This window comes from Streptomyces xantholiticus, from assembly GCF_014651015.1.
GTDB lineage: Bacteria > Actinomycetota > Actinomycetes > Streptomycetales > Streptomycetaceae > Streptomyces > Streptomyces xantholiticus.
In genome coordinates this window covers 1-53,217 of record NZ_BMWB01000007.1, presented here as the reverse complement: position 1 = coordinate 53,217, position 53,217 = coordinate 1, and the positions used below count along the sequence as shown (strand labels likewise).

The following is a 53,217-nucleotide window of genomic DNA, read 5'->3' as shown; positions in this document are numbered from 1 at the left end:
CTCGGCGCCGACGCGCAGCCGGGACAGCAGCATCATCCAGAAGCTATGCGGGACGAGGGTGGCCTCGTCCACGTAGGCGAGCGCGATCGTCGCACCCCGGATGCGGCCCTCTGCACGCGCGTCGGACGCGCCAACGAGGTGCACGGTACGGCCGAGGATCACGGCCGTGGTCGCGCCGGTGGTGTGGTGCACATGCTTGGCGAGCGGCCCGAACAGGTGCTGCGACTGCAGGGGGTCGATCAGGTTCCGCTCGATGGTCTGCAACGTCCTGCCAATGATCACGATGAGCCCGTGATCGGGCGCGACCGTGAGCCGGATGAGGAACGCGAGCAGCGAAGCGATCGTCTTGCCAGACGACACCGCCCCCGACCAGAGGGCCAGGGGCGCATCCTGCGACTCGACTACCGACGCGATCTGCTTCGGGGAGAGCGGGAGCTCGATATCACGGAGCATCACCCGCCCCCTCGTCTGCGGCAGCCGCTCGCGCCTGCTGCTCGCGGTACACATCAGCCAGGCCGGTCATCAGCTGGCCGACCACGCTCCGGGCCTGCTCCGCGCCGTCCTCGGCGACCGGGGGCAGGAGACGCAGCGACCGGTCGATGGCCATGCCGGCGGCGGCCATCAGGTTCTTCTTTGCGTCGGCCGGCGGCTCCGGCAGTTCACGCCGCTCGAAGGTGTTGTCCTTGCCTCCGAAGCTGTGGACGATGGCGGGTTCCCAGAGTTGTTCCGTCAGCCGCTCCGCGTCGTCGTGCAGCGCTTCGGCGAGGATCGCGCGCCGTTCGGCGAGCTGCGCGGCACGGTGTCGGGTGGCCTCTTCGGTGCGGGTGCAGTCGAAAACGAGGCCCATCTGTTGGGCCATGTAGGAAACGGTGCGCTGCCCGCGGCCGGTCCGGCGCGCGATCTCGTTACGGCTCAGGCCCTGCGCGTGCAGCTCGCGCACCTTGGCGCGGTCCTCGTCGGTGACCGGGTGGGTGAACTGGTTCGGCACGGGGTCACCTCCCGATCATCGTCCGCGGCGGGCGCGGGTGCGTGCCGCCTTCTTCGCCATGCGGCTCCGGCCGGCTTTCGTCTTGCCGGCGTTCGCGATCCGCGCGGCCTTCCGCTTCGACATGCGGGTCTTGAGGCGTTCGTACACGCTGACGCGGCCGGGGGTGATGCCGCGCGTTTTCTTGCCGGGCACGGGGTCCTCCCTGGGCGTGCGAAGGCCCGGCCGCGAACGGGGGACGCGGCCGGGCCGATTGGGGGGTGCGGCTACTGCCGCGGGGGCTGCCCGTAGGGTCCGGGCTGCTGCGGGTAGTACTGCTGCCCGTACTGCTGCGGCGGGTACGCCTGCGGGGGCTGCTGCGGATATCCGTACGGCTGCTGAGGCGGCATGACCTGCGGCGGCTGGTAGACGGGCACCTTCGTGACGGTCCTGCGGCCGATGATGGCGGCGAGCGGCCATCCCGTGATCGCCCAAATCCCGCAGGTCAGAATTGACAAGACGACGTGTAGGCCGTGGTTCGCCCCGCGGCGCTCGACGTAGCGCTGATAGCTCATGTGTCCCCCAGGAGCGTGTGTGGGGGAATCGTGGCACGCGTGCGGGGAGGGCGTGAAGGGAAACGGGAAAGCCCGCTCCGGTGAGCGGGCCGATTGTTTCCGGGCATGCCGGATCTGCGCCCATCATGGGCCACGCTCGCCCCGTTCGCAACTACAGCCGTAGTGCCGGGCATGGCGAAGCCCCGCCGACGGGGGACGTACGGCGGGGCTCCGGTCTCAACAGCGCTGCAGCCAGTCAGCACGGGTGGGATGTGTCCACGCTACGGCGGGGCACTGACAACGGGGTCACTTCCGCGGCTTCAGCCAGCCTCCACGGCTGCTCTGATACGTCGTCTCGTGACCGGCGGAACGGGCGTCGTCCGGCTGGAACCGGGTGGGCATCGTCTTCGGGAGCTTGCCCGTGGGGGTGCCGCTGGTCTCGTTCTTGCGTCGTCCAAATGCCATGATCGGAGTCCTGTCTCGTGTGTTCGGGATGGGACCGGGGCGGCCGACTAGCTGCCAGGCGGGCGGCCGTCCCGGGGCTTTCAGCGGCGGAGCAGCGTGCGGCGACGCTTGCGGTCTGCCGGGTCTCGGATGATCGACATCCCCTCTTGGCGCTCCACAGTCAGGGCGTTGTCGTCGTTGTTGTTGTTGCTCTGACCTGCGACAACAACGCCAACAGCGGGCGGCTCGAGCGGGGGGTTACCGGGGGAGGAGCGTGGCAGGAAGTGTCGCCGGTCAACACCGGTCGACACCTTCCCGCTCATGCGCACCCCCGAGGAGACGGGGATGCCAGCGGCCTCCAACTTCTCCCGTACGGCCGCCGGGGTGGTGCCGCACGCGACGGCGATCGCCTTCAAATGCGCGTGAGGCGCGCCGACTTCGTGCATGGCGGCGGAGAGTTGGTCGAGGGTGAGCGGCTGCCGGGCGGGCGCCTTCTCCTGCTGCTCCTCGGCCGACGTCTCGGGGGCGGGGCGCAGGCCGATTGCGATCGCCGTTCCCAGCCACCCGGCGGCGCCCGTCCACACCAGGTAGGTCGTCCACGGCAGACCCTTGATGAACCCGGCGGCGAGGACCACGGCGAGCACTCGGGCGACCGGTCCCCCTGCGATCCATGCGCCGATGCGGCCACAGATGAGCGTGGATCCGGTCCAGATGGCAATCCAGACGCGCATGTCAGCCCCCCACTGTCATGAGGAGGGACTTGGCGACTTCGGCGGGGATCGCCCAAACCGTACCGTCGCCGGTGGCGGGGAACACGAACCCTGCGATCAGGCCGAGCACGGCAGCGAACACAGGCGTGACGTTCGGGGCGAACAGGAACAGGATCACGAGGATCAACGCGACCGCACCTAGCTTGACGTCGCCGAACGGGCCGCTGCTCCCCTGCCCAACTCCGAGCCCCATCAGGCCCTGGCCGACGATCTTCTCTGGGTTGGCCCAGATCTGCCCGGCGGCGCTGAAAGCCGTAGCGGCGACGAACGCCACGTAGGCGGCGGGGCTGACAGTGAGTTTCATCTTGCCTTTGCCGCGCACTCCAAGGACGAGAAGCACGGCCAGGGCCAGGGCAAGCCCGCCGGCTCCGAAGCCGCCGAAGATGGCTCCGACGGGAGCGGCAATGCTGGTCACGAGAGGGCTCCGGGGGTGTTGAGGGCGAGCGCGAGAAGCACGGTCGCGGACGGAATGTGTGCAGCCCAGTCGGCTGCGTCGTGGACTTCGGGGATGGCTTCGCGGGGGACGAAACGGAGCAGCTTGGCGGCGACGAACCAGGCGACCAGCCACAGGAGCAGCGCGAACCCGACCGCGCCCTGCCCGGACTCCTCGAGCCGCCGCTGTACGACGGGCCCGAGCCCGATCAGCCATCCGACTCCGGCCGCGGTGCCGCGACGCAGGACCCACCAGCGGATACGGGCCTTGCGGTCGGACACCGGGCGGGCGGGCGTGGCGGGGGTGATGGTGACGTGCACTCCGGGGGCCTGCTGCTCCCCCACGACGGGCGCGGGCACCGGGGCGGGGTCCTTGCGGACGGTCCACCAGGGGGCCGGCTCCCCCGCGGGCTCCGGCTTCTGCTCGTCGGCGTACAGCCGGTCAAGCCAATCGGGGTCACGGGGAGCGGGTACGACCGGCTGCGGTTCGGCGTCGGGGCCGACTCCACGACGGCGGAGCAGCGACCGGATACGGCGCTCGTCGGCGCCTTCGGGGGCCATCAGTTGTACCCGCCGTTCCCCTTGCGGCGTTCGCGGCGAACAGCTGCCGCGACCGACTCGCGGTCGGCGTCCGGACGAACGGCGAGGATCAAGTTCACGGCGGTCCGGTTGTCGGGGGTGATCGCAACTTGCTCGCGGGCAAGTTCGGCGATGGTCGGTGCCGGGCGATCGGTGTTCGGGCTGGTCGCGGCGTGGTCGGCGATCTGTTCGCGGGTGACGTTCGGGGGTGTGCTCGCCGTGTTCGGCGCGGCGGGCGCGAGCTGCTCGGGGGGCTGTTCGGTGTTCGCGATCAGGGCTGGTGCGGGCAGTCCGAGCATGGCGGCGAGTGCCTTGTCAGCGCCTTCGGTGAGCCGGTCGCGCTGGACGGTGACGAGGTCGGAACCGAGCTGCACGTCTCCGAGCCCTACGCGGGCCATGAGGCGCCAGGCTGCGAGCTGCGACCGCTTCCGTGTCCAGTCGTGCGGGTGCTGCGCTGCGCGGGCGGTGAGGTACGCGAGCCGGCGAACCGTGGCGGCGTTGCTGCGCTGCGCTTCCATGTCGACACCGGTCCGGTAGACGACGACGCGACGGGCGAGAAGCCCGAGACCCTCCGCGGCGGCGGACATGGCCATAGGTGTGATCGCGTAGACGACGCCTTCGGTGACGTCGTCGGCGACGACCAGGCCGGTGACCGCTGCTCCGATCGGGGCGAGCCACAGGCCGACCCGTACGGGCGCGGGCGCGGGCTGCCCGAGCATCGTCAGCCCGACCATGACCAACGCGAGCACGAGGGTGACGCCTTCGCCGGCTGCGACGACTCCGAGGGCGGTGGCGGCGCGGCCGAACTCGCTGACGATGTTGGTGTACGTGCCCCAACCGCCGAACGCGCCTGCGGCGATCATGGGGAGAGTTGCGGCGATCAGTACGGTCGCCTGCCCTTTGGTCAGTTCCTGCGTCACAGCTCCTCCGGAGCGGGAGAGAGGGCCGCGCCCGAGCGGCGTGGATTGCTCGGGCGCGGCGGTCAGGGGTCAGCCGCGGTGGCTGCGGGCCTGTTCGGCAGCCTGCTGCCGCTGACGGTCGACGGCTGCGCGCTGCTGCAGCTGCTGGACGGTGGCGTTCGCGTCGTCGGCGACGTCCGTGGGCTGCGCCATCACAGCCCCTTCGCGACGTCGCGGAGCAGCTGGGCGTACTCCCATGCGGTACCGGTCACGTGGGGCGCGGCGGCCGTGGCGCGCATGAGCGCATCGGCGGCGACGACTCCGGGCAGGCCGGCAAGGTGCTCCGTGATCGCGGCGTTCATCGCGTCGCAGTACACGGCGGGGTTCATCGTCTGGAACGGCTGCTCGTCCTCGAGGACGGTGGCGACGCCGAGGAGCAGCAGGTGTGCGCGGGTCGGCTCGGAGAGGATCCGGGCCAAGACGTCGTCCAGCTCTTTGGTGGTGGGGTTGGTGGGGATACGCTCCATGGCGGATCCACTCCTTCGATCGCTTCGGGGTGGGTCTGGCCCCGGCCATGTGGCGTTCGCAGCGCCGGCCGGGGCCTTCCTTGTTGCCGGTTCGACCGTAGCGAGAAGTGTGGACATTGTCCACACCTCGCTGAGAGGATTGCCCCATGCCCGAGACCCCGGAGAGTGAGGAGCAGCGGGAGACTATGACCATTCCGAAGCTCGCTGAGCGGGTGGGGCGTAGCCGCACGCTGCTGCATCGTCTGGCGACGACCCCGGCGGAGGGTTGGCCAGCGCCCGTGTTCCGGGAGGGCAGCAGCCGGCCGGAGTACGACGTCGAATGGTTCGATGCCTACTGGGCGGAGCGTCAGGCCGGTATCAGGCAGGGCAAGCGAACTGATCTCGACAAGTAGCCTCGCGCGTACGGGAGCCCCCGGCCATGTGGTCGGGGGCTTCCGTCTACTGCTGCGCCTGCGGGACGGGGTGCCCGCCCCAACCGGGGCGGGCGGTGGGGCGCTATGCGGCGCGCCGGTTGAGGTGGTCGGCGAGCTGCCGCGCGCCAACGGTGGCCATGGCGGGCCACGTCTTGCCGGTGTGGGTGTCGAGCACGTACGCGCCGGTGACGCGAAGGCGGCGGACCTGGTAGCGGCGGGTGGTGGTCATGGGGGTTGCTCCCTTGTGTTGGTGCCGGGTGGAGCCGGCATGGTGCCCGCCCCGGTTGGGGCGGGCCGCGTCGTCTACTTCACCGCGTCCCAGATGGCGCGTCCGACCGTGCCCGGCTTCCCGCTCGCGGAGGCGAACCTCGTGGCGCCGAAGGTCTCACCGTTCCGCTCGGACCAGTAAGCGACGTACGCTTCGGGGACCCATGTGGGAACACCATCGACCTTGGGTCGGGCCGGCACGACGGCGCCGACGATGTACCGCTTGCCCTTGACGGCGACGATCCGGCGCCCCTTGCTGTCCGTCTCCTGTGCCTCCGGGGCGGGCGCGTCCACCAGGGTCATGCGCACCTGGCGGCCGTCCTTGTACTCGATGCTGTGCTGCGTGCGACCAGAGGACATCGTGCGTACGTGGCGCTTGCCGGCCATCATCGCGCCGTTCACCTCGGCCATCGCCTCGCGGATGCTGACGTGAGCGGTGGTGCCGTTCTCGGTGCGCTCGTAGACCTTGGCCATGTCGTCCACTCCCTCTGTCGTCCTTGCGATACCTCCAAGTTAGTGGGTACCCATCAATCACGTCAAGTGGGTACCCACTATCAATATTGGCGGGTACCCACTACCCTCATGCCATGGACAAGCCGCCCCCGCCCTTCGACCAACTCGCCGACCTGGTCGCCGGTGACGAAACCCTTGATCAGGCCGTGGCCCTCACCGCAGCCCTCAACGCCATCCCGGACCTACAGAAGTGGCTACGCGAGCAACGCCAACACGTCGTGCGCACCCTCCACGACCGCGACGGCACCAGCTACACCGACATGGCCCCCGCCCTTGGCGTCAAGCCCGAGCGCGTCAGCGGCATTGCGCGCGGACACAGCCGGTCGCCACGCAAGACGGCGCGCCAAGAGGCCGACTGACCCGCTCTCAGGCAACGCGAAACCCCCGGCCGGCTGGTCGGGGGCTTCGCCGCGTCCGGGGCCTATGCTGCTGCGCCCTGCTCGGTCCAGATGCCGCCGCAGGTGTCGCAGTGCGCGAGCGGCGAGGCGCCGGCCCCGCCGTACACGGTGATCGTGCCGCCGCAGTGACACGACCGAGACAGCTTCGCTTCGCGGGCGGCGGTGTCGAGGACGGTCTCTATCCGCTGGACGCAGCCGGCCGCGACGTGGCCGATGCGCTGCTCCTGCTCCTCGGTGAGGCGGTAGAACGGGCCGGGCGCGCGCTCGACTCGAGCCAACAGCCAGAGGGCGGTGTACGGGGCGTCCGGGCGGGTGCCGGTCCACTTCCATCGGCGGGCGTCGGCGGCGTCGTCCTGGGCGGCCTGCACCCTGCGGGCGTGGTCGTCCCATGCGAGGCGTTCGGCGCGGGTGCGGGCGACGGCGGCGCGGCGCGGCGGCGGCATGGGGATGGGGTCGCGCTGGACGTGTTCGGCGATCGCGTCGGCGCAGTCGAGGAGCACCGCGCGGATGACGTGCATCGTCTCGTGGACGCGGAGCCGGATCGGGATGGGCCGCACTCCGAGCTGGTCGGGGGACCGCTCGAGGGCGCGCAGGGCGACAGCTTCGGCGGCGTCGTGCTGCTCGAGGGTGGCGAGATAGCCGCGAAGACCCAGTCCGAAAGCGCCGTGTTGGACGGGTTCGCCGAGTGCGTCGGTGAGGTCGGGCCAGGTGCTGATGATGGTGCGGAGGTGCTGAGCGGTGGTCACGGCTTCTCCTCGGGCGTGGTGCGGTTGGTCGGCGGGGCGTGCCGTGACGGTCGGCACGCTCCGGGGCGGGTCAGGCGTCGGCGGGCTCGTATGTCGCGGCGAAGACGTCTGGCTTGCAGGGGTAGAACTCGCCCTTCACGCCGCGGATGATCCAGTCACCGTGTTCGCCGCGCATGGTGCCTTCGAGGGTGTCGATTTCGATGGCGTAGGGGTGGCCTGTGATGCCGTCGGCGACGATGCGACCGCCGCACCACTCGGCGACGTCTTCGGGGCTGTTGGGGTGGGCCATGTGCATGGCTTCGACTTCAACGGGGCGCTTGCGGTAGCGGGCCATGGTCACTTCCCCTTGCGGTCGTTGGTTCGGACGGCGGCCCAGACGAGGACGCAGAACAGGACGGTGGTGCAGACCATGCCGATCGCGGCAAGGGTGGTGGCGCTCACGGGCGGGACTCCTTCGGGAGGTCGGCGGGGTACTGGGTGCAGGCGCCACACATGCCGGCGATGCGGGGCGCGGTGGGGTGCTGCTCGCACGACTCCGGGCCGTCGAGGGCGACGCGCAGTTCGGTGGCTGCGCTGCCGTATGCGCGGAGGACGGCCCAGCGGGAGGCCAACTTGCGCGCCCGGTCGATGGCGGCTTGGTACTGCCCGAGGAGGGGCGCCCGGCGGGTCAGCTCGTTGGTCAGGGTGTGGCGGCCACGGCTGGCGGACTTCCACGCCTGCCTGTAGCGCTCGGCCTGCCCCTGCCAGTGGCGGGCTCGGGCCTGCGCGTGGCGGAGTAGTCGGCCGGTCCGCTCCAGTTCTGCGTACAGGGCGTCGAGGGCGTCGCCTGTGATCGTGTCGACGGTGTGTCGGTCAGGCACGGCGGGGCTTCCTTCGCTTCATGGCGCGTCGGGTGGCGCGGTTCGGTCGGGGTGTCGGGGTGTCGTCGTCGGCGAGCTGCTCGCCGGTCCACTTGAGGCGGGTCTCCCACGTCGTCCCAGGGCGGCTGGCTCGTTCGCCGCGCGGGGTCGACGACGGGCCGGTCACTGCTGCTCCCCCTCGTTCGCGGCGGCCACGGCTGGCCGACTGTCAAGGTCGGCGATCCATGCGGCGCAGACGGCGGCGACCTGGAGCAGCTCGGCGCGCAGCTTGGCCGGGTCGCGCTCGGCGAAGGCCTCGGCTACCTCCTCGGCGAGGATGTCGGCCCATGTGCCGTAGCCGGAGCCAAAGGCGTCCTGGCACCAGCTGCGGGCCCGGTTCGCGTCGTCCTGCTGGCTCTTGTCGCCGGTCCCGTCGCGGTGGTGCTGGTCGCCCCACTTGGAGAGCTGCGCCTGACGTTCGGTGTCGACGGCTTCGGCGAAGGCCTTGAGGCCGGGGGTGGCAAAGAGGGTCGGGTACATCGGGTTCTCCTCGTGGGATGGTGGGCGGGTGCCGCCCCGGCTAGGACCCGGGGCGGCATACGACGTTCACGGGGCGGTCAGGGCGGGTGTGCTGCCGATCACGAGGCGGCCTCCCACAGGGTTCGGGGCATCCGCTCGGATCGGGTCTCAGCGCGCGGGCGGGAAGGGCAGTCCCAGCCGCCGCGGGCCGGCCGCTGGGCAAGGACCCGCCAACCAGCTGCGCGGAGGCTCGCGCCGGTCTCGCTCGCCTGCGTGTACGTGATCAGCCGGCGGTACCCCAACGCGCTGGCCGCGCGCCACGCTGCGCCGTACAGCATCGAGTTCGCGTTGCGGGTGCCGTCGGTGGCGCTGCGGGTGACCTCAAGGGTGCGGCCGTCGTCCAGGTGGCGGGCCACGGGGCGGCCGGCGACGAGGACGCCGCGGAGTATGCCGTCGTCGTCCGCTGCTCCGACGGCGAAGATCATGCCGACGGGCGGCGGGTTGTGGCGGTGCCACATGGCGACGAAGTCTCGGGCGTCGCGGAAGCGGACGGGGACGAGGTGAAGTCCCATCTGCTGCTCCTTCGGGTGGGTCATGCGCGCGGGCGGCGGCCGAACCGAGCCAGCGCCCGTGTGTGGGCTTCTGGGGGTGTGGTGTGGCTCTGTGGCCGCCGGGGGGTGTGTGGGGCTGTCAGGCGGCGAGCTGCTGCGGCTGGGGGGCGGTGTAGCTGCCCGGGTCGGCGGGGGTTCCGTCGTGGCATTCGAGGCAGCTGCCGAGGGTTTTCAGCGGTAGGCAGTGGTGGTAGCGGCGCTGGCAGTGGGGGCAGGTTTGCCGTGCGGCCATGGCGCGGTCGAGGGCGGCTTCTTTGGCGAGGGTCATGGGGTATTTCGGGGCGGCCTGGTCGATGCGGTACAGGTAGGCGACGCGTTGCCCGCGGCGGCATTCGATGACGGCGACGGGGTCGTGTCCGCCGGGTCGGAGTCCCATGTCGCGGAGTTGGCGGCGGGTGGCGAGTCCGGAGGGTGCTTGTCGCCATCGGTAGGTGGGGAGTTGGCCGGTGGGGTCGGCGTAGGGGTCGACGTCGACCAGGTGGGGCATGGTGTGCTCCGGGGTGTGGTCGGGGGCTATGCGGTAGCCGCTGGACAGGAGGTATTCGGCGGCGCGTTCGGCGGCGCCGTGGGGGGTTTGCTGGTCGTGGGGGGTGGTGAGTCGGTAGTCGTCGAGGGCGGCGGCGATGACGGCGACGGCTGCGTCGGGGATGCTCACGGCTTGACTCCTCGGCGTCGGTCGTGGCCGGTCATGGCGACGACTTGGGTGTCCTCGGCGAGGCGGGACACGATGCGCTCCCCGAGTGCGGTGATGAGGTCGGGCCCGTGGCGCTGCCCGTGTTCGTCGCGGGAGTCGGCGGGGAGGTTGCTGGTGTAGATCGAGGGCCGGCAGGCGTTGTACCGCTCGTTGATCAGCCGGTACGTGACTTCTTCGGTCCACTCGGATGCCTTGGCGCTGCCGAGGTCGTCGAGGAGCAGCAGCGGGACGCGGGTGAGGCGTCGGAGTTCTTCTTCGGCTCCGCGGTCGGATCCCTTGGGGCGCAGCAGGCCGTACATGTCGGCGGCGGTGATGGCGCGGATCTCGTACACGTGGGGGCCGGCGGCGGCGATGCGGCGTAGGGCGCCGTAGGCCTGGTGGGTTTTGCCGGTGCCGGTGGTGCCGGTGAGGAGGATTGATCCGGCGCTCTCGGGGTCGTCGGCGACGCGGTCGGCCCATGCGGCGACGTCGGGGTGTTCGGCGTCGGCTCGGCGGTAGCGGGGCGGGGTGGCGGTGGTCCAGCGCTTCAACGCCCATTCGGCGCGGCGGCGGCGGTGGTATTCGGGGTGGCCGGGTTCGTCGGGGCTGGGTTCGTCGGCGATGGGTCCGGGCTCGACTTCGGCCAGTCCTCGGTGGGCGAGTCCGGCGCGGAGTCGGGCCATGGCGGCTTCGTTGTCGAGGGTGATGGGTTCGGCCATGGTCAGAATCCGTTCTCGTACACGGACGGGTTGTTGGGGTTCTGGTAGGGCTGCCAGGCGCTGCCGCCGCCTCCGACGGCGCGGAGGGGGCGGGGGCCGGCGGGCTGCTCGGGCAGGGGCGGGAGGTCTCGCCAGCCGGGGAGGAAGTAGCGCGCGTAGCTGATGTCTTTGGCAGCGGCCTGGCGTTGGGCGTAGGCGGCGAGTGCGGGAATGCCGCTGCGCTTGATGAGCGCTTCGACGACGAACCAGTCGGTGTGGGAGAGGTTCCAGCGGACGAGGACACCGGCGGTGGTGAGCGCGTCAACGAGGGGGCGTGCGTTGGCGGGGATGGGCTCGGGTGCGGGCTCGGGGGCTAGCTTGCTTTCACTCCTGGTAGGAGTGGTCTGGTAGAGGGGTACCGATTCAGGACCGGTAGGGGTCTCGATTCGGGACCCCCCCGGTACCGATTCAGGACCGGTAGCGGAATCGCTAGGGGTCTCGATTCGGGACCCCCCCGGTACCGATTCAGGACCGGTAGCGGAATCGCTAGGGGTCTCGATTCGGGACCCCTGCTGTGCGTTAGGGGTCTCGATTCGGGACCGGTAGCCGTCGCTTAGGGGTCCCGAATCAGGACCGGTAGCACCGGGCTTGGGTCGGACGAAACCGACCGCCTTCGGCAGCTGGTAGGCCGCTGGACGACTCCCGCGGGCCTCTTCGACCATGACCAGTTCGCCGGACTCGAGTGCCTTGTCCACGGCGCGGACGACGACCGACTTACTGACGTTGCCCAGCCGGGCGCGGAACTCGGTGGTGCCCATACGTGCGGTGCAGTCGGGCCCCGGCGCCTTGTCGGCGACGGCGAGCAGCACGAGGCGGGGATTGCCGGTGTTGCGGGACTGCGTCCACACCCACTGCATCGCGTCGATCGTCAACGGGGGCCTTCTTCCGGTGGTTCGGAGGGGTCTTCGTCCGGGGCGGGGTCTGGTGGCCGGCCGCCCCGGACGGTCCTACGGGGGGTGGTCTCAGCTCAGGTCGGGCACGACGAGCCACCCGGGCTCGCGGGTGACGACTCCGAGCGCCATGGCGGCGGCCTTGAGCTCGCGGTTCCACGCCTCGTACTGCTCCGCGCTGTACGTCTGCGGCGTGACGTGCTCGAACTTGCCCAGACTGACTTCGGTGGAGTGGGTGACCAGGAAGGTCATGTCCTGGTCGTAGTTGCCGGCGCTGAGGTACCCGACGTCGCCGCCGTGCTGCTCCTTGTGCTGCCGCAGCTGGTCGTCGAGGTCTTCCAGCGCGCCGGGGTGGGTGTCCGGAATCTGGAAGCCGTAGGCGAAGTAGGTGGAGTGGTACATGCCCATCAGGCGGTGTCCTTCCTGGGGTTCACGGCGGCCTGTGCCGCGCGGTAGGTGGTCGGGGTGGAGCGGCGCTTACCGGAGGCGACCGCGCGGGCGTCGTGGACGCGGGAGTCGTTGAGCGGCGACGGGGTGGACCATGCGCCCTTCGGGAGGCCGGGGCCCGGCTTCGGCTCCGGGCGCCCGGCCTGCGCCCACGGGGAGTGGGCGGAGCAGCGCGGGCCGCACGGGTACGGCCGGACGGGGCCGGTGTGCTCGGCCTGCGGCACGTCGCACACCCGGGCCGGCCGGTCGGGGAGCTCCGCGGCGATCTGCCCGGGGATGACGTCCGGCGGAGGCTGGTCGAGAAGCCGGCGAGCACGGTCAAGGCCGGTCATGCCGCCGCGTCCTTCGTCCGTACGCGCCGGATCGCGGTGCGTTGTTTCTCGGAGGTGCCGCCCCAAACGCCGCGCTCGCCGTGCTCTATGGCGTACTCGAGGCACTCGCGCCGCACGCTGCAGGCGAGGCAGACGCGCTTTGCGGCGGCGGCCGATCCGCTCTCGGGGAAGAAGACTTCTGGGTCGGTCTGTGCGCACAGTCCGTGTGCGCGAAAGTCACCGGTTTCCGCGTCGAGGGCCTGAAAGAGGCTGGTCATCACCGGGCCCCCGATCCGGGCTCCGCAGCCTTCGGCCACTCCGTCGTACCAGTGGCGGGCGGCGTGCTCTGCTCGGTCTGCTGCTCCGTCTTCCCGGGCGTGGTGGCCTGCTGCTTGATCTCGCTTGCGGTCACGCGCTGCGGCGGGAACTCTTCGTCGCGGGTGACTTCACCGCGGCGGATCGACTGATGGATGATCTGCAGCTGGCCGAGGTCGATGTTCGTCCACTTGCTGCTGTCGCGGCCCAGTTTCGTTTCGATCTGGTCGACGGTGACGCCGATGCCCTCGAACGCGGTGATTGCTTCGGCGATCCGCGTGGAAATGGGGGTGTCACCGGCTCCGTTGTTGAGGGTGTTGGTGGCGATCTCCTTCGCCTGCTCCCGGAACCAGGACGGAAGCACTGTGAAGATCATTTCTCGGAGGCGGCGGGCACCGTTGTTGCTGTTCGACTCGTACACGTCGCGCGGGTCCTCGAGCCTCTTGCTGCCGTTCGCGCTCGTCCATCGGGTGTGCGGGACGATGAACGTCGTGCTCGCGCGCTCGTTCGTCTCGAGGTCCCACGCCCACGCCTGCATCTCCGACTCGCCGGCCACGTCGTCGCGGCGCAGCTCGGTCAGGCCGTGGTGAATGTTGGTCCAGCAGCGGGCCAGTTCCTTGGCGAACTGGATCGTCTCGCCGGTCACGCTGCTGCCGCCGCGGCTGAAGCGGAAGAACGACCGGGCGGCGAGGTTCTGCTGACGGAAGGCGGTGGTCATCTTCTGGATCGCGAGCGCCTCGTTCCGCGGGAACTGGCGGGCCACGATCACCGCGGCCTGCACCTCCGCGACGGCGCGGGACTGCTCAACCGCGGTGCCCTGCCCGACGAACGACGGAACGGGAGCGGGAGCCGGCGCGTACTGCTGCTCTGCGGGGTAGTTCACAGGTACTCCTCGGTGTCACGGATTTCGGCCCACGGGGGCAGGGAGAGGTACTCGATTTCTTCGCTGTAGCCGGGCCAGTGGCCGGACTCGAGGCAGCGGGCGTATGTCTCGATGGCCCGGCGGTTGCGGGCGGCGCCGATACGGCGGGCGGTCGCGTCCATCTCCACGACGGTCACGAGGTACGGCGCCGTCTTCTCCTGGCACACGAACACGAACGCCGCGGTGTCGTCGGCCAGGCCGAGGGCCTTCGCGCCCGCCCGATACCAGTCGTCTTGCTGGTGGTAGCCGTGCTCATCGACGGACCGGGCCAGCGCGGCCGGCTCGGCGCTGCGGCACGTCTTGTAATCGGGGATGATCAGCCGGCCGGAGCGCGGGTCGGGCAGCCAGTCGAGACGGGCGCGGCGCATGATGCCGGTCTGTTCGTCGCGCCAGAACAGCGACTGTTCGGGGCGGCCCGAAGCCGGGTCGAACAGCAGGGACGCGACGGGGTGGCGGCGCAGCGCGTCGGCCATGTCGTGTACCTGCTGGTACTCGTCGGGCTTCAACGGGATACCGCCCTCAGCGCGCACGGCGGCGACTTCGGCTTTCACCGCGTTCGTCGTCCACTTGTCGGCGTCGATCCGGACGAGGTCCGCACCTTCACCGAGGACGAGTCGATGGGCGGCGTTGCCAAGGTCGAACGTCTTCTTCGGCGCGGGCTGGTTCTCCTGCTCCCACCGAAACAGGGCGGGACACGACGGGGGCAGCAGCTTCCGCGCGCCGCTCGAGGAGAGGGCGTACCGGTGGGAGTGGTACTCCTCGTTCGTCATCTGGTAGATGCCGGGCTCGGTGATGGCCGGGCCGGCGGCCGGGGCGAGCGCCCCGGCCTGCACGGTCGTCGTCATCAGTCGTCACCGTCGCCAAAGTCGTGGCCGGCGTCGTGGCCAGCGGCCTTGACGCACTGACGCCCGTGCGCCGATTCGGCGGTGCGGCACTGGTCGGCGAGCACCTTGCCGCGCGGAATGCCGGCATCGCGGGTGGCGGCGGCGAGTGCGAGCGTCGCGTATGCGGTGGCCAGCTGCGCCAGGACCGGCGCGTCGCTGCTGTCCGGGTGGCGGGCAGCGAGGCGCGCGAGTTCTTCGGCCTTGCGGTCGTGCTCGGGTCCGGTCATCGGGCGCTCTCCTCGGTGGTCTCGGTCCACGGGGCGTTCACGTGGGTGCATGGGTTGTCGACGTGACCGCCGTGACAGTCCTGCTCGCAGGCGGCGCAGTCGGGGCACCACTGCTCGGAGCGGGAGCCGCAGGCGTCACAGGCGCCCGGGGCGTGCGGCCCGGTGGTCGACGGGACCTCGATGACCGCGCCCGACGAGGCGTGCAACGCCTCCACGGCCGACGTCAGCGAGTACGCGATCGGGTCCTCGTCGGCCGTGCGCGTCGACTTGTCACCGGCCGCGGCTTCCAGGCGGGCCATCCGGCGCTCGGCCGCAGCGAGGACGTGCTCCTTGTCCTTCTGCAGCGCGGCGCACTCGGCCTCCAGCTCGACGACCCGGGACCGCTCAGCGTTCGCGATCCGCTCCAGCTCGACGCGCTTCTGCTCCAGGCGCGCAACGGCGGCAACGGCTTCGGCGACGCGGGCCCGCAACCCTGCCTGCTCCTCGTCCGCCAGAGCCATCACCGGGTCGACGTGGGCGCGCACATCGGCGAAGAGACCAGCGAGACTCTTCACGGAGAGCACTGCCTTCGCGTACCGCTCGCGACGGTCCTGCGACTCGGCGGGCTCGGCGTGCCCGAGCGGCACCGGCAACGCGCCCACCCTGGCCACGACCGCCGCCAACTCCTCGCGCGGCGCCTCGTCGGCCATGCGGCGCAGCATGCGCGCCGCCCAGGCGGCGCCGCTGCGTACCGGCTCGGGGAATCGGGTCTTGCCGGAGTCCACAGCGTCGGCCCCATCGCGCAACACCGCAGCGCGGTGGTTACGGGCGATGCCGCGGGCGTCGTCCATGGTGAAGCTGGCCCGGTGCTCCGCAATCACCGCGTCCCGGTAGGCGGCGGCTGCGGCTTCGAACCGCTGCCGGTCGTCGCTCAGCCAGCAGTCACGCAACCAGTCGAGGGCGTTCATGCCGCCACCTGCACGTTCATCAGGGCCCAACCGCGGACCTTGACCCCGTTGACCGTGGCCTGAGCGCTCGTGTACGTCCCGTTCTGCGGCCCGTAGTTGTGGGTGGTGGAAACCGGGACATCGAAGTCGGCCCCGAAGCGGGCCACATAGTCGGGGTGGTTGTGGAAGTACACGTCCACGCTGTACGTGCCGTCGTAATTGGTCTGGACGGTGACCGTGGTCGGGTCGTCGTGCAGCTGGGCCGTCACCGTCTCGGCGACGGCAAAGGCGCGCATCATCGCGGTGCGCAGGCTGGTCTCGCCAGCGTCGACGGCGGGGGCTTCGGTAGGCTGAATGGTCACGGTGGACCTCTTCTCTCGCGTAGTTGAGGTGGTGCCGGAGGGGCTGTCAGGACCGGCCAGGGTCCAGGCGGCCCCGTCGTTTTCGGGGGTCAGGCGCCGACGGCGGCCAGCTGCGGGGACTCCGCGTCGTCGTCGGCCGGCGCGTTCGCTGCCATCCACGCCTTCACGGCGTCGATGTCGAACCGCGGCGACGTCAGGGCGACCGGCACGGTCGGCATGCCCGCCTTGCGCCACTTGCGGACCTGCCAGTCGGATACGCCGTAGTAGGCCTGCAGCTGAGCGGACGTCCACAGGGGCTTCGGGCTGCCGGGGAGCGCGGAGAGGTCAGCGGTCATCTTCGGCATTGGGGGTTGACCTTTCGGGATTCGAAATCGAAGGTGATGGCATGCTGAAACCGCGGTGCATCTGCCAGTCCATCGCCTCGACGATGAGCCAAGCGGTCCGCAGTTCACACGGGTTCCGTCCGGACCGACCACGACTGACAAGCCGGCCGATCGTCTTCGGGCTCACTCCGCGCCCCTCCGGGTCGACCCTGCGGGTCATCTCAGAGAGTTCCTCGAGGGTCAGGCCCTGGCGATCCATCTCGTCGCGTATTGGCCGACCTTCGCTCTTGCGGAGCACTTTGGGCATGCGGACCTCGTAAAGACGGCGGCGGTTGCGCCCCTCCGGATCGGTGAGGCGTTGCGATATTTCTACTCTCGAAATCGAACCGCTGTCAACGAGAACCGCGGAGTAATCCAGAGCGGAGCGGAGAACGGCGAGTCTCGGGCGACACACCCGAACGGGTGTTCTATAGTGTCGGCATATGCCCAGTGCAACGGCGGGTGACGGGGAGGCCGCGCGCCGTGAAGTTTTGCGCCACGCTTCTACTTTTACTTGCGAAAAGTAGAACCCGAAGGGCACCCTTACCCGTGTGGAGACCGCCGACACCCCTCACGCCGCCGACGACTTCGCGCAGATCCTCAAGCGCCTCCGTGACACCTACAAGGTCACCGAGACGGAGGTGGCGCGGCGTATCGGCGCGCACGTCTCCACCGTGAACAACTGGGCCCACCGCAAGGCAACGCCGCGGCCCGACGCGCTGCGGACCATCGCGCGCGAGTTCCCCGCCTTCACCGAAGCTGAGCTGTTCGAAGCTGCCGGCCGGAAGGCGCCCGGACCGCTGTCGCCGGCTGCCGAGGAGCGGCTCCTCGAGCTGTTCCGGGGCCTGACCCCGGAGCAGCAGGAGTTGAAAGAGCTGGAGTTGCGCGCCATCAACGAGCGCAACCGGCAGACGCAGTAAAAACTTCTTGGCACTGTGCAACCTTTACCCGGCCTCAGGAGTCGAAGCTAAAACGGACTCTGTCACTCAGGGTGCATTAACCGTCAACAACTTGTGTCCCAGCGGTCGATTTCCGACCCGTACCCGAGGTACGGTCGGACGACGGCTCACGTCCTCCCCCGTAGCCGCACATGTCCCTACCGCCCTGATAACGGGGGTTCTATGTGCGTCCACGTCCGCTACTCCTCGGCACAGCTGCGCCCCGTCTACGACTCCGCCACCCGCACCATCACCATCCCTGACTCCGTCGACCCGTCACTCACAGCGATAGCCGTGCGGGCGGTTCTCGCCGAACTCGCCGCGCCACAACCGGAGTTCGGTGCACTCTGCTGGTGCGGGGAGCCAATCATCATCACTCCCCGCATCCCAATCCAGCGAAGGAGTGCGCAGGTGAACCATGGCGCGTAAAGGCCCATCGACCAACCCACGGCAGCTGCGATCGAAGCTGTGCGGCTGCCCGCTGTGCCTCGAGACGTTCCCGCCCAGCAAGGGCTACCGCGAGCGGAAGCCGGTCCGGGACTGCTCGGGCGCGTGGCAGGCCCGCTACCGCGATCCGTCCGGGAAGCAGTGCGGCCCAACTTTCCCGACGAAGAAGGAAGCGGAGACCCATCTCGACAAGGCCCGCTCACAGGTCCGCGAAGGGACGTACCAGGATCCGAAGCGCGGGCAGATCACCGTCTCGGAGTGGTATGCGATCTGGTGGCCGACCATCAAGGTCAAGTCTGTGACCACCCGGAACCGCAAGCTGTCCGCGTGGCGGGTCCACGTCGAGCCGAAGTGGGGCGCCCGGAAACTCAACTCCGTGACGTGGATGCAGGTACAGGACTGGATCACGAACGAGGTGAAGGGCCACGCCACACAGAAGAAGGCTCTTGAGCTGCTCCGACACATGATGGTCGCCGCGCTCCGAGACGGCCGGATCACCGTGAACCCCTGCCTCGACATTGAGGTCTCCTCGGCGCCGGCCCGGCACCCGGACGACCTGATCCCGCCGACGCACGCCCAATGCGACCTGATCCGGGAACAGCTCACGGACTACTATCGGCCGTTGGTAACCTTCCTCGAGGAAACCGGCATGCGATGGGGCGAGGCGACGGGCCTACGGGCCTGCAACGTGAGCCTTGAAGCTGCAACGGTGAAGGTAAAGGAAGTTCTCATTGACGACGAGGGGCACACCCGGCGGAAGCCGGCCCCGAAGTCCCGCGCCGGTTTCCGTACCGTCCCGCTCACTCCGGTCGCTGTCGCCGCGGTGCGGGTCATGTTCGACCGGTGGGCCCCGTCTCTTGCAGAGTCACCCATCGACGGCGACGAGATGCACCCCGAGGAGCTCGTGTTCCGCGGCCCGCAAGGCGGCGTGCTCACCCGGCCGAATTTCCGCCGCCACTGGGTTCCGGCGATCAAGGATGCTGGCCTGGCCCGAATGGTCGTCAGCCCCGAGACGGGCCGCAAGGAATGGTGGCCGCGGGTGCACGATCTGCGGCACACCTTCGCCACCCGGTTGAAGGACGCCGGGGTACCCGAGAAGGACGTGCAGGTCATCATGGGGCACGAGCGGGGCGGCCGGGTGACGTGGCTGTACCAGCACGCGGGGCCCGAGTTGGTCGACGAGGTGCGGGCCGCGCTGGTCAAGGGAACGACGCTGCGGGCGGTGTCGTGAGATGCCGACGCCACGCGGACGCCACACCGACGCCACACACCCATCCTTCGGTTGCTCGCGTTTGCTCCGCGTTGCTCTCTCCGACCGTTTTTCGGGTTCTCCGGGGTGCTCTGAAGTGCTCTGACGTGCTCCCCCGCAGTACACGGGTTCTCCTAAAGCGGGTGTCGCAGGTTCGAATCCTGCCGGGGGCACCAGAAAGTACCAGGTAATGGGACATATCGACCCTCCGTGAGTGCCACGGAGGGTCGTTTTTATCCCAGATGGGAACCTGATGGGAACGGCACGATGGGTGCCTTTGGATAACTCCACGTCGACGACGCGATTCGGTTTTACGAGCCTTTGCCCGATTCAGTGACCAGCTACCGCGGCTGGCGAGCTGCTTCCTGGGCGATGCTGAGCCCAATGTGGCGGCGGTGGGCGATTCGCGCATCGTCGGCCGCGAGTCGTGCGGGTTACCGAGTACCAGGGTGCCGACGGATCAGGTCTACCCCGGCCGACCGCTGGCACCAGCTCTCCGCAAACCAGAAGGCGGTCGAGGTCTCTCACGCCAACGTTCGCGCCGCGGCAGACCAGGCCATGGCCACCCTCAAGGCTTGGCGGCTCCTGCGCAAGCTCCGTTGCAGCCCGAGCCGCATCACCGAGCTCGTCCGGGCGGTCCTCGCTCTCCAACTCAACGTCCTATGGATACCCAGACTCCGGGCGATGCCAGCGAGGGAGCGGCCCTTCGAGGAGCGCACCGGATCCACCGCGTCCCCTTGAACTCTGCGAGGTAATGCTTCCGCTTCACCACCGTGGCCACTTCCCCTGGATCGAAAAATCCAGCGTCCAGGTGTCGGAAGTTCGGGGGTCACTCCACTCGACCCCGCCCCTGCACGTCGGCCCCTGCCCTCGCCCCGTCCGGGGCCCACGCCGGGCACTCACGGAAAGAAAGGATTCTTGAATAAGTCCAGATATAATAAGCCCACCTATCCATACAGAGGTGTGCCGTGGACAAACCCGCCGAGATGTTCGACCGCGACTTCGAGTGGGCCGAGCTGACCCGTTTCGCCGCCCTACCCGGCCCGCGTGCCACCCTCGGTGTGGTCTCCGGCCGCCGCCGCCAGGGCAAGACCTTCCTCCTGGACGCCGTCACGCGGGCAAGCGGCGGCTTCATGTTCACCGCCACCGAGACCACCGAAACCGACGCCCTGCGCCAGTTCGGCGAAGCCCTCGCCCGCCACCGCGACCAGCCCACCCCGTTCCGCTTCACCCACTGGGACGAGGCCCTCACGGAACTCATGCGCATCGCCGACAGGGGCGGCCCCGCCATCGCGGTCATCGACGAGTTCCCCTTCCTCGCCAAGGCCTCCCCCGCCCTCCCCTCGATCATCCAGCGCGCCCTCGACCCCGCGGCCCAGCACACCAACACCCCTGTACGGCTCCTGCTGTGCGGCTCCGCCCTGTCCTTCATGGGCGGACTCCTCGCCGGCAACGCCCCGCTGCGCGGCCGCGCCGGCCTGGAACTCGTCGTCCCCACCCTGGACTTCCGCCTCGCCGCCGAGTTCTGGGAGATCACCGACCCGCGCACCGCACTGCTCACCCACGCCATCGTCGGCGGCACCCCCGCCTACCGCCGCGAGTTCACCCAGGGCGACGCCCCCGCCGGGCCCCACGACTTCGACGCCTGGGTCACCCGCGCCGTTCTCAATCCCGCCCGTCCGCTCTTCCGCGAGGCCCGCTACCTGCTCGCAGAGGAACCCGAACTCCACGACACCGCGCTCTACCACTCCGTCCTGGCCGCCATCGCCGCCGGAAACGCCGCACGCGGCGGCATCGCCGACTACCTCGGCCGCAAGTCCACCGACCTCGCCCACCCGCTCAGCGTCCTCCAGGACGTCGGCATGATCACGCACGAGGCCGACGCCTTCCGCCGCAACCGCTCCGCCTACCGCATCGCCGAACCTCTCATCGCCTTCTACCACGCGGTCATGCGCCCCGCCTGGGGCGATCTGGAACGCCCCGGACGCGCCCCCGCCGTCTGGCGCCGCGCCCAGTCCACCTTCCGCAGCAAGGTTGTCGGCCCGCACTTCGAACAGGTCTGCCGCGAATGGGCCCGCTGGCACGCGTCCCCCGCAACCCACGGCGGGCAGGTCACAAGAGTCGCCAGCGGCACCGTCAACGATCCTGCCGCGAAGACCAGCCACGAAGTCGACGTCGCGGTCCATGGCGAGACCGACAGCGGCCGCGAAACACTACTCGCCATCGGCGAAGCCAAATGGAACGACGTCATGGGAAAGGGCCACCTCGAACGTCTCCAGCACATCCGTGCTCTCCTCACCGCGCGCGGCACCGCCACCGACGTCACCCGGCTGCAGTGCTACAGCGGCACCGGCTTCACCGACGAACTGCGCCACCTCGCCGAGAACGACCCCGCCATCCAGCTGATCGATCCAGTTCGCCTCTACCACGGCGACTGACCCGGTCTCGGTCATCGCCCCCGTACGGGGAGCATGGCCTCCACCGTTACCAACGTCCCGGAGAGCCGCAACTCACGCCCTTTGCCGGTCTACTGACCTGCGAAAACGGTCACTGGCTCGGCCCCGGGCGAGGGGTCCAGATGCGCGTTCCGGCCTCAAAGCAACTGCGGCGCTCAGTGGAATGTGCGGCCCGTTCCGACCTGGGCGGACCTGAAGAGAGCCGTGCGGGGGCGCTCGACCGGGAACCCGGTGGGAACGAGAGTCCGGCGAAGGATCGAGAAAGCCTGCACAACCCGCTACCTTCATCAGGGCTCTGACTTGGCAAAACAGCAGCCTGCGTCGGCGCTCTTGATCAGGCCGCGGTTGGCGTGGTCGCCGCTGCCTTCGGCGGGGTGACCGCCGCCGAGGAACGTCTTGGGGCCGGCGATGGTGAAGCCCATGTAGTCGGCGGTGTCGCTGCCCCGGGGAGGAGCCGTCGTCCGCCACAGCGATGACGCCCTCGTGCGTGGCGACGTACAGCCGTCCGTCCGCGGGGTCGACGCCAAGCCCATGGATATGGCTGAGGGCCATTTCCTCGGGGGACGTCTCCGAGCCTGTGGTGCCGTCACCGGAACCGCCTGTGCAGGCGGTCAGAACGGCCGCGAGTAGAGCGGCGGCGGCAGCTGTGGCGAACGGGGACGGAGGGCGCACGACGTGAACGGCGTGATCCACATCGAGTCTCCGGTCAAGGCCACCTTCTCCCTCGGTCAGTTCATGACCGACGCGAGCTTGTGCCTCCGGCTCCCTGTTCTGGCTGGTTCACTTGGCGACTCACGGTGGCGGTCACATCTCGTTCAGGTCGGTGACTGAAGCGTTACGCCCAGACCGTGATGAGTGCCGCGACGACGTCGGTGTCGGCCGGTGCCGCGGGCCACCATTCGCCCTCGTCGCCCGGAGGTGGGATACCAGCAGCGTCATGGCCGCCCGGTGTCACCCCGCTGGCCGCTAGTGTTGCCCCATGGGCGTGTTGGACACGGCCGAGCTTGAGGCCATGATCGAAGAGGCGACTGTCGATGCCTACACCGAGGACGAACAGCTGACCGGTCTGTTCACCATGCTTGAGGAATACCTCGGCCTGCCCTTCACCACCGCGGTGCTCGGCGTCGAGGTGACCGTGGACGTCATCGACCTCACGCCGGACGGCACGATCGTCGCCCTGTGCTCTCGCGGCGGCATGCGGCAATCGATCGGAATCCTGGAGCTGCCGTTGCCCAGCCCGGCGCCCGAGGGCGCGGAGTGGATAGAGGCGTACCGTCACTGGGCTGGTTGAGGTCGGGCACCTCACACCCAGCGCGGAACCGGTTTGTCTGGGAGGGCTGAACGTGGCTGACGTCGTACAAGGCACGCAGCAGGGCGTCGGCGAACCGTCGCTGACCGATCTCATCGAGCGCAGTGCCGAGTTGAAAGGGCAGCTGGTCGCCTTCGGGCAGAGCACCCGCTTTGACCGGTGGCTGACGCCCCTCCTGCTTGAGGCCGCAGGGCCTGAGCGGCAGTTGGACGAGGGCGAGGCGATCCGGATCATCGACCACTTCATCCTGCGGTACCGCCTGCCGGACGGTTCGACCGTGGTGGACCGCTTCGTCGCTGGACGGAAGGACTTGACCGCGGTCGACCGAGAGATGCTGCTCGGCTGGCGGGATGCGGTGGAGGGCATCTTCGAGATCCAGCGTAAGGAAGGGGATGCCGTCGTCCTGCTGAACTTGGTCGACGACCTGGAGTACCGCACGTACTCGAATGTCGGGCGGGCGGCGTTCCGTGGGGTGTCCAAGGGGGGCTTCCTCCACACCTGCCTGGTACCCGTTCACTCGGCCGGCGGGGCGTGGCTGGTGTCCGGGGCGATGTCGAGCTACCCCAAGTCCAGTGCCACCGAGATCGCCCAGGCCGCTCTCCACCTGGCCACCAGCCAACCCGAACTGGTCTTCCGCAATCCCGAAAAACTTGAGCAGGGATGGCAGCGGATGCGGGAGGACCGGGCCGCGTTCGTCGATTTCTGCGGCGGCGACGAACTGGTCCTTCCGCCTGCCGAAGCCGAGGACCTCCTCAACGCCTACTACCGCCACCGCCAAGAGGCAGCCGTCGCCGGACAGCCCGACCGTGCCCGGGGCAGGCGGCTGTCTGGCCTGGACCTGCCGTTCTTCGAGCTGCCGCGAGAACTCGCGGGCTCGCACACCATCGGCGTCATCTACGACCAGATCGACGGGCTCAACTTCTACGCGGACTACGGGATGTTGCGAGACCTCTTCGCGGACCCGGTACGCGCGAGCCGTGGGCAGCACCAGGACCTGTTGCGCACGTACCTGCGCGAGGGGTCGATTGCGCCACTGCCGATCCGCCGACTGGCCGCTGCGCACCCGGAGACAGCCGACGCGGTGTTCCGAAAGCTCCTGCGGAAGCCCGGATTCACCTGGAGCGAGCACGGTGAGGCGCTGCTGCGCCGACGCAAGCCCTGGTACTACGCGAACGAGCCCCGCCCTGGTGTCTCCGTAATCGGCGACCGCCTCGGCGCGCTCCTCACCGGCCGTCGGTAGCCACCGTTCACACGGCAGCGACTACTGCGCAGCACTGCCCGTTCTCCGCCCAAGCCGTGTTTCGGAAGCCCAGTGGGTGAGGGGTGAAAGCTGAGGTGACGAGAGTACCCGCGTCTGGCTCATCGCCATCTGAGCCGACAACTGCGCGCCGATGGAGTACACAGGCAACCCGGCCGCGATCGAGTTCAAGGGGCTGACTCGCGACCCTAAACTTTGCGCGGCGATCGTCGACCGGCTCACCAATGCGCCTGCTGCCCGCTCGTATCTGTTGAAGGACCCGAGCGCCTGCCAGGATCAGACCGTGAATGAGTCATCGATTGCCACAAGACTGAGCAGAGCTCTCGACTGGGCAGGATTGATCCCGTCCGCCCTCCTCCTTGCGATCGGCATCAGGGATTACCGGGACGGCGGATCCGTGGCATGGCCGATCGGCGGAGCACTCCTGGTTCTCGTCAGCCTTTGGGTGGTCTATCGCGGGATGGCTCGCCGGAGTGGCAAGACCGGCACTTAGCGGTAGGTGTACAGCAGCGCAGTACCGCATCCACAGCAACCGCCCCCGTCCGCTACCGTCCCTCCGGGGCCTCGTAGCGGCTGATATGGCCGTCGCTGACCGATCCGGCTGGAGCTACGCACCAGCAGTGGCCGTGCCCCTCCCGTGCCCGTTCCATCGGGAGACAGCGGGGAACAAGAGTCACTGACGGACAACGCTCATGAGAACGGCCCCAGCACCAATAAGCCAACGCTGCGACTCAGCGTGAAAGCGTCTGATGGGGGGCCAGTCGGTTGCCAGGAGGCCATAGACGACCTCATCGCGTCAGATGGGGTCGTTGGCGCTGGTCATCGATCGCAGGAAATCTCAGCCAACCATTCAGGGGTGTAGCACTCAGCGAACGACCACGTCTGGTCCGAGTAGTGGTCGTCCGTGCTGTCGGTGTACACCTCAAGGCTGCCTTGCGGCGTCAAGCGGTAGTACTCGCGAATCCGGTCACCCTCCACGGTGGGATAGGCCACCTTCAGTTCTGCGCTCTCGCCGCTCTTGAGGGCTCGCTGGAGACAGACGATTTCCCGCACCGCCTGCTTCTGCATCTCCTCACCCTGATCCAGGCGCACCTCGCCACAACTTGAAAACTCAGTTCTAGACTCCCAGCGTTCCTTGACTGGATCGTTCAGCGTGCAACCGGCAGCAAGCAAGAACGTGGCCGCTACCGCGACGAGCCGCGCGCGAACCGAAACAGCCGCCACACAGCGCCGACGGGCCCTGCTCTGACCTATCACGAGGCACCCCCTTCCTGGCCGTTAGACGTGGCTCCGAAGATACGGTTCCGTGCTCGCGCGTGCAGATCCGTGCCAGATCGAGCGGTCAGCCAGGGTCAATCGGGGTGTGGCGGCGCAGAGGCCGTCGGCGACTCGGCGCCCCGTATGACAGTTGAACCGCAAGAACTGTCCCGCGAGCGGTGCCGGGCTTACAAAGCAGCGATCCAAGCGATCCAGCTTCCCAAGCTCAGCAGTGCGCGGCGCCGGCCTTGACGTCCTCGGTTCGCCTGATCGCCTGGGTCCGTGACGACAGACCCGAGCGAGTACGACAAGGCGATGCCGATCGTGACAGCCCGTCTGGCGAAGGTCGAGCGGGCAGTCAGTCGAACCGGCATCTCTCACGGCTGGCAGCCGTACGCAACGGTCCGGCAGGCCCTCGTCGAAGCACTGCGCGACGAAGATGGTGTATCTGCAGTGCCCGTCGGCCGTCATTCGAGCGCGGCTGCGGTTGGAGAGCTGGAGCACCACGCCGCCGCCCGACCAGGCGCAGTGGTCGGGCAGCGAGGAAGTCGAGTTGGAGCTTCCCAGCGGCGTGCTGGAGGTCCACGAACTCACCGGCGGCCGGGAGGGGGCGGTGATCGTGCTGCCGTCGCCGGGCCGGTACCGGCTGCGTCTTCATTGGGCGTTGAATCCGGAAACAGGGCCCTTCTACTCGCCATTCAAAGACGGCCCCGCTGTGGTGGAGACGCCCTCGGGGCACGAGCAGAAGCTGGCGGCGTGGACGAGTTCTGCCTGGGGCAGTTGTGGCGCCTGTCCTCCACGCCCGGTGGATCACGTCTGCGGGCGGGGGCCGACCGAGGCAGGTCGGCCCCCGCAGTGTCATGTACTTGATCACAGTGGTGGTTCAGTCACCGATGCGGATGACGAAGGCGTCCCAGTCGAGGATGCGGTCGTTCTCGTACCAGGCGTCGAGTAGGCGACCGGCCTCTTGGTTCTCCGTCGGGTCGACGTAGCGGACGGAGTAGTCCCTCTCGTCTGGCCCCCCCTCGAATTGGTAGCGAGCCGCGCCTTGGTAAGAGGACGCGAAGGGGTATTCGTAGCAGTCCAGCCCCTGGCCGGGTCCGCCGGGCACGTCGCCGCTGTTGCAGTACGACCTGACCACGCTGCGGTTGGCGTCGGAGCGGGCCCGAAGAGATGCTCCGGCGGCAGCGGCGATGCGGTGCAGCGGATCGAGAGGTTCCGCGCCGGGCAAGTTCTTGTTGCCCTTGGGCGGCAGCGTGCTGTCGGGGTTCGCCCGGGCGTCACCGATGTGGTCGGCGACGGCTGCGACGCCGAGGTACGGCTCTCCGGGACCGGTGGGGTCACTGGTGTCACTGCGGTCGTAGCGCAGGGCCGGAGTGATGTCACTGAAGACGGAGCCCATGTCGCCGCGGTCACCGGACCAGTACAGACAACTGGGGGCTGCAGAGAGGATGGTCCGCTAAAGAGCGGCACTCGTGTCGCCGTGCGACTGCCGACTCTGCATCTGCGTGAACTGCCGCACAAAGACGATGGTGGCGACGGCGGCCACTACGCACAGCCCATTCGCGATCATGCCGGAGCGCAGCGCGGCTCTTACCAGATCTGCGCCTTCAGCCCGTTGGTAGAGGTCTCGGGGCCACCCGTTTGCGAAAGTCCATGATGCGAAGAGCAACCACCACACAGTGACCGGCAGCCTGGAGCGGCGGCGAACGGTGTCCTCCGGCTGGCTCGATGCCCAGATGTCGAGAGCGATACGAAAGGGCATCCACAAGTTCACGACGGGGACGAACCACCAGCCCAGAGCGCCGTTACGACCCATCCACCGCGGACTGGGCCGGAGCCGCTCGGAATGTCCTCGCATCTGCGAGAACCACAGCAGGAAGAGAATGCCCGTGCCCACGAACGCGGCCGCCTGGATTCCCCCGAGGTTCCCCACCCACATCTCGGCTCGCAGGACAGGCTCGCCTTGTGGCATCCGTCCCAACACGGCGTGCAACTGCATCTGTGCCGCGAGCAACGCGACGGCAAAGCCGATGTTCAGCCCGAGCGCGACGGACACCGCCACGCCCCCACTCCTGCCCACGAATGCTCCCCACTTTGGCAGCCGGACCTCCCGGCTTGAAGCAGCATGGGTCAGCACAGCAGCGAAGTACAGCAGCCGGCGCGCCCGCATCCGACGGGCATCGGCCCCAGTCACCCCAGCTGAGCAGTCGATCAGACCTCGGCGACCGCCCCGCCCGTAGTTCGCATCGAGGGGATCGGCCGTGCCACAACCGCGCCAGATCGGGCGGGGAGTACGGGTAACCGCGAATGCCGGCAGCGCACACCGCCTGCATCCGTCGAAGTCTGGATGCCGCAGATCAGGCCCCACCTCGCCCCTGAAGCGGTGCTCTTCATGACACCGCATCAACCCGGTCAGTGGGCTCGGCCCATGAATGAGGGTTCCCGGCGCTTGGCGAACTTCCGAGTCCACCTCGTGCCGGCGGTCTTGGCTCTGGCCAATCCGCCATGGCAACGGGACGTGTGGCTCGACCCGTCAGCGTTCGAGAACCTGGACCACATCTTCCACACGCTCTTCGACGACTTCTGCGACGCCGACGAACCCGAGCGCCACCTCGGCACGAGCCTGAGAACGGAAGAGGAGGTCGCCCTCATGAGAGAGCTCGGTGCAGCACTCAACAACGCCGCAAACGAGGCGACCAACGACTCAGACGCGGAATACCTCCAGGCGGCCGCTTGGCCAGAGGTCGTGGCCGTCGCCGGACGACTCGCTCAGGTCATGGTCGGCAACGACCTGGGAGAACTCGCCGCACTGCACGAGTGGGAAGCAAAGGGTCCAGCCGACCGACCATGCTCGCAGCGAGTAGGGCAGTGAGTGTCCGACTGGGTGACAACGCTGACGCACGGCCGTGAACAACCGTGTACGTCAGCGGACCATCAACGCAGGTGGCGAGCGCATCGGGCCAAGGACAGCTTGCATCCCAAGTTGCTTCAGGAGGAAGAGGTCCCGGCGGCAAGGCGCGAAGGTGAAGATCGGCACTCCTGCGTGTACGAGTCCGAAGCCAACACGTGGTTAGTCGGCCACGCCCAGGTCTTCACGCATGATCCGGCGCATGGCGGTGAGTGCGGGTTCTGCGGCCTTCAGGTCGAGGAGCGCCTGATCCGCGCTTTCCCCCTCTCTGGAGAGACCGCGATCAATGCGCTTGGCAGTAGCGTCAACCGCGGCCAAGACGACGTTCAATTCGCGAGATGCCGTGAGTACCACTTCAGGAACGACCATCTGAGCCTCGGCGTAGCGATCCCGGTAGTCCCGCCGCGCCTCCTCGACCTGGGCACGGTCATCGTCGGCGTAGACCCCATCTCGCAGGCGATGAAGGGCATCCTTCAGCATGGTGTGGAAGTGGCGAGAGGCTCGATTCATCGCGGTGTACGTGGCACGCCGCTCCTCGAAGAGCCGCCTTCTCTCCTCGGCTTGGCTCTCCTGTGCCCGCTGGCGTTTCGTAGCCCACGTCGTGACCAGCGGCGCCAAGAGCGTGCCAAGTACTCCGACGATGGCAGTGACCATGGCAGCGGTGGCGGCACCCATGCACGCGACCCTAACGGCTGGCTACCGTCGCCGGCCACGAAACTCTTCGCCAGCCCTGCTCAACGTCCTGCCTGACATCCACCCCTGACATCAACGACGGCGGACAGCAGCGGCAACGAGCAGTCGAGGGGCCGGGAGATCTGCGGGGATCCCGCGAGCCGTGATGAGTCCTGAGCGACCGGCGGTCATAGTGTCGAACCTGCTCCCGAGGAGGACTTCTGATGCGCAGCGTGACCTATTCGATGAGCGTCTCACTTGACGGCTACATCGTCGGGCCGAACGACGACTTCGACTGGACGGCGCCCGACGAGGAGGTCTTTCGCTTCTGGATCGACGAGACTCGACAGGTCGGCGTCCACCTGTTGGGACGACGGCTGTACGAGACGATGCTGTACTGGGAGACCGCCGACCAGGATCCATCGCTCGACGACGCAATGCTCGAGTGGACCGCGATCTGGAAGCCGCTCCCGAAGGTGGTGTTCTCCACCACGCTGTCGGCGGTGCAGGGCAATGCCCGTCTGGCCTCCGGCGGCCTGGCGGAGGAGATCGAGCGGTTGCGAGCCGAGCCGGGGGAGGGCGACATCGCGATCGGCGGCGCGACTCTCGCCGCTGAGGCGGCCGGGTCGGGTCTGATCGACGAGTACCGGGCCATGGTCTACCCGGTGCTGGTTGGCGGTGGCATTCCGTTCTTTCCCCAACGCGAGCGCCGGGTGGATCTCGAACTCGTCGAGACCCGCACCTTCAGCTCGAGAGTCGTCTACCTCCGCTACCGCGTGGCGCGCCAGGCCGTGCTTTAGACGTTGCTGACGTGCCGGGTTCCAGTGTCAGCGTCGCGGACTTGTGGCCCAGCGTCGTCTGTACGACGTTGACGTCCGCGCCGCTGGCGATGGCGATGGCGAGCGAGGCTGCCGTGTGGCGCAGCTTGGGCGGGGTGACCTTGAGGTGCCCCAGCCCGGCTTTCACGACCGCCTGCGCGACGAACCGCTGACGGAAGTTGCGGGCCCGCAGTGGTCCACCTTGCACATGGTCGACAGCTTCGGGCACCCAGTCGATCGGGCCTTCTGGGGAGCGGGGCGGGAGTACCGATGGCGCACGACCACGGTGGAGCCGCACGGTCGGCTGGTTCCATCGCCCCGAGCTCGGAGCGACGACCGTCCGGTCCGCGCCCGCATGGCGATGCGCGGCGAGGGAGGCGAAAATGAGATGGGCCGGACAAGAGCCACCCGATCAGCGGACACGGCGTCGCCGTCAGCGTGGGGGAAGCGGCAACCCATCCTCAGCGCGCTCGAAGCAGAGCCGACGGGGCAGCGGGGCGCAGCAGCCAGGTGGCCGGCCAACGCAATGAAGACTCCGCAAACCACGAGCGGGACATCAAGGCATTCCCGCAGGTGCAGGTAGGAACACAGGTGATCGCTCATGTGTCGATGGCTCGCCTACTCGGGAACACCCCTGCTGCTCGACACCATCCTCTACAAACCGGCCCACTCGCTGATCGATCAGAGCCTCCACTCCAGGCTGGGGGTCGAAACGACGAACGGCGACGGTTTCGGCGTCGGATGGTATCCGCAGGAAGACATCGAGACCCCAGCCTTGCTCAGAGACATCGGCCCCGCCTGGAACAACCGCAACCTGAGGGAGATCGCGGATCATGTCCGCTCTCCCTTGTTCTTCGCCCACATACGGGCGTCGACCGGCACGGCGGTGCAGCAGACGAATTGCCACCCGTTCCGGCACGGCCGTTGGATGTGGATGCACAACGGTGCCATCACAGGTTTCCACCTCATACGCCGCGAGCTTTCCCTGCTCGTCGCCCCTGAGCTGTACTCCGACATCGAAGGAACGACGGACTCGGAGATGATGTTCTACTTGGCGGTCACCTTCGGGCTGGACCAGGACCCGCCGAGCGCGGTGGCCCGGATGGTGGGAGTGGTGGAGCGCAGCGGCCGCGACCACGGTGTGGAGTTCCCGCTCCAGATGACGATCGCCGTGACCGACGGCGAACGCGTGTGGGCCTTCCGTTACTCGAGCCAGGGCGCTTCCCGGTCGTTGTTCTACAGCACCCGCGTCGACGCACTGCGCAAGCTGCACCCCGATGCGGCTTTCCTCCAGGAAGTGTCCGACGACACCCGCCTCATCGTGTCCGAACCCCTCGGCGACCTGCCTGGCGCCTGGAACGAGGTACCCGAGAGCAGCTACGGCGTCGTACGGGCCGGAGCCGACGAGTTGTACCCCTTCGTCCCGGAACCGGCATGACGCGTCAGCAGATCGCTGTCTGGTAGGGCTTTGATACGTGGGCCTTGCCATGGTGGGTGTCCGGTAGTTCGCTGCCGGTACGACGGCGGGGAACTCGCTTCGTGTCGTGCCCGGTTGCAGGAGTTCGGCGGGGGAGGTGTTCGCGCCGCTGGTGCGGAGGGACCAGCGTGAGAAGGGCGCCCTGGTCTGCGGGGGCGCGCGACCTGTGCGAGGGCACGCCCGTACCCGACAGCGCCGTGCGCCGCAGGCTTGGTCCCCTGGACACGCCTGCGATGTGAGGCAGCGTCCCTGAGCCACGCCGCAGCACGGGATCGCGGCGTGGCTCCGTCGTCTCCGTCCAGCAGCCGGCGCAACTCGGTCTCGAGCCATTGGCTCTCGTGGCGCCACGTGTCCAGAGCGGGCAGCATCCGCCGGTTACGGCGCCGGCCGACAGCGAGCGCCACGGCAACCGGCGAGAACTCCGATCCGCACCCTCATGGCGGGTCACCGGGGCCGCGTCAGCCACTTCATGTCCGCTGATCGCGGCGAGCGCGAGACGGCTGACCATTTTCGGGGGGGAGCCCCCGTCACGCATACGGTCTCGGCGCCTCGCTCACGGCGCGCACGAATCGCTCAGGAAGCCGGCCGCACCATCGGAGAAGCCCTCCAGGCCTTGTCGCGGCAATTTGTGCGGATCGCGCAGGGCGCACTGAGGCGCCTCCAGGCATGGGTGCTCGGTGCGACGCCCGGGCGGGGTCAGGACGTCAGCACCTTCTGCTTGGCGTGCTGGAACTCCGCCTCGGTGAGCTCACCCCTGCGCTTGAGCTCGGAGAGCTTGGTCAGCTCGTCCGCGTGGCTGACCGGACCCGCGCTTCCGGCGCTTCCCTGGACGTACGCGTCGAGCGACTCTTGCCGTGCCCTGGCGGACTGCTGTTCACGTTTGCCCATGTCACGACCCCGGGCGATCAGGTACACGAAGATTCCGAGGAACGGCAGGATGATCACGAAGAAGGTCCACCCCGTCTTCCCCCAGCCACTCAGCGAGTCGTCGCGAAAGACATCGCCGATGACGCGGAACAGCAGGATGATCCACAGGATCCACAGGAAGATCCACATCATGGTCCAGAACGCGCCCAGGAGCGGATAGTCGTATGCCAGATACAGGTTGGTGCTCATAGTCGTCCTCCTGCCTTTGCCGTGCCTCGCATGCGGCAGTCGTCTCCGGCCCCTGCAGGCGCTACGCGTTTTGGGTGGGGACTCGGCCGGTGCGTACGGCGTCGGTGAGTGCTTGATGGTCGCGTTCGTTCTGGTCGGCGTAGCGTTCGGCGAAGACTGTGAGTGCGTGGTCGAAGGCGTCGCCGGCGCCGAGGTAGGCGGCGATGGCGATGCGGTCTCCGGAGCGGGCGTGGGCGCGGGCGAGGGTGGCGCCGCAGAGTTCGCCGAAGGCGCGCATGTCCTTGGGAACCATGAGCTGGGGTTCAGCGATGCCTTTCCAGTCCCGCAACTGGCGGATGTAGAAGTCGCGTTGGCGTCCGTCGATTCCGGTGACGCGTTCCCAGCCGAGGAAGATGTCGCCGGCGGCCTGCATGAGGCGCTGCCCGGCGACGACCCGTTGGCCCTGGTTGTCGTAGGCGCTCGTCCCGGCGTACGGGGCCAGCACCGACGTGTCGGCTTCCTTGGCCTGGAGCAGCAGCGGATCCTCGTCGTCCCTGCCGAGCAGCAGGACGACCCAGCAGCGGGTGCCGACGCTGCCGACCCCGACGACCTTGCGGGCCATGTCGACGACCCGGTACTGCCGCAGCAGATGGCGGCGGTCGGACTGCAGGCTGTGGCTGTACCGCTCGATCAGTTCGCTCAGCTGTTCCTCCAGCGCGTCGTGCTCGACGCCCGGCAGCAGGGACCCCAGCGGCACGATCAGGGGCGGGTCGGGGGCGATCCTGCGCCGGCCCTCGGCCACGTGCGTGAGCTTTTCGAATGCCTGGAGGCTGTCGCGGCTGCGGGCCTTGGCCATGGCCCGCCGGGTACGCTCGCGGCCCTGCGCTCCCAGCCTCCGGTCCGCCAGCGCCTGCAGCACGTCCATGTCGGCCTGGGTGTACCAGACGGCGAGGTTGCCCAGGCCGGCGAAGTGGCGCATCCGCTCGCGGTAGGACCGCACGGTGGTCCGTACGACGGAGGCCCGTTCGGCATCCGTGTAGCCGTTCTCGCGTCCGGCGATGGCCAGGCTGGCGGCCAGCCTCTTGACGTCCCACTCCCAGGGGCCGGGCAGTGTCTCGTCGAAGTCGTTGATGTCGAACACCAGATGCCGCTCGGGCGAGGCAAGCAGCCGGAAGTTCAGCAGATGCGCGTCCCCGCACAACTGCGCGGAGATTCCCGAGCGGGGGGTGTCGGCCAGGTCACCGGCCATGACGGCGGCCGCACCCCGGTAGAAGCGGAAGGGGGACTCCAGCATCCGGCCGTACCGGATGGGCACGAGGTCCGGCAGCCGGGCGGCCGACTGCGCCTCGATGGTCTCCACCGGGTTTGGTCGCTTCGCCGAGGGCTGGTACTCCGCGTGGGCGGAGCGCGGAGCGTCCGCCCGCGCGGCCCGGCCCCGCGCCGCCCGTTCCTCCGGAAGCCTCCTGCTGACCCGGTCAGCCATGACGCCACCTCCTGGGCGGAGTGGGCCTGTGGAGCACCTGCCCTTGTCCGGGCCCGGCTCCCCCGGCCCAGTCCCACCGTTCCACACCCCGCACCAGCAGGCATCTCGGTCATCGGCGCCGCTGCGACGAGACGGCCCGAGCTCCCGTAGCTACGGCACCGAAGGCGTGGTGTCGGGTTCCAGCAGCCAGAAACCGCATGGCCCGGCGCGGGCGACGCCGAACCACACAGCCCCATCGCCGCCGGCCCCGACCGGAGCCGGCAGGACCACCTGCTGCCCGCGGAGCTGCCGCGCCCGCCTCCCCCTGCCGCGACCAACGCGGTCCAGCCGTCCGAGGACGGGGCCGGGCCGGACTCGTCAGGCGCAGCCAAGCGCCATGAGCGCGACTCGCCGACCGCAGCAATCATGACGCAGTCGCGGCTGCGGCTCCTTCGGTAGCGAGCCGCGTACTGGGAGAGGACGCTGGACGAAGGGGCAACGTGATGGAGAGAGATATCCCATGGCTCGAAGAACCAGCACAGACCACACGGACCAAAAGCCGCACACCCCATTCCTTTCCCGCCCCGGTGTCCGCCGCTTCACACCGTTCGTTCTGATCACTGCGATCGCTCTGGTCTTCATCTTCGAGAACCGCGCGAGTGTCGAGATCCGTCTTCTCATCCCAGAAGTGACCATGCCGCTGTGGGGAGCCCTTCTGATCGCCTGGGCCTTGGGCATGCTCGCCTGTGCCTTTACTGTGCGTCGGCGCCGGGACCGACCTACGAAACGACCGGGTGGGTAATTGCCTGCGGCCCCTGCCCCGCAACCCCGTCGACACAGCCCTGGCCTGCACAGATGGTCTGCGAGCTACTCATGAAGAGCTACCGGTCAGGCACCCCGAGGTGCGCGGCGCACCCGGCAGGACGAGATTGGAAGTAGCCCGACCGGCCGAAAGCGAAAGCGCGGTTGTGCGGGACCGTACGACACGATGGAGCCTGCGATGACCAGTCATGTGAGTGGAGCCCACTCGGGTGCGGGGGTGCGGAGTTCGGAGAGGACCGGTATCGGGAGCGGCTGGCTGGTCTTCGCCGCCGTCCTGATGATCTTCGGTGGCCTGATGACGCTCTTCGCGGGCATCGCCGCCATCGCCGATGACGACGTGTTCGTCGCCACCCCCAACTACGTGTTCGAGTTCGATCTCACCGGATGGGGCTGGGTCCATCTGGTCATGGGCGTGGTCATCACTCTCGCCGGTGCCGCCCTGCTCCAGGGCGCCACCTGGGCGAGGGTCGTCGGCGTGGGGCTGGCCGGCCTGGCCATGCTCGCGAACTTCCTCTGGATCCCCTACGCGCCGTTCTGGGCCATCGTCCTGATCGCCATCAACGTTTTCGTGATCTGGGCACTGTGCACCGCTCCCAGCCCGGCGGAGCGCTGAAGCAGAGGACGAGCCTCGGGTTGCGGCCCGAGACCCGGGTACGTCTGCGGCTAGGGCTTGGCCGAGCGGGGCTGGGCCGTCGGGATCCGGTGCGTGAAGAACATCGCGAGGAGCGCGGTGATGGCGAGGATCGCGAGTGCGGCGCGTAGACCGTCGATCCTGGCGTCGGCGTTCGCATCGAGGGCCGCCTGTGTCACCTCGTTGCTCGTGCCCGCTTTGTCGAGGGCGGATTTGAGCTGGGCGTCGGACGAGAACGGTACGCCGTTCTGGAGCTCGGCGGTCGCCTGGTTCTTCACGTCGGCCGGCACCGCCGGATTCTGCTCGACGCTGGTCAGGAACGAAGACGTGAGCGCCGCGATCATGATCGACCCGGCGAGTGCCGTACCGATCGAGGCGCCGAGGTTGGTGACGGCGTTCTGGACGCCACCGACTTCTGCGCTCCTTTCTTCCGGCACCGCGGACACGGTGACCGACCCGAGCTGGGACGCCAGCGCTCCCATGCCGAACCCGATCAGCAGGAGGGGAATGGTGACGATTTCCGCGCCGGCGTCTGCGTCGAGCGCGGCCATCAGGACCACCGCGCCGGTGAGCAACGCGAGGATCCCGATCCGCACGACCCGCCGCGGCGAGACGTCCGGGAGGAAGCGGGGGATCAGGACCGCGGCCGCCAGCAGCGTCACCGAGAGCGGCAGGATGCGGGCGCCGGTCACGAGCGCGGACAGGCCCAGGGCGACCGACAGATAGAGCGGGACGACGAAGAACACGCCCATCTGAACGAGGTACTGGAAGAAGAACATCGTCAGCCCGCCGGTGAGCTGCTTGTTGTGCAGCATGGCCGGGTCGACGAGTGGCTCCCTGCGCCGCTCCACGAGGCGTGCTTCCCAGCGGAGGAAGAGCCAGATCAGAAGCAGACCTGCCAGCATCAGCCACACGACCAGGGAAACCCCCAGCCACGAAGGCGCGTCGGGCTTCGGCCTGAACCAGCCCCATTCGCTGGAGCGCAGGACGCCATAGACGAAGGTCCCCAGCCCGAGGGCGGACAGCACGGCGCCGACGAGATCGATGCGCGGGCGTTCGTCGCTCGCGGCGTCAGCGATGTGGCGGGCGAGCACCACGATGCCGAGCACCATCACGACCTCACCGGCGAAGACCCACCGCCAGGAGAAGTACGTCGTCGCGACACCCCCGATGAGCGGCCCGAGCGCGATCGCCACGGCCCCCGCGGCCGCGACGAGTCCGTAGGCCGCGGGACGGCGTTCAGCAGCGAAGTTGCCGGCCACAAGCGCCACGATCGCGGGGAGGATGAGCGCCGCTCCGACCCCCTCAAGGAACGACCAGCCGAGCAGCAGCACGGGCAGGTTCGGTGCGAGCGCCGTGGTCAGGGAGCCGCAGCCGTAGATGCCACAGCCGATCACGAACGCGCGTTTACGTCCGATCAGTGCCCCGACCTTGCCTCCGGGGATCATGAACATCGCCATCACGAGGGTGTAGGCCGTGATGGCGCCCTGGATCCCCGTCACCGTCGTGCCCACGTCCTCGGCCACCGTCGCGATCGAGACGTTCATGACCGAGCTGTCGAGCGCCATCAGGAACTGGCCGGCCGCGAGTGTCGGCAGGACGAGTCGCGCCGTGGCCGAACTCTCGACAGCGCCTGCCCCGGATGCCATGCGCAAATCGTCCCAGCCGCCCCGGAGGGCGGATCCGCGACCCGCCAAGGAGTTCAACCGGTTGGCGGACGAGGCGATGGAGCCGCTTGGGCGGGCGTGGTCATCGGGCGAGAAGGGTGCCTCATGACCCTGCGGCGGATGTGCCTGTCGTCGTCCGCAGGCTGGAGGAACACGCGCCCCATTTCCCCCGGCGGATCAGCACCATCCGGCACGGGCCCCGGCCGGGCTCCGCCGCCTCGGTGGGCTCGGGCCCCGTTTCGGAACCGTTTCCGCACGCCTGTGGGTGCGGAGAATCGGTGTCACCCTCTGCAACACGACGTGCGCTCCCGCCGCGCTCACCTACTACCGGAGGAAATGATCCTTACGCCGTTCGGTTCGATGCAGGTCCGGAGATGGGGGTTCGTGGATCGTCGATGTCAACTGTGATCTCGGTCCCCGAGGTTGAGCTGAAGGTGGCGACATTGTTGGACAGCCGGATCCGATCAAATGGGTTGGATTCCATGAAGAAAATCGCCCACATCAGCGCACGATCAACAGTCAGACGTGCGATGAACCCCTCTGACCCGTACGAACCCTCGCCGCCCCACAGTAGGCCCTTCCTCCCCAGGTCCACCGCGGCAAGCCCATCAACCGAAGACACCAGAGACGGATCGCTTTCCAGCGTCTCATCCAGGTCGAAGGGGGCGAGCACCCTAAGACCGCTCGGCGCGTCGGAGTCGAGGGCGACATCACAGGAGTGCCCGTCCGCAAAGTGCAGTGAATCTCTGACAGGAAGATCAAAGTCTTCCCAAAGGCGTTCGATCGCGGCCATTACCTCTTACACTTCCCGTTGCGTACGTGCTGCGGCCTCTCCTGAAGTCCCGTCGGGGAGACTGGCTCGCCCGGTTCATTTCCATTCCGCCCAGGTGGTCAATCCAGGTGTGGGGGTTACGAATCTACGTCACCGCGACGTGCGGGCCTGATGCGGCCGTTGACTGTTTCGGAGACGACGCGGCCGACCGGGTCGTGCTCCCGCGTCAGTTCCGTGTCCGCGTTCGCCGCGTGGAGCAGGGCGCCCGCTCGCGTCGTATCCGCAGGTGGTGACGGGCGGTTTCCAGGGGCCTTCGACCCCTTCGCGAACGGTGACGGGTGCCGCGGGGTGAGGCCGAACTCGGCGAGCTCGGCGACCACTCTCAGGATGACACTCCGTAGCAGGTGGCGATCGCGGCGGCGCGGTTGCGCAGGGAGTTGCGCAACCACTGCGGGGCCAGGGCTTCAGCGTTCGTGGCGAGGTGCCACAGTGCCCATTCGGCGTGTCTCGAGTCTTGGAAGGTCACCTCCAGCCGCAGCCGGCCGTCTGCGTCGGCTTCTTCGGCGCGGACGGCCAGCGCGGTGTCCACCAGGTCCCCCCGCCGCGCCGGGTCCACCCGTACCAGCACGGTGACTTGGTCACCGCCGGTCCGAAACCGTGCGCTGCGTTCCTGCCAGGCCCGGTCCAGATCGACCCGGTCCGGTCGCTGTGCCGGTTCGGCGAGTTCCTCGGCGGCCAAGACCCGGGACAGCCGGTAGGTGCGGTCCGCGCCAGACCTCGTGGCCAGCAAGTAGCCCTGGTCGCGTACGGTGACCAGGCCGATCGGGTCCACCGTGCGCCACCTCGGGGTCTGGTCCACAGCCGCGTAGTGGATGCGCAGCTTGTGTCCGGCGAACACCGCGCGCCGGACCTCGGTCACTATGCCGTCGGGCACCTCGTCAGCGGCCAGTCGGCGCGAGAGGAGGTCGGTCTCCGGGTCGATGAGCAATCGCTGAGCCGCGCCGGCCGCGGTGGCCCCATAGCTTTCGGGTAGCGCGTCAACAACCTTGCGCATGGCCGAGGCGAGCGCCGGGCCGAGGCCGAAGGCCTGCGCGCCGCGCCGTGATCCGGCGACCAGCAGGGCAAGTGCCTCGTCGTGGTTCAGTCCGGTGAGTTCGGTCCGGAAACCGGGCAGCAACGCGAAACCGCCGTGCCGACCGCGTTCGGCATAGACCGGGACGCCGGCCGCGGACAGCGCCTCGATGTCGCGCAGCACGGTGCGGGTGGATACCTCCAACTCGCGGGCCAGCGCGGCCGCGGACAGCCGACCGTGCTGCCGCAGCAGCAGCACCAGCGATACCAACCGGTCGGCGCGCATACGAGAACTCTAAAGGAATACACGACACACCATGTCGTGATTCGTTGGGAGGCTTACCCGCATCCCGAAGACCCGTCGCACACGAGAGGCGATCGACATGACACACGCCATTGTCAATCCGGACGGTTTGCACGACCCGGTCCCGTTCGGCTACAGCCACACCGCCACCGTCCCCGCAGGTACGGAATTGGTGCTTGTCTCGGGTCAGTACGGATCGGCTCCGGACGGCGCGGTTGTGTCCGCCGACTTCACCGAGCAGGTGAAACAGACGTTCCACAACATCGGCGTCGCTCTTGCCGCCCATGGGCTCGACCTCAGCCACGTCGTCCAGCTCAGGACGTACGTGGTGAACCATGACGTCAGCAAGCTCGGGCCGATCGCCGGGGCCGTGCGGGAGCGCTGGGGTACGAAACCGCCCACGCAAACCCTCATCGGTGTCGCGAGCCTGGCGGCGCCTGACGTGCTGTTCGAGGTCGAAGCCCTCGCCGCCCGGCCCTGACTCGCCGCCGCCCGCACCCGGGCTGTTCAACCCGGATGCGGGTGGCGGTTCAGCAGAGGGACCGCGTGGCAATGTGAACGGGCGCCTTCGGACACGAAGGTCTGGCAACACGTCGCTCTGGTGAGGGACCGCCTCGTGGGCGAGCGCACGCACGGCCGAAGCGAGCGGAACGCGCCTACCGTGTGGGCGACCCGGGCCACCAGCGTCACCAAGGACCGGAAGCTGCAACGGTCACCTTGCGGCTGGTGTCCGAGCCAGGAGTCCGGGACCGATCCGGGAGTGACCGAGGATCCCCATCACAACGCGGGCGCAACTCCGGCCGCCCTGAGCAAGGTGGCCGCCCCGTGGCGGGCGTCGTGCAGCCGGATCACGCGGAGGTTGGCGGACCGGGCCGGGCGGCTGCCGGAGCGGTGACCGCGGGATGGCTCAGCACTTCAAGGTCCACGAGCGCTTCGGTATCCGCACGGCTCTCGACGAAAGCGGCCACCTCGCCGGCCCGGTTCCCGCCGCACCGGCTGATCGGCTGATGTACCGGGCTTGCGCACGCACGGTTTGCTCGCTTGCCTCCGCGTAGTCGTTCAGGGCCGCCGTCGCCACTTCTGCATGTCGCAGGCCCGCGAGGCGAGGACCGCGGCGATCCGCTTCCGGGCCTCGGAGGCGTCCGGGGAGATCCGACCGTCCCGACTGGGCGAAGGACTCCAGGACCCGCCGTCCGTGCCCGGTCGTATTCGGGGCCGTCCTTCCGTTCCCGTTCCGGCTCGGTCTCGTGCGCACGGAGCGCGCGGAGCACACCGAGCATCGTCGCGTCCGGCGCGGTCATCCCCTTCAGGACCGCGCGCACCGGATCGAGCGGGACCCCGCCCAGCCCGCCGAATCCGCCCACGAGCCGCAATCGCTGTTCGTGGGGCCCGTGGATGGGCCTGGTTGGGGCTGGTGAGGCTGCCCGGCGAGAGTAGGCCCCGGGCGGAGGTATTACTTGATCGTCGGTATCGGCACGCCGACCCGACGACTGAATTCGTCGATGCGCAATTACCCCTGGTCCTGACTCCGATCCGCACGACAGATCCCGCACGACGGCGCCCGGATACATCCGTAGTGCCGTGTATCCGCGGTGCCAAGGCCCGGATCCTTGAGTGCAGTGCTGGAACGGATGACGGGGGAATGGTGGCGTGGCGACACGAATCGCGGTCGGGGTGGATCTGGTCCAAGTGGATCGGATCCGCAGGCTGCTGACGGACAATCCCGCGGCGGAACAGGACATCTTCACCGGCCGTGAGCGCGCCTACTGCGACGGAAAACGCAACCGTCTCGCTCATCTGGCGGCGCGGTTCGCCGCCAAGGAGGCCGTCCTGAAGGCGCTCGGCACCGGGCTGGGTCCCGGCACTCGCTGGACCGATGTGGAGGTGGTCAACACCCCGCTCGGCCGCCCCCGGGTTCGCCTGTCCGGTGGGGCCGGTGACCGGGCGGAGAAGGCCGGGGCCTCCTCGGTCGAGCTCTCGCTCTCGCACAGCGGGGAGTACGCCATCGCCCACGCCGTGATGTTCCTAGACGAAGGATGACGATGCGTTTCCATCTGATCGACCGAATCGACGCCTGGGATGCGGGGCGCACCATCAGCGCCCGCAAACTCACCTCGTGGCTGGAGGACTTCTGGCGGGACGAGGGTGACGGGCCGCAGATGCCCGAGCCGCTGATCCTGGAAGCCCTCTGCCAGGCCGGCACCTGGCTGATCATCGCCACCACCGAGGTGCGGCAACGCGCCGCGCTGCTCTCGGTGGACGGGGTCTCCTTCCATGAGCCGGTACGTCCTGGAGACGTCCTGGTGCTGGAGGGGGCGGTCGAGTCCATGGGCGAGGAGACCGCGGTACTTTCCGGCACCGCGTCGGTGAACGGCAGGATCGTGATGAAGGCCGAGGCCGTGATGTGCGCCCTGCTGCCCGCCGAGGAGTTGGACGGTCCTGAGGACACCCGGCGGATGCTGGAGCGGCTCACCCGGGTGTCGGTCGGCGGTGGTCGCCGATGAACCGGACGAAGCCGGCGAGGCGGGTCGCCATCACCGGGGTCGGCGCGGTCACCCCGCTCGGAAACAGCACTGCCGAGACCTGGCAGGGTCTTGCCGAGGGGCGCAGCGGCGTGAGCGTGCTGGAGACCTTCGACGCCTCCACCTTCCCGGTCCGGATCGCGGGCCAGGTCAAGGACTTCGACCCGAAGAACGTGGCGCCCGCCAAGCAGCGGCGCCATCTCTCGCGCGCCGCGCTGTTCGCACTCGCCGCGGCCCAGGAAGCGCTGGCGGACGCCGGCGAAGGCTGGGACGCCGCCGACCCGTACGACCGCGGTGTGGCACTGGCCGGTACCGTCGGCAGGCCCGAACTGCAGGAACTGGTCGACATGTCGTACCAGTTGAGCACCAGCGACTTCCACGATCTGTACCGGCAGGCCCCCGGGGACGTGCTGCTGCGCAATCAGAACGTCGGGGTCGCCGCAGTCGCCAGGGCCGGGGACTGCCGCGGTCCCATGGTCAGCGTCTCCACCGCCTGCGCGGGCGCCGCTCACGCGATCGGCGAGGCCTACCGGCGCATACAGGAGGGCGAGTGCACGCACATGCTCGCCGGCGGCTTCGATGCGCTGACGACCTGGATGGACGTCCTCGGCTTCTCGCTGCTCGGCGCGATCACCGACCGGTGGAACGACGAACCCGAGCGAGCCTCCCGCCCCTTCGACTCCGACCGCTCCGGCTTCGTCCTCGGTGAGGGCGCGGTCGTCGCAGTCCTGGAGGACTGGGACGGCGCGGTGGCGCGCGGCGCCCGAATCCACGGCGAACTCGTCGGCTACGGCGCGACGTTGAACTCCTACCGAATCACCGACTCGCCGCCCGACGGTGGCGGCGCGATCTCCGCCATGCGGGACGCGGTGGCCGAGTCGGGCCTCGGCCCGGAGGGCATCGACTACATCGCCGCGCACGGGACGTCCACTCCGGGCAATGACGCCAGCGAGACCACCGCCATCAGGCAGCTCTTCGGGGAGCACGCCGACGCGCTGTGCGTGAGCTCACCCAAGTCCATGACGGGCCACCTCACTTCGGCGGCGGCGGGCGTCAACCTGATCGCCGCGCTCGGCGCCCTCCGCGAGGGCCTGGTGCCACCGACCATCAACCTCGACCGCCCCGATCCCAAGCTCGATCTCGATTATGTGCCGAACAAGGCCGTACGTCGCCCGGTGCGCGCCGCCCTGGTCAACGCCTTCGCGTTCGGCGGCACCAACGCCTGCTTCGTGATCCGCGCGGCCGAAGGAACCGAAGGAAAGGCAGCATGACAGCGTTCGACGAGGTCCTCGATGTGGTGCCGGGCAAGCGGGCCGTCGCCGTCCGGAACGTCCCGGGCACCCTGACGGTGTTCGCCACTCACTTCCCCCGGTTCCCCGTCATGCCCGGGGTGCTGATCCTGGACGACATCGTCCGGGCCGCCAGACTCGCCGCCCCCGACGTGCCGAAGGGCTCCCGGTGGGTGCCGGCAGAGGCACGGCGGGTGCGTTACCGCCATTTCGCCGAGCCCGGTGACCGGCTGGAGATCAGCGTCACGGTGATCGAGGCGACCGAGTCGGCGGTCACGTTCAAGGCGGCGGTCGGCGTGGACGGGCGGGATATCACCACTGTGCGTCAACTCCGCCTGGAGAAGCGCGAGGTGGCCGCATGAGGCGGGTCGCCGTCACCGGCATCGGAGTGCTCACCGCCATCGGCGACGGCCGGGGCAAGACCTGGCAGGCGTTGCTCGACGGGCGCAGCGGTATCGGGCCGATCCTGGGGTACGACGCTTCGTCGCTCTCCACCCGGATCGCCGCCGAACTGGTGGACTTCAAGCCCACCCGGTACGCCCACCGCAAGTCCTTGCGGATGACCACGCGCAACGATCAACTCGCCATCGCCGGGGCCGCGCTGGCCGTCGAGGACGCCGGGCTCGATCTCGAGGCGGCGGGATACGACCCGGAACGGGCAGGGTTGTTCGTCGGCGGCAACAAGGAGATCTCCAACCCGGAGCACCTGCTGAACGGCAGCCTGGCAGGGCGCCGCGAGGACGGCAGAGCGGATCTGCGGCAGCTCGGCGAACGAGCCTCGTCCGCCTTCTACCCGCTGTACTTCGTGGAGGGCCTGCAGTCCGCCTCGCTGTTCCATCTCTCGCACGCGCACGGGTTCAAGGGAGCCAACTCCTACTACCACGGCACCGCCGACGCGGGGGTGACGGCGCTCGCCCGGGGCTTCCGCTCGATCCGCCACGGCGAGTCCGATGTGGTGATCGCCGGCGGCTTCGACGACGCCGCGTCCTGGTGGGTGATGTCCAAGATGGACGGCCTCGGCGTGCTCACCACCCGCAACGAGGCAGGCGCGGCCGCCTTCCGCCCGTACGACCGGGAGCGCAGCGGCTCGGTCCTGGGCGAGGGCTCGGCCTTCCTGGTCCTCGAGGAGTGGGAGTCCGCGCGGCGCCGCGGCGCCCATGTGTACGCGGAGTTCCGTGGCTTCGGCGCGACGCAGGACCCCGATCTGGTCACCCCGCACCCCGACGGCGAGCCACTGGCCGCCGCGGTGAAGCGGGCGCTGCGCGAGGCCGAGGTGGACACCGGCGACGTCGACTACGTGGCCGCCCACGGATGCGCGACGCGGCTCGGCGACCGCACCGAGGCACGGGCGCTGACCCGGGTCTTCGGCCGCGGTTCCCGAACGGCGGCGGGCAGCGTCAAACCGGCCACCGGACATCTCGTCGCGGGCGCGGGAGCGCTCAACGCCGCCGTTTGCGCGATGGCGATCGACGGCTCGGCCCTGCCGCCGACGCTGGGCCTGGACCGGCTCGACCCGGAGTGCGCGGGGATGGACTGGGTGACCGGGCAGGCCCGCGAGGGACAGGTCCGGCACACCGTGGCCGTCGGCCGCGGCCTGGAAGGACAGCAGACGGCGCTCGTGCTGAGCGCCCCCGTCGAACCGGCTCAGAGGGGGAATTGACGATGGACCCACAGCTCAGGAGCAGTGGTGTGACCGTGGTGGGTGCGGGCGCGATCTCAGCGCTGGGTCCCACCGCCCGGCACCTGTGGGACGGCGCGCGGCAGGGGCAGGTCGGCATCCGTCCCGTACAGGCCCTGGAGATGAACGGACTCGACACCAAGCTCGGCGGCGAGGTGACGGATCCGGTGGAGCCCGCGCGCGGCTACCGGCATCCGGACGGATTCCGCGAGCGGGCGATCGAACTCGCCCTGGTGGCTGCCGAAGAGGCCATGGCGGCACTGCCCGCGGGTCTGGTCGACTCCGAGCGGTTCGGCGTGGTGCTCGGCACCTGCAATGCCGGGCTGCTCTCGGGCCGGGAGTGGCTGCGCGCGGCAGGCAACGGTGAAGTTCCGGACCCCGAACTGCCGTTGCTCGTCACTCCGCAGGCGCTTGCCGAGTCGGTGGGCGCGGCGTTCCGGCTGCGCGGACCGGTGCTCGCGGTGAACACCGCGTGCGCCTCGGGCGCCAACGCGATCGGGCTCGCCGCCGATCTGCTGCGCGCGGACCGGGCCGACGCCGTGCTCGCCGGCGGCAGCGACGCCTTCTCGGACATCTGCTTCGCCGGGTTCAACGCGCTCCAGTCGCTGTCGCCCGCGCCCGCCGCCCCGTACGACGCGGAGCGGCAGGGACTCTCGCTCGGCGAGGGCAGCGGCATGGTCGTCCTGGTCCGTGCCGACTTCGCCCGCGAGCACGGGCTGACCGGTATCGCGGACATCGCCGGTTACGGACTCTCCGCCGACGGCTTCCACTCCACCGCCCCGCAGCCGGAGGGCAGGGGCGCGGCCAGGGCCATCGAGTCGGCGCTGCGGCTGTCCGGGATCACACCGGAGCAGATCGGTTACGTCAACGGGCACGGCACCGGCACCCCGAAGAACGACCCGGCCGAGACCAACGCCATCCGGCTCGCCCTCGGCGAGGACACGGCAGCCCGGACGCCGGTCTCCAGCACCAAGTCCATGATCGGCCACATGCTGGGCGCCGCCGGAGCGGCCGAGGCCATCGTGACGGCGCAGGCGCTGGCCGACCAGCTGGCGCCGCCCACCGCCGGGTACACCACGCCCGACCCCGACTGCCCGCTCGACTACATCCCGGGACCTGCCCGGCCGCTGGATACCGGTGCCGCACTCTCCAACAACTTCGCCTTCGGCGGGGCCAACGCCTCGCTGGTGCTGACCAGGACGGCGGACGGCCACCGCCCGCCGCAGCCGGAGACCGACCGCGTGGTGATCACCGGTATCGGGCTGCTCAGCCCGGCCGGCGCCACGGCCGCCGAGGTCTGGTCGGCGTACACCCGTGACCAGTGCCCGGTCGAGTGGTTCGACGGGCTGCGCCGCAGCCGGGTCGACTTCGACCCCGACCCGTATCTGACCAAGCGCGAGCGCCGCCGGATGGACCGGCTCGCCCAGTTCTCCGTCGCCGCCACCGCCAAGGCCCTCGCGGACGCGGGGTTCGAGCCCGGCAGCGCGGCGGCCGAGGCGATCGGCGTCGTCTTCGGCACGGGTACGGGACCGATGGAGGCGATGGAGAAGTTCACCACTCCACTGCTCGCCGAGGGCCCCGCCGCCGCCGACCCGTCCGTCTTCCCGAACACCGTCTACAACCAGGCAGCCGGGCAGGTCGCCATCCACCTCGGTCTGCGCGGACCGACGTCCACGCTCTCGGTCGGCCACGCCACGGGCGCCGCCGCGCTCGCCTACTCCGCCGATCTCCTGGCGGCCGGGCACTCCGACGCCCTGGTGTGCACGGTCACCGACACACTGACCGACCAGGTGGGCCGGGCATACGCGGCGGTCGGCGCGGCCTCGACACGGGAGCCGGGCGAGGCGGCCGACGGCCGGTTCACGCTCGCCGAGGGCAGCGTGGCCGTGGTTCTGGAGCGCCGCTCCGCTGCGATCGCGCGCGGCGCCACCGTCCTCGGCGAGGTGCTCGGCCACGGCATGGCATCCGACGCCAGCCGCGCCCGGCTCTGGGACGCCCGCGGCCGGGGCCTGGAGCGCGCGATGCGCACGGCCCTGGACGACGCCGGCCTGGCACCGACCGGGGTGGACGCGGTGTGGCTCGCGGCGGCCGGGCTGTGCGCCGCCGACACCGCCGAGAGCCAGGCCGTGCAGCGGCTTTTCCACCCCTACGGCGCGCCGCGGTTGCACGCGCCGAAGACCGTCCTCGGCGAGCCGATGGGCGTCGGCGGGGCGCTGACGCTCGCACTGGCCCTGCACCAGGGCCGGTTCGGGGGCCGCCCGGTGCTGTTGAACAGCTCCTCGCTCGGCGGCAGTCATGTCTCGCTGGCCGTGCGCTGCGGCGCCGAGGAATCCCGTACCACCACTACATCTGGAGAAGCCCGATGAAGCTCCAAGGACAGGTCGCCCTGGTCACCGGCGGTTCCCGGGGCATCGGCGCCGCCGTCTGCCGCCGGCTGGCCGCCGACGGCGCCGCTGTGGCCATCAACTACCGCAGCTCCGAGGGCCCGGCGAAGGAGCTGGTCCGCGAGATCGAGGCGGCCGGCGGGCGCGCGATCACCGTGCACGGCGATGTCGCGGACTCCGCCGCCGCCCAGGAGATGGTCCGCCGGACCGTCGAGGACCTCGGCGGCCTGGACATCCTGGTCAACAACGCCGGGGTGGCCCAGGACGCGCTCATCTTCAACATGGAGATGGACGACTGGCTGGACGTCATGAAGGTCAACTTCGGCGGAGTCTTCCACTGCACCAAGGCCGTGCTGCCGCACTTCATGAGCAAGGGCGCGGGTGTGATCGTCAATGTATCCTCCGTCATGGGCGAGCGCGGCTGGGTCGGTGAGTCCAACTACGCCGCTTCCAAAGGCGCGGTCAACGCCTTCACCCGCTGCTGCGCCATGGAGTCGGCACGCTTCGGCATCCGCGTCAACGCGGTGCTGCCCGGCTTCGCCCCCACCGATCTGGTGGCGGGTCTGACGGAGGGCGCCACCGGCCGCTCCATCAAGAAGCAGATTCCGATGCGGGACTTCGGCGAGGTCGAGCAGATCGCGGACGTGGTCCGCTTCCTGAGCGGTCCCGAGTCCTCGTACATGACCGGATCGCTGGTCAATGTGGACGGCGGCGCGATGACCGCGCTGGGTCTGGGGCGCCCATGAGCAGCCCCGGAGAGACCGCGCTGCGCCCCGCTGCCCGCGACGAGCTGCCGCGCGAGACGATGGAGCAGCGGGCCGACGAACTGCGGGTCATCAAGGAAGAGTTGTACGCGGGCGACCCGGCCGCCACCGAACGCCAGCGCGCCAAGGGCAAGCTGACCGTCCGGGAACGCATCGAGCTCCTGCTGGACAAGGACTCGTTCGCCGAGATCGAGCCGCTGCGCCGGCACCGTGCCACCGACTTCGGCATGGACCGCAGGCGCCCGCACGGCGACGGGGTCGTCGCCGGATGGGGCCGGGTGCACGGCCGGGAAGTCATGGTGTACGCCCATGACTTCAGGGTCTTCGGCGGCGCGCTGGGCGAGGCGCACGCCCAGAAGATCCACAAGGTGATGGACCTGGCGGAGGCCAGTGGTGTACCGCTGATCTCGCTCTGCGACGGCGCCGGGGCCCGTATCCAGGAGGGAGTGACGGCGCTCGCCGGCTACGGCGGGATCTTCAGCCGCAATGTCCGGGCCTCCGGTCTCATCCCGCAGATCAGTGTGGTGCTCGGCCCCTGCGCGGGCGGCGCCGCCTACTCCCCCGCGCTGACCGACTTCGTCTTCATGGTGCGCGGCACCTCGCAGATGTTCCTGACCGGACCCGATGTGGTCCAGGCGGTCACCGGCGAGGAGCTCACCCAGGAGGAACTGGGCGGCGCGGACATGCACTCCCAGGTCTCGGGTCTGGCGGCGTTCGCCCATGACGACGAGGAGTCCTGCTTCGAGGACGTCCGCCATCTGCTGTCGCTGCTGCCGTCCAACAACAGGGAGATGCCCCCGGCCGAGGTCCCCCAGGATCCGGCGGACCGCTCGGGCGACGCGCTCTTCGACATCGTCCCGGTCGACCCGCAGGCCGCGTACGACATGCGGAAGGTGATCGAGGAGATCGTCGACGACGGCGACTTCTTCGAGGTGCACGAGGGCTGGGGCACCAGTCTGATCTGCGCCCTGGCACGGCTGGACGGGCAGACGGTGGGCATCGTCGCCAACCAGCCGATTCAGATGGCCGGCGTGCTGGACATCCACTCCTCGGAGAAGGGCGCCAGGTTCGTCCAGACCTGCGACGCCTTCAACATCCCGCTGGTCACGCTGGTGGACGTGCCGGGCTTCCTGCCCGGCGCCGACCAGGAACGCGGCGGGATCATCCGGCACGGCGCGAAGCTGCTGTACGCGTACTGCAACGCCACCGTCCCCCGGATCCAGATCATCGTGCGCAAGGCCTACGGCGGCGCGTACATCGTGATGGACTCCCGCTCGATCGGCACCGATCTGTCGTTCGCCTGGCCCACCAACGAGATCGCGGTGATGGGCGCCGAGGGCGCCGCGAATGTCGTCTTCCGCAAGCGCATCGCGACGGCGGACGATCCGGAGGCGGAGCGCGCCGAGGTCATCGAGGACTACAAGCGCACCCTGATGCACCCGTACTACGCGGCGGAGCGCGGACTCGTCGACGATGTGATCGACCCGCGCGACACGCGTTCGGTGCTGATCCGCTCGCTGGCCCTGCTGCGCGCCAAGTACGTCCCGCTGGTACAGCGCAAGCACGGGAACCAGCCGCAGTGAGCGGCCCCGTCGAGCTGGCCGTGGTCAGCGGCAGCCCCACCCCCGAGGAGCTCTGCGCTGTGCTGGTGGCTCTCCGGCTGGCCACGGCGCCTGCCGAGGCCGCCACGCACCGCAAGTCCGCACGCCGCACGGACCCCTGGCCGGTGCCGCGCTCCGCACCACCCGTTTCGCCTGTTTCCTGGGCCCGCTGATCACGGTGTATCCGCAGCCCGCACCGGTGGATCTGACAGTACGAGAACACCAAGTCGTCGCACTCATCCCAGTCCCGGAGGACTTTCCATGGACCGCAACACCATCATCGAAGCCGTGAACGAAGCCGTGATCGACGCGCTGGGCGCCGAGACCGACGAGGTCGTACCCGAGGCCACCCTGCTCGACGACCTGGGCGCCGAGTCGATCGACCTGCTCGACATCCTGTTCCGTCTGGAGCGTTCGCTCGGCATCAAGATCCAGGCGGCGGAGCTCGCCGCCTATGTCCAGGGCGGCATACCGGACGAGGAGTTCGGCGACGAGAACGAGATCGTGTCGGCGGTGGGTCTGGCCCAGCTGAAGAAGGTCATGCCGCAGATCGACACCGACGCGCTGACCGGCAAGCTCCAGGCCACGCAGGTCATGGGCCTGTTCACGGTCGACAACCTGGTGGGCCTGGTCGAGCACCGCGCCGCGCTCGCCGCGGTCTGAGGGGGCTGTACCAGATGACCGCAGTACATATCATCGGCACCGGCGGCTATCAGCCCGGTGACCCGATCTCCACCGAGGAGATCGCGCGCCTCGTCGGGCCGCTGCCCGACGAGGTGCGCGAGGGCCTCTCCATCGAGCGCCGGTTCTGGATGATCGACCCGGCCACCGGCGAACACCGCGAGAACAACTCGGACATGGCCTACAAGGCCGCCGTACGGGCCCTGGACTCGGCCGGCCTGGAAGCCGGTGACATCGACCTGATCATCCTCGCCACCGGCACCCCCGACTACCCGCTGCCGCCGCTGGTGAACATGGTCCAGGAGCGTCTTGGCCTGGTCCGCTGCGCCACCCTGGAGATCCGCTCGGGCGGCGCGGGCGTCGTCCAGGGCCTGGATGTCGCCCGGATGTACCTGGAGTCGGGGGTCTACAAGACCGCGCTGGTCATCGGGAGCGAGGCCATCTCCCCCGTACTGGCGCCGATCTTCCTCGGCAAGGACCCCTACAAGATCCGCATGCGGGACCGGATGCCGGTCTACATGTTCGGCGACGGCGCCGGAGCGATCGTGCTGCGCGCCGACGAGAAGGCGGAGTCCGGCGGTCTGCTGGGCGCCGCGATGGAGGCCATCGGCGGCGACCGCAAGGCCGGCATCCACTCGGTGGGCGGCGGCACCCATGCGCCGATCCACGAGCAGCTGAAGGCCAAGCGGCTGGTCGACCTGAAGGTCGACGTGGTCGGCGCCGGGGACTTCACGCCCGTGATGGTCACCGAGGCGATCAGCAGCACACTGCGGCACAGCAAGGTGGACGTCGACTCGGTCGATCTCTGTCTGGTCCCCGAGGGCAATGTCGGCTGGATGCTGGACGCGCTCCAGGAGCTCGGTCTGGACACCGCCGAGTGGAAGGCACTGGACGGGAAGGTCTTCGACAGCCTCTCCACCATGGGAGCGGTCGGCTGCGCCGCGGTGCCGCTCTTCCTCGACGACGCCTGGCGCAGGGGCCGGATCAAGCCCGGCGACCGGGTGATGCTGGTCGGTGTCGAGTCCACCAAGTGGATCTACGCGGGCGCCGTCGTGGACTGGACCGCGGCTGCTCCGGCGGGCTGAGAAGGGAATCGTCATGACGTCCCGTACCAGCCCACAGCCGTCCGCAACCGATACGGCACCCGGCGGCGGGGTCGTCAGCGGGCAGTTCCGGCAGGCCATGGGGAGGTTCCTCACCGGCGTGGCGGTGGTCACTTCCTGCGGCCCCGACGGGCCGCACGGGACCACGGTCTCCTCGCTGGCCTCGGTCTCCCTCGAACCGCCGATGCTCCTTGTCTGTCTCGGCCGCGCGTCGCGCGGCGCCCGGACGATCGGCTCCACCGGTGTTTTCACCGTGAACGTGCTGGGGCGGGACCAGTCGGAGCTGGCGGGCTGGTTCGCCTCGTCGAGACGGCCGCTCGGCAGCGCGGGCTTCGCGGGCGTGCCGCACCGCATCGGCTTCGCCGGCGTGCCGGTGCTCGACGGAGCCGTCGCACATCTGGACTGCCGGGTGACCCAGGAGGTCTCCGCAGGCGACCACAGCATCTTCATCGGGGAGGTCTCCGGCATCGCATTCGCCGACCGGGCCGATCCGCTCGCCTACCACCAGGGACAGTTCCGGTCCCTGCTATGACACATTCGGCCCCCGGGGCGATGGGGGCCGACGCGAACCACGCGCGTCGGCCCTCTGTCGCACAACACGCCTCACATTCCACGGAGGTACTCATGAACGACATCGCCTTTCTCTTCCCCGGGCAGGGATCGCAGCGGCCCGGTATGGGACGCGATCTGGTCGAGCGTCACCCGGAGCTGCTGGAGCGCTACTACCGCCCCGCGGACGAACTCCTCGGCTTCGGGCTGTCGCAGCTGTGCCTGGAGGGCTCCGCCGAGGATCTGGTGCCCACCGAGATCACCCAGCCCGCCGTATTCCTCACCAGCATCGCCGTCCTGGATGTGCTGCGTGGCAGTGGCATCACCCCGGCCGTGACGGCGGGGCACAGCCTGGGCGAGTACACGGCGCTGGTCTGCGCCGGGGTGCTGGAGTGGACCGATGCCCTGCATCTGGTGGCCCGGCGAGGGCAGTTGATGGCAGGCGTCAATGAACGCACGCCCGGAGCGATGGCTGCCGTCATCGGCCCGTCGGCCGACCAGGTCGAGGAGCTCTGCGCGGGGACACGTGCCACGGACGGCGCGATCGTCGAGGTCGCCAACTACAACGACCCGGCGCAGCACGTCATCTCCGGCGAGCGCGAGGCGGTGCGCGCGGTGATGGCCGCCGCCAAGGCCATGGGCGCCGAGCGCGTGATCATGCTGAAGGTCGGCGCGCCCTTCCACTGCAGCCTCATGAACGAGCTGGAGGAGGAGTTCACCGCCGAGCTGGATCAGGTCACCTTCTCGGACCCGGTGCTGCCCGTACTGGCGAATGTGACGTCTGCCCGGATCGGTACCGGAGCCGAGGCCAAGGACCTGCTGCGCCGTCAACTGGCGGGAGCGGTGCGCTGGACGGACACCCTGCAGGCGATAGCGGAGGGCGGCGTCCAGACGTTTGTCGAGGCGGGGCCGGGGCGCGTACTGAGCGGTTTCTGCCGCAACACTCTGCCGGAAGCCGTGTGCCACCCCGCGGGCGAAATCCGACGCATCGAACGGATGCTCCGGGCGCTGAAACAGGACGTTCCGCTACCCGCCTGACACTGCTTTGCAGTGCACAGCCACGAGAAGTGGTCAGAAAGAGACAAGACCCGCGAACACGTACCCTGCGTCGGTATTGTGGTACGCGTGACTCTCCTTTACTTTGAGTCCAGTAATTTTCGCTTTCCCCTACCTCTGCATGTAGTCAAGGGGCCAATCAAGTGATGGAGGTGACCGGAGTGCACAAGGACGAAAGCGCGGCGTTGAGCAGGCTCTCAAAGGCCCTCGGAGTGCCCTCTCACAGGGCAGCCGAGAACGCCAAGGCACTCTTCCCCTTCATCGCGTTCGAAGCGGCAATGGCCGGTGCCCCCGTGGATCACGTGGGTCCGGTCGCCGCACACGGCGACCGGACCCACGACTCAGCGGGCCGGCCCCAAGCCGGCTCCGCTCTCCTCGGCGAAGGCCCGCATGCCCACCTTCCTGATGGAGTCGAAGATCGC

The 53,217-nt window shown here is 69.1% G+C and carries 67 protein-coding genes and 2 pseudogenes (1 of these 69 only partly in view); 28 read left to right on the top strand and 41 right to left on the bottom strand.

Annotated features, from left to right (window positions below; translation table 11 throughout):
- From IE198_RS13620 to IE198_RS13575, 11 genes are all read right to left on the bottom strand, one after another.
- Positions 1-453 carry the 5' portion of a PBSX family phage terminase large subunit gene (locus IE198_RS13620; protein ID WP_189886199.1) on the bottom strand. It extends 831 nt beyond the left edge of the window, so the window shows 453 of its 1,284 coding nt (coding positions 1-453); the start codon lies at positions 451-453; its stop codon lies off the left edge, out of view.
- A complete protein-coding gene (locus tag IE198_RS13615; RefSeq protein ID WP_189886197.1) occupies positions 443-988 on the bottom strand; it encodes a helix-turn-helix domain-containing protein in 546 nt (181 codons plus the stop codon). Before IE198_RS13615 ends, IE198_RS13620 begins: the two co-directional genes overlap by 11 nt.
- 15 nt (positions 989-1,003) lie before the next feature.
- Positions 1,004-1,180 carry a hypothetical protein gene (locus IE198_RS13610; protein ID WP_189886195.1) on the bottom strand — a complete coding sequence of 59 codons (177 nt, stop codon included), beginning with the start codon at positions 1,178-1,180 and terminating at the stop codon, positions 1,004-1,006.
- Between the two features lie 71 nt (positions 1,181-1,251).
- Entirely contained in the window at positions 1,252-1,539 is a 288-nt protein-coding gene (locus IE198_RS13605; protein WP_189886194.1) for a hypothetical protein, read from the bottom strand.
- Between the two features lie 285 nt (positions 1,540-1,824).
- Positions 1,825-1,983, bottom strand: coding sequence for a hypothetical protein (locus tag IE198_RS13600; RefSeq protein WP_189886193.1), 159 nt, complete (start codon positions 1,981-1,983; stop codon positions 1,825-1,827).
- Positions 1,984-2,063: 80 nt separating this feature from the next.
- Positions 2,064-2,693, bottom strand: a complete 630-nt coding sequence (locus IE198_RS13595) for a hypothetical protein (RefSeq protein WP_189886191.1) — start codon at positions 2,691-2,693, stop codon at positions 2,064-2,066.
- Between the two features lies 1 nt (position 2,694).
- Positions 2,695-3,147: a hypothetical protein gene (locus IE198_RS13590; RefSeq protein ID WP_189886189.1), complete on the bottom strand. Its 453-nt coding sequence runs from the start codon at positions 3,145-3,147 to the stop codon at positions 2,695-2,697.
- Complete coding sequence (locus IE198_RS13585; RefSeq protein ID WP_189886187.1) at positions 3,144-3,725, bottom strand: hypothetical protein; 582 nt, start codon at positions 3,723-3,725, stop codon at positions 3,144-3,146. Before IE198_RS13585 ends, IE198_RS13590 begins: the two co-directional genes overlap by 4 nt.
- The gene (locus IE198_RS13580) at positions 3,725-4,663 is read right to left on the bottom strand and encodes a hypothetical protein (protein ID WP_189886185.1); all 939 of its coding nucleotides are present in this window, start codon (positions 4,661-4,663) and stop codon (positions 3,725-3,727) included. Before IE198_RS13580 ends, IE198_RS13585 begins: the two co-directional genes overlap by 1 nt.
- 69 nt (positions 4,664-4,732) lie before the next feature.
- The gene (locus IE198_RS36110; protein WP_268246473.1) at positions 4,733-4,855 is read right to left on the bottom strand and encodes a hypothetical protein; all 123 of its coding nucleotides are present in this window, start codon (positions 4,853-4,855) and stop codon (positions 4,733-4,735) included.
- On the bottom strand, positions 4,855-5,169 hold the full coding sequence (locus IE198_RS13575) for a hypothetical protein (RefSeq protein WP_189886182.1): 315 nt from the start codon (positions 5,167-5,169) through the stop codon (positions 4,855-4,857). The genes IE198_RS36110 and IE198_RS13575 overlap by 1 nt, the downstream gene beginning before the upstream one ends.
- Before the next feature lie 146 nt (positions 5,170-5,315).
- Here IE198_RS13575 and IE198_RS13570 point away from each other — a divergent pair, with 146 nt between their 5' ends.
- The gene (locus IE198_RS13570) at positions 5,316-5,561 is read left to right on the top strand and encodes a hypothetical protein (RefSeq protein WP_229833903.1); all 246 of its coding nucleotides are present in this window, start codon (positions 5,316-5,318) and stop codon (positions 5,559-5,561) included.
- A 103-nt stretch (positions 5,562-5,664) separates the two neighbouring features.
- Here IE198_RS13570 and IE198_RS13565 read toward each other — a convergent pair whose 3' ends face one another.
- Both IE198_RS13565 and IE198_RS13560 read right to left on the bottom strand, forming a co-directional pair.
- On the bottom strand, positions 5,665-5,811 hold the full coding sequence (locus IE198_RS13565; protein WP_189886180.1) for a hypothetical protein: 147 nt from the start codon (positions 5,809-5,811) through the stop codon (positions 5,665-5,667).
- Positions 5,812-5,885: 74 nt separating this feature from the next.
- A complete protein-coding gene (locus IE198_RS13560; RefSeq protein ID WP_189886178.1) occupies positions 5,886-6,323 on the bottom strand; it encodes a hypothetical protein in 438 nt (145 codons plus the stop codon).
- Positions 6,324-6,436: 113 nt separating this feature from the next.
- Between IE198_RS13560 and IE198_RS13555 the strand changes: the two genes are divergently transcribed.
- Positions 6,437-6,721 (top strand): sigma-70 family RNA polymerase sigma factor, encoded by a 285-nt coding sequence (locus IE198_RS13555; RefSeq protein WP_189886176.1) that lies wholly within the window; start codon positions 6,437-6,439, stop codon positions 6,719-6,721.
- A 62-nt stretch (positions 6,722-6,783) separates the two neighbouring features.
- On the opposite strand, the gene IE198_RS13550 is transcribed toward IE198_RS13555, so the two are convergent.
- From IE198_RS13550 to IE198_RS13470, 17 genes are all read right to left on the bottom strand, one after another.
- Complete coding sequence (locus IE198_RS13550) at positions 6,784-7,506, bottom strand: hypothetical protein (RefSeq protein ID WP_189886174.1); 723 nt, start codon at positions 7,504-7,506, stop codon at positions 6,784-6,786.
- Between the two features lie 70 nt (positions 7,507-7,576).
- On the bottom strand, positions 7,577-7,840 hold the full coding sequence (locus IE198_RS13545) for a hypothetical protein (protein ID WP_189886172.1): 264 nt from the start codon (positions 7,838-7,840) through the stop codon (positions 7,577-7,579).
- 103 nt (positions 7,841-7,943) lie between these two features.
- Positions 7,944-8,366 (bottom strand): hypothetical protein, encoded by a 423-nt coding sequence (locus tag IE198_RS13540; RefSeq protein ID WP_189886171.1) that lies wholly within the window; start codon positions 8,364-8,366, stop codon positions 7,944-7,946.
- Between the two features lie 162 nt (positions 8,367-8,528).
- A complete protein-coding gene (locus IE198_RS13535; RefSeq protein ID WP_189886169.1) occupies positions 8,529-8,885 on the bottom strand; it encodes a hypothetical protein in 357 nt (118 codons plus the stop codon).
- A gap of 98 nt (positions 8,886-8,983) precedes the next feature.
- The gene (locus tag IE198_RS13530; RefSeq protein WP_189886168.1) at positions 8,984-9,436 is read right to left on the bottom strand and encodes an XF1762 family protein; all 453 of its coding nucleotides are present in this window, start codon (positions 9,434-9,436) and stop codon (positions 8,984-8,986) included.
- A gap of 118 nt (positions 9,437-9,554) precedes the next feature.
- Positions 9,555-10,130, bottom strand: coding sequence for an RRQRL motif-containing zinc-binding protein (locus IE198_RS13525; protein ID WP_308426804.1), 576 nt, complete (start codon positions 10,128-10,130; stop codon positions 9,555-9,557).
- Entirely contained in the window at positions 10,127-10,867 is a 741-nt protein-coding gene (locus IE198_RS13520; RefSeq protein ID WP_189886166.1) for an ATP-binding protein, read from the bottom strand. The genes IE198_RS13525 and IE198_RS13520 overlap by 4 nt, the downstream gene beginning before the upstream one ends.
- Positions 10,868-10,869: 2 nt before the next feature.
- On the bottom strand, positions 10,870-11,778 hold the full coding sequence (locus IE198_RS13515; RefSeq protein WP_189886164.1) for a hypothetical protein: 909 nt from the start codon (positions 11,776-11,778) through the stop codon (positions 10,870-10,872).
- A gap of 90 nt (positions 11,779-11,868) precedes the next feature.
- A complete protein-coding gene (locus IE198_RS13510) occupies positions 11,869-12,204 on the bottom strand; it encodes a hypothetical protein (protein ID WP_189886162.1) in 336 nt (111 codons plus the stop codon).
- Positions 12,204-12,575, bottom strand: a complete 372-nt coding sequence (locus IE198_RS13505) for a hypothetical protein (RefSeq protein WP_189886160.1) — start codon at positions 12,573-12,575, stop codon at positions 12,204-12,206. Before IE198_RS13505 ends, IE198_RS13510 begins: the two co-directional genes overlap by 1 nt.
- Positions 12,572-12,832, bottom strand: coding sequence for a WhiB family transcriptional regulator (locus tag IE198_RS13500; protein ID WP_189886158.1), 261 nt, complete (start codon positions 12,830-12,832; stop codon positions 12,572-12,574). The genes IE198_RS13505 and IE198_RS13500 overlap by 4 nt, the downstream gene beginning before the upstream one ends.
- Entirely contained in the window at positions 12,832-13,752 is a 921-nt protein-coding gene (locus tag IE198_RS13495) for a hypothetical protein (protein WP_189886156.1), read from the bottom strand. Before IE198_RS13495 ends, IE198_RS13500 begins: the two co-directional genes overlap by 1 nt.
- A complete protein-coding gene (locus IE198_RS13490; RefSeq protein WP_189886154.1) occupies positions 13,749-14,636 on the bottom strand; it encodes a PD-(D/E)XK nuclease-like domain-containing protein in 888 nt (295 codons plus the stop codon). Before IE198_RS13490 ends, IE198_RS13495 begins: the two co-directional genes overlap by 4 nt.
- Positions 14,636-14,902: a hypothetical protein gene (locus IE198_RS13485; protein WP_189886152.1), complete on the bottom strand. Its 267-nt coding sequence runs from the start codon at positions 14,900-14,902 to the stop codon at positions 14,636-14,638. The genes IE198_RS13490 and IE198_RS13485 overlap by 1 nt, the downstream gene beginning before the upstream one ends.
- Entirely contained in the window at positions 14,899-15,849 is a 951-nt protein-coding gene (locus tag IE198_RS13480) for a hypothetical protein (RefSeq protein WP_189886150.1), read from the bottom strand. The genes IE198_RS13485 and IE198_RS13480 overlap by 4 nt, the downstream gene beginning before the upstream one ends.
- Entirely contained in the window at positions 15,846-16,190 is a 345-nt protein-coding gene (locus tag IE198_RS13475; protein ID WP_189886149.1) for a hypothetical protein, read from the bottom strand. The genes IE198_RS13480 and IE198_RS13475 overlap by 4 nt, the downstream gene beginning before the upstream one ends.
- Before the next feature lie 89 nt (positions 16,191-16,279).
- Positions 16,280-16,534, bottom strand: coding sequence for a hypothetical protein (locus tag IE198_RS13470; RefSeq protein WP_189886147.1), 255 nt, complete (start codon positions 16,532-16,534; stop codon positions 16,280-16,282).
- A 569-nt stretch (positions 16,535-17,103) separates the two neighbouring features.
- On the opposite strand from IE198_RS13470, the gene IE198_RS13460 reads away from it, so the two are divergent.
- The 4 genes and pseudogenes from IE198_RS13460 (at position 17,104) to IE198_RS13450 (ending at position 21,624) form a co-directional block, all read left to right on the top strand.
- Positions 17,104-17,472 (top strand): helix-turn-helix domain-containing protein, encoded by a 369-nt coding sequence (locus tag IE198_RS13460; protein WP_189886145.1) that lies wholly within the window; start codon positions 17,104-17,106, stop codon positions 17,470-17,472.
- A 436-nt stretch (positions 17,473-17,908) separates the two neighbouring features.
- Positions 17,909-19,168: a tyrosine-type recombinase/integrase gene (locus IE198_RS13455; RefSeq protein ID WP_189886143.1), complete on the top strand. Its 1,260-nt coding sequence runs from the start codon at positions 17,909-17,911 to the stop codon at positions 19,166-19,168.
- A 477-nt stretch (positions 19,169-19,645) separates the two neighbouring features.
- A pseudogene (locus IE198_RS35170) lies at positions 19,646-19,840 on the top strand (IS5/IS1182 family transposase); the annotation flags it as partial.
- 332 nt (positions 19,841-20,172) lie between these two features.
- Positions 20,173-21,624 carry an AAA family ATPase gene (locus IE198_RS13450; RefSeq protein WP_373299863.1) on the top strand — a complete coding sequence of 484 codons (1,452 nt, stop codon included), beginning with the start codon at positions 20,173-20,175 and terminating at the stop codon, positions 21,622-21,624.
- A gap of 305 nt (positions 21,625-21,929) precedes the next feature.
- Here IE198_RS13450 and IE198_RS36105 read toward each other — a convergent pair whose 3' ends face one another.
- Positions 21,930-22,064 carry a hypothetical protein gene (locus IE198_RS36105; RefSeq protein WP_268246472.1) on the bottom strand — a complete coding sequence of 45 codons (135 nt, stop codon included), beginning with the start codon at positions 22,062-22,064 and terminating at the stop codon, positions 21,930-21,932.
- Between the two features lie 557 nt (positions 22,065-22,621).
- Between IE198_RS36105 and IE198_RS13445 the strand changes: the two genes are divergently transcribed.
- From IE198_RS13445 to IE198_RS35165, 3 genes are all read left to right on the top strand, one after another.
- On the top strand, positions 22,622-22,933 hold the full coding sequence (locus tag IE198_RS13445) for a hypothetical protein (protein ID WP_189886139.1): 312 nt from the start codon (positions 22,622-22,624) through the stop codon (positions 22,931-22,933).
- Between the two features lie 52 nt (positions 22,934-22,985).
- Positions 22,986-24,191, top strand: a complete 1,206-nt coding sequence (locus tag IE198_RS13440; protein WP_189886137.1) for a hypothetical protein — start codon at positions 22,986-22,988, stop codon at positions 24,189-24,191.
- Positions 24,192-24,342: 151 nt separating this feature from the next.
- On the top strand, positions 24,343-24,702 hold the full coding sequence (locus tag IE198_RS35165) for a hypothetical protein (protein ID WP_229833901.1): 360 nt from the start codon (positions 24,343-24,345) through the stop codon (positions 24,700-24,702).
- Between the two features lie 326 nt (positions 24,703-25,028).
- Here the strand turns inward: IE198_RS35165 and IE198_RS13430 are convergent, their stop codons facing one another.
- The 3 genes from IE198_RS13430 to IE198_RS13420 all read right to left on the bottom strand — a co-directional run bounded on the left by IE198_RS13430 (position 25,029) and on the right by IE198_RS13420 (position 27,531).
- Positions 25,029-25,466: a hypothetical protein gene (locus IE198_RS13430; protein WP_189886135.1), complete on the bottom strand. Its 438-nt coding sequence runs from the start codon at positions 25,464-25,466 to the stop codon at positions 25,029-25,031.
- A gap of 883 nt (positions 25,467-26,349) precedes the next feature.
- Positions 26,350-26,868: a NucA/NucB deoxyribonuclease domain-containing protein gene (locus tag IE198_RS13425; protein ID WP_189886133.1), complete on the bottom strand. Its 519-nt coding sequence runs from the start codon at positions 26,866-26,868 to the stop codon at positions 26,350-26,352.
- A 57-nt stretch (positions 26,869-26,925) separates the two neighbouring features.
- Complete coding sequence (locus tag IE198_RS13420) at positions 26,926-27,531, bottom strand: DUF4328 domain-containing protein (RefSeq protein WP_189886131.1); 606 nt, start codon at positions 27,529-27,531, stop codon at positions 26,926-26,928.
- Positions 27,532-27,897: 366 nt separating this feature from the next.
- Here IE198_RS13420 and IE198_RS13415 point away from each other — a divergent pair, with 366 nt between their 5' ends.
- Positions 27,898-28,341 carry an SCO4402 family protein gene (locus IE198_RS13415; RefSeq protein WP_189886129.1) on the top strand — a complete coding sequence of 148 codons (444 nt, stop codon included), beginning with the start codon at positions 27,898-27,900 and terminating at the stop codon, positions 28,339-28,341.
- Between the two features lie 198 nt (positions 28,342-28,539).
- Here the strand turns inward: IE198_RS13415 and IE198_RS13410 are convergent, their stop codons facing one another.
- Positions 28,540-29,052, bottom strand: a complete 513-nt coding sequence (locus IE198_RS13410) for a type 1 periplasmic-binding domain-containing protein (RefSeq protein WP_189886127.1) — start codon at positions 29,050-29,052, stop codon at positions 28,540-28,542.
- Positions 29,053-29,273: 221 nt separating this feature from the next.
- On the opposite strand from IE198_RS13410, the gene IE198_RS13405 reads away from it, so the two are divergent.
- Both IE198_RS13405 and IE198_RS13395 read left to right on the top strand, forming a co-directional pair.
- Positions 29,274-29,849, top strand: coding sequence for a dihydrofolate reductase family protein (locus IE198_RS13405; RefSeq protein ID WP_189886125.1), 576 nt, complete (start codon positions 29,274-29,276; stop codon positions 29,847-29,849).
- 619 nt (positions 29,850-30,468) lie between these two features.
- Positions 30,469-31,305, top strand: coding sequence for a class II glutamine amidotransferase (locus IE198_RS13395; RefSeq protein WP_189886123.1), 837 nt, complete (start codon positions 30,469-30,471; stop codon positions 31,303-31,305).
- A 735-nt stretch (positions 31,306-32,040) separates the two neighbouring features.
- Here IE198_RS13395 and IE198_RS13390 read toward each other — a convergent pair.
- Together IE198_RS13390 and IE198_RS13385 are read right to left on the bottom strand one after the other, a co-directional pair.
- Complete coding sequence (locus tag IE198_RS13390; RefSeq protein ID WP_189886121.1) at positions 32,041-32,460, bottom strand: SHOCT domain-containing protein; 420 nt, start codon at positions 32,458-32,460, stop codon at positions 32,041-32,043.
- A gap of 61 nt (positions 32,461-32,521) precedes the next feature.
- On the bottom strand, positions 32,522-33,922 hold the full coding sequence (locus tag IE198_RS13385; RefSeq protein ID WP_189886120.1) for a DUF2252 domain-containing protein: 1,401 nt from the start codon (positions 33,920-33,922) through the stop codon (positions 32,522-32,524).
- Between the two features lie 979 nt (positions 33,923-34,901).
- Between IE198_RS13385 and IE198_RS13380 the strand changes: the two genes are divergently transcribed.
- Positions 34,902-35,336 carry a DUF7144 family membrane protein gene (locus IE198_RS13380; protein ID WP_189886118.1) on the top strand — a complete coding sequence of 145 codons (435 nt, stop codon included), beginning with the start codon at positions 34,902-34,904 and terminating at the stop codon, positions 35,334-35,336.
- Between the two features lie 50 nt (positions 35,337-35,386).
- Here IE198_RS13380 and IE198_RS13375 read toward each other — a convergent pair whose 3' ends face one another.
- From IE198_RS13375 to IE198_RS13365, 3 genes are all read right to left on the bottom strand, one after another.
- Positions 35,387-37,003, bottom strand: coding sequence for an MFS transporter (locus tag IE198_RS13375; protein ID WP_189886116.1), 1,617 nt, complete (start codon positions 37,001-37,003; stop codon positions 35,387-35,389).
- Between the two features lie 361 nt (positions 37,004-37,364).
- Positions 37,365-37,814, bottom strand: a complete 450-nt coding sequence (locus IE198_RS13370) for a hypothetical protein (protein ID WP_189886114.1) — start codon at positions 37,812-37,814, stop codon at positions 37,365-37,367.
- A gap of 361 nt (positions 37,815-38,175) precedes the next feature.
- The gene (locus IE198_RS13365; RefSeq protein ID WP_189886112.1) at positions 38,176-39,150 is read right to left on the bottom strand and encodes a helix-turn-helix transcriptional regulator; all 975 of its coding nucleotides are present in this window, start codon (positions 39,148-39,150) and stop codon (positions 38,176-38,178) included.
- A 97-nt stretch (positions 39,151-39,247) separates the two neighbouring features.
- Here IE198_RS13365 and IE198_RS13360 point away from each other — a divergent pair, with 97 nt between their 5' ends.
- Positions 39,248-39,649 carry a RidA family protein gene (locus IE198_RS13360; protein WP_189886110.1) on the top strand — a complete coding sequence of 134 codons (402 nt, stop codon included), beginning with the start codon at positions 39,248-39,250 and terminating at the stop codon, positions 39,647-39,649.
- A 270-nt stretch (positions 39,650-39,919) separates the two neighbouring features.
- On the opposite strand, the pseudogene IE198_RS35155 reads toward IE198_RS13360, so the two are convergent.
- Positions 39,920-40,059: pseudogene (locus IE198_RS35155) on the bottom strand (site-specific integrase); the annotation flags it as partial.
- A gap of 759 nt (positions 40,060-40,818) precedes the next feature.
- On the opposite strand from IE198_RS35155, the gene acpS reads away from it, so the two are divergent.
- From acpS to IE198_RS35150, 14 genes are all read left to right on the top strand, one after another.
- Entirely contained in the window at positions 40,819-41,208 is a 390-nt protein-coding gene (gene acpS / locus IE198_RS13355) for a holo-ACP synthase (RefSeq protein WP_189886108.1), read from the top strand.
- A 2-nt stretch (positions 41,209-41,210) separates the two neighbouring features.
- Complete coding sequence (locus IE198_RS13350; protein WP_189886106.1) at positions 41,211-41,672, top strand: hotdog domain-containing protein; 462 nt, start codon at positions 41,211-41,213, stop codon at positions 41,670-41,672.
- The gene (locus IE198_RS13345; protein ID WP_189886104.1) at positions 41,669-42,961 is read left to right on the top strand and encodes a beta-ketoacyl-[acyl-carrier-protein] synthase family protein; all 1,293 of its coding nucleotides are present in this window, start codon (positions 41,669-41,671) and stop codon (positions 42,959-42,961) included. Before IE198_RS13350 ends, IE198_RS13345 begins: the two co-directional genes overlap by 4 nt.
- Positions 42,958-43,341, top strand: coding sequence for a 3-hydroxyacyl-ACP dehydratase FabZ family protein (locus IE198_RS13340; RefSeq protein WP_189886102.1), 384 nt, complete (start codon positions 42,958-42,960; stop codon positions 43,339-43,341). Before IE198_RS13345 ends, IE198_RS13340 begins: the two co-directional genes overlap by 4 nt.
- A complete protein-coding gene (locus IE198_RS13335) occupies positions 43,338-44,639 on the top strand; it encodes a beta-ketoacyl-[acyl-carrier-protein] synthase family protein (protein WP_189886100.1) in 1,302 nt (433 codons plus the stop codon). Before IE198_RS13340 ends, IE198_RS13335 begins: the two co-directional genes overlap by 4 nt.
- A gap of 2 nt (positions 44,640-44,641) precedes the next feature.
- Positions 44,642-47,023, top strand: a complete 2,382-nt coding sequence (locus IE198_RS13330; protein WP_189886098.1) for a beta-ketoacyl-[acyl-carrier-protein] synthase family protein — start codon at positions 44,642-44,644, stop codon at positions 47,021-47,023.
- Positions 47,020-47,787 (top strand): 3-oxoacyl-ACP reductase family protein, encoded by a 768-nt coding sequence (locus IE198_RS13325; protein ID WP_189886095.1) that lies wholly within the window; start codon positions 47,020-47,022, stop codon positions 47,785-47,787. Before IE198_RS13330 ends, IE198_RS13325 begins: the two co-directional genes overlap by 4 nt.
- Before the next feature lie 59 nt (positions 47,788-47,846).
- Entirely contained in the window at positions 47,847-49,388 is a 1,542-nt protein-coding gene (locus tag IE198_RS13320; RefSeq protein WP_373299862.1) for an acyl-CoA carboxylase subunit beta, read from the top strand.
- Positions 49,385-49,579 carry an acyl-CoA carboxylase epsilon subunit gene (locus tag IE198_RS13315; RefSeq protein WP_189886092.1) on the top strand — a complete coding sequence of 65 codons (195 nt, stop codon included), beginning with the start codon at positions 49,385-49,387 and terminating at the stop codon, positions 49,577-49,579. Before IE198_RS13320 ends, IE198_RS13315 begins: the two co-directional genes overlap by 4 nt.
- A gap of 88 nt (positions 49,580-49,667) precedes the next feature.
- On the top strand, positions 49,668-50,069 hold the full coding sequence (locus IE198_RS13310) for an acyl carrier protein (protein WP_189886090.1): 402 nt from the start codon (positions 49,668-49,670) through the stop codon (positions 50,067-50,069).
- A gap of 14 nt (positions 50,070-50,083) precedes the next feature.
- The gene (locus tag IE198_RS13305; protein WP_189886088.1) at positions 50,084-51,172 is read left to right on the top strand and encodes a 3-oxoacyl-ACP synthase III family protein; all 1,089 of its coding nucleotides are present in this window, start codon (positions 50,084-50,086) and stop codon (positions 51,170-51,172) included.
- Between the two features lie 13 nt (positions 51,173-51,185).
- Entirely contained in the window at positions 51,186-51,722 is a 537-nt protein-coding gene (locus IE198_RS13300; protein ID WP_189886086.1) for a flavin reductase family protein, read from the top strand.
- Between the two features lie 92 nt (positions 51,723-51,814).
- Positions 51,815-52,777 carry an ACP S-malonyltransferase gene (gene fabD, locus IE198_RS13295; protein WP_189886084.1) on the top strand — a complete coding sequence of 321 codons (963 nt, stop codon included), beginning with the start codon at positions 51,815-51,817 and terminating at the stop codon, positions 52,775-52,777.
- A 161-nt stretch (positions 52,778-52,938) separates the two neighbouring features.
- On the top strand, positions 52,939-53,217 hold a 279-nt coding region (locus IE198_RS35150; protein ID WP_229833898.1), incomplete at its 3' end, for a hypothetical protein.

Excerpts from the sequence above, each read along its gene's own strand:
- IE198_RS13320 (WP_373299862.1), top strand. The coding sequence starts at position 47,847 with ATGGAGCAGCGGGCCGACGAACTGCGGGTCATCAAGGAAGAGTTGTAC.
- IE198_RS13560 (WP_189886178.1), bottom strand. The coding sequence starts at position 6,323 with ATGGCCAAGGTCTACGAGCGCACCGAGAACGGCACCACCGCTCACGTC.
- IE198_RS36105 (WP_268246472.1), bottom strand. The coding sequence starts at position 22,064 with ATGGGCTTCACCATCGCCGGCCCCAAGACGTTCCTCGGCGGCGGTCAC.
- IE198_RS13390 (WP_189886121.1), bottom strand. The coding sequence starts at position 32,460 with ATGAGCACCAACCTGTATCTGGCATACGACTATCCGCTCCTGGGCGCG.
- IE198_RS13405 (WP_189886125.1), top strand. The coding sequence starts at position 29,274 with ATGCGCAGCGTGACCTATTCGATGAGCGTCTCACTTGACGGCTACATC.
- IE198_RS13555 (WP_189886176.1), top strand. The coding sequence starts at position 6,437 with ATGGACAAGCCGCCCCCGCCCTTCGACCAACTCGCCGACCTGGTCGCC.
- IE198_RS13520 (WP_189886166.1), bottom strand. The coding sequence starts at position 10,867 with ATGGCCGAACCCATCACCCTCGACAACGAAGCCGCCATGGCCCGACTC.
- IE198_RS13445 (WP_189886139.1), top strand. The coding sequence starts at position 22,622 with ATGGGCGTGTTGGACACGGCCGAGCTTGAGGCCATGATCGAAGAGGCG.
- IE198_RS13485 (WP_189886152.1), bottom strand. The coding sequence starts at position 14,902 with ATGACCGGACCCGAGCACGACCGCAAGGCCGAAGAACTCGCGCGCCTC.
- IE198_RS13395 (WP_189886123.1), top strand. The coding sequence starts at position 30,469 with ATGTGTCGATGGCTCGCCTACTCGGGAACACCCCTGCTGCTCGACACC.
- IE198_RS13570 (WP_229833903.1), top strand. The coding sequence starts at position 5,316 with ATGCCCGAGACCCCGGAGAGTGAGGAGCAGCGGGAGACTATGACCATT.
- IE198_RS13480 (WP_189886150.1), bottom strand. The coding sequence starts at position 15,849 with ATGAACGCCCTCGACTGGTTGCGTGACTGCTGGCTGAGCGACGACCGG.
- IE198_RS13470 (WP_189886147.1), bottom strand. The coding sequence starts at position 16,534 with ATGCCGAAGATGACCGCTGACCTCTCCGCGCTCCCCGGCAGCCCGAAG.
- IE198_RS13310 (WP_189886090.1), top strand. The coding sequence starts at position 49,668 with ATGGACCGCAACACCATCATCGAAGCCGTGAACGAAGCCGTGATCGAC.
- IE198_RS13325 (WP_189886095.1), top strand. The coding sequence starts at position 47,020 with ATGAAGCTCCAAGGACAGGTCGCCCTGGTCACCGGCGGTTCCCGGGGC.
- fabD (WP_189886084.1), top strand. The coding sequence starts at position 51,815 with ATGAACGACATCGCCTTTCTCTTCCCCGGGCAGGGATCGCAGCGGCCC.
- IE198_RS13305 (WP_189886088.1), top strand. The coding sequence starts at position 50,084 with ATGACCGCAGTACATATCATCGGCACCGGCGGCTATCAGCCCGGTGAC.
- IE198_RS35165 (WP_229833901.1), top strand. The coding sequence starts at position 24,343 with ATGGAGTACACAGGCAACCCGGCCGCGATCGAGTTCAAGGGGCTGACT.
- IE198_RS13500 (WP_189886158.1), bottom strand. The coding sequence starts at position 12,832 with ATGACCAGCCTCTTTCAGGCCCTCGACGCGGAAACCGGTGACTTTCGC.
- IE198_RS13575 (WP_189886182.1), bottom strand. The coding sequence starts at position 5,169 with ATGGAGCGTATCCCCACCAACCCCACCACCAAAGAGCTGGACGACGTC.
- IE198_RS13330 (WP_189886098.1), top strand. The coding sequence starts at position 44,642 with ATGGACCCACAGCTCAGGAGCAGTGGTGTGACCGTGGTGGGTGCGGGC.
- IE198_RS13605 (WP_189886194.1), bottom strand. The coding sequence starts at position 1,539 with ATGAGCTATCAGCGCTACGTCGAGCGCCGCGGGGCGAACCACGGCCTA.
- IE198_RS13370 (WP_189886114.1), bottom strand. The coding sequence starts at position 37,814 with ATGGCCGCGATCGAACGCCTTTGGGAAGACTTTGATCTTCCTGTCAGA.
- IE198_RS13565 (WP_189886180.1), bottom strand. The coding sequence starts at position 5,811 with ATGACCACCACCCGCCGCTACCAGGTCCGCCGCCTTCGCGTCACCGGC.
- IE198_RS13510 (WP_189886162.1), bottom strand. The coding sequence starts at position 12,204 with ATGGGCATGTACCACTCCACCTACTTCGCCTACGGCTTCCAGATTCCG.
- IE198_RS13490 (WP_189886154.1), bottom strand. The coding sequence starts at position 14,636 with ATGACGACGACCGTGCAGGCCGGGGCGCTCGCCCCGGCCGCCGGCCCG.
- IE198_RS13530 (WP_189886168.1), bottom strand. The coding sequence starts at position 9,436 with ATGGGACTTCACCTCGTCCCCGTCCGCTTCCGCGACGCCCGAGACTTC.
- IE198_RS13505 (WP_189886160.1), bottom strand. The coding sequence starts at position 12,575 with ATGACCGGCCTTGACCGTGCTCGCCGGCTTCTCGACCAGCCTCCGCCG.
- IE198_RS13595 (WP_189886191.1), bottom strand. The coding sequence starts at position 2,693 with ATGCGCGTCTGGATTGCCATCTGGACCGGATCCACGCTCATCTGTGGC.
- IE198_RS13365 (WP_189886112.1), bottom strand. The coding sequence starts at position 39,150 with ATGCGCGCCGACCGGTTGGTATCGCTGGTGCTGCTGCTGCGGCAGCAC.
- IE198_RS13425 (WP_189886133.1), bottom strand. The coding sequence starts at position 26,868 with ATGGGCTCCGTCTTCAGTGACATCACTCCGGCCCTGCGCTACGACCGC.
- IE198_RS36110 (WP_268246473.1), bottom strand. The coding sequence starts at position 4,855 with ATGGCGCAGCCCACGGACGTCGCCGACGACGCGAACGCCACCGTCCAG.
- IE198_RS13350 (WP_189886106.1), top strand. The coding sequence starts at position 41,211 with ATGCGTTTCCATCTGATCGACCGAATCGACGCCTGGGATGCGGGGCGC.
- IE198_RS13600 (WP_189886193.1), bottom strand. The coding sequence starts at position 1,983 with ATGGCATTTGGACGACGCAAGAACGAGACCAGCGGCACCCCCACGGGC.
- IE198_RS13455 (WP_189886143.1), top strand. The coding sequence starts at position 17,909 with ATGGCGCGTAAAGGCCCATCGACCAACCCACGGCAGCTGCGATCGAAG.
- IE198_RS13415 (WP_189886129.1), top strand. The coding sequence starts at position 27,898 with ATGAATGAGGGTTCCCGGCGCTTGGCGAACTTCCGAGTCCACCTCGTG.
- IE198_RS13340 (WP_189886102.1), top strand. The coding sequence starts at position 42,958 with ATGACAGCGTTCGACGAGGTCCTCGATGTGGTGCCGGGCAAGCGGGCC.
- IE198_RS13585 (WP_189886187.1), bottom strand. The coding sequence starts at position 3,725 with ATGGCCCCCGAAGGCGCCGACGAGCGCCGTATCCGGTCGCTGCTCCGC.
- IE198_RS13535 (WP_189886169.1), bottom strand. The coding sequence starts at position 8,885 with ATGTACCCGACCCTCTTTGCCACCCCCGGCCTCAAGGCCTTCGCCGAA.
- IE198_RS13380 (WP_189886118.1), top strand. The coding sequence starts at position 34,902 with ATGACCAGTCATGTGAGTGGAGCCCACTCGGGTGCGGGGGTGCGGAGT.
- IE198_RS13410 (WP_189886127.1), bottom strand. The coding sequence starts at position 29,052 with ATGGGTGCCGCCACCGCTGCCATGGTCACTGCCATCGTCGGAGTACTT.
- IE198_RS13545 (WP_189886172.1), bottom strand. The coding sequence starts at position 7,840 with ATGGCCCGCTACCGCAAGCGCCCCGTTGAAGTCGAAGCCATGCACATG.
- IE198_RS13360 (WP_189886110.1), top strand. The coding sequence starts at position 39,248 with ATGACACACGCCATTGTCAATCCGGACGGTTTGCACGACCCGGTCCCG.
- IE198_RS13300 (WP_189886086.1), top strand. The coding sequence starts at position 51,186 with ATGACGTCCCGTACCAGCCCACAGCCGTCCGCAACCGATACGGCACCC.
- IE198_RS13345 (WP_189886104.1), top strand. The coding sequence starts at position 41,669 with ATGAACCGGACGAAGCCGGCGAGGCGGGTCGCCATCACCGGGGTCGGC.
- IE198_RS13375 (WP_189886116.1), bottom strand. The coding sequence starts at position 37,003 with ATGGCATCCGGGGCAGGCGCTGTCGAGAGTTCGGCCACGGCGCGACTC.
- IE198_RS13335 (WP_189886100.1), top strand. The coding sequence starts at position 43,338 with ATGAGGCGGGTCGCCGTCACCGGCATCGGAGTGCTCACCGCCATCGGC.
- IE198_RS13385 (WP_189886120.1), bottom strand. The coding sequence starts at position 33,922 with ATGGCTGACCGGGTCAGCAGGAGGCTTCCGGAGGAACGGGCGGCGCGG.
- IE198_RS13450 (WP_373299863.1), top strand. The coding sequence starts at position 20,173 with ATGTTCGACCGCGACTTCGAGTGGGCCGAGCTGACCCGTTTCGCCGCC.